Below are 57,671 nucleotides of genomic sequence, written 5' to 3'. Positions count from 1 at the left end.
ACGGCTCAAAAAGGCAATCATGTTCATACCAAAACCGACCAAAGTGGCGCGTAGGTCACCGCTCACCATATCTTCGATGCTCAGGCTATCGCGCATGATGTTGCATTCTGCCTCCACGCACGCCTCGAACAAGGCCTCCTTTGTGCCAAAGCGGTTATAGACGGTCACTTTTGAAACACTGGCCTGCGCCGCGACCGATTCAATGCTGGTTTGCGCAAAACCGATTTTGAAAAACTGATCCCGCGCCGCCTTTATAATTGCCGCACTTTTGCTGGTATCGACTGGGCGGCCCTGACCAGTTTTTGGTGCAGGCGTTATCTCAGTTTCCGCCGGATCAGGCATTATTGAACGGTTCCGTATAATTAAACGTTGACGTTCAGTATATGGATTCATATGCTTACCAGCAAGTCGAATCCGAAAAGGTATGAAGCCGGTAATGAATGGACTGCCTACATGACATGGATCGCCATCCGTATGCTCACCGGCGACCGGCAGAAGTTTTTCGGCCTTTTGTTCGGCGTCGCCTTTTCGGCTTTGCTGATTTCGCAGCAGCTTACGATATTTGTGAATCTGATCGAACGGGGCGCCACGGCGGTTTATAATGTCCCTACCGGCAATGTATGGGTGATGGACCCAGTCAGCCGCACCATTGATGTCAGTTATGCGATGCCTTCGACGGCGCTTGATAAAGTGCGATCGGTCGAAGGTGTGGAATGGGCAGTGCCCATGCTGCGATCTATTGCAAATGTGCGCACGCCAGAGGGCGATTTGGAGGGTGTGGCCATTGTCGGTATTGACGATGCCACATTGATCGGATTGCCGCGCAATATCGTCGCTGGCACGCGAGAGGCGCTGTATGAACCTGACGCAGTGTTTATTGATCAAGTGGGCGCGCTGAAGCTATTCGGCGAAGGCGTCGACCCCATCGGTATGCGGCTTGAACTGAATGACCGGCGGGCGATCATTCGCGGCATCGTCGATATCAACCCCAGCTTCACCAGTCAGGTGACGCTCTATACCCGCTATTCCAACGCGCTATCGTTCGTACCGGGCACGCGCAACCGCATGACATTTGTCATCGCGCAAAGTAAAGACGGCCTGACTGCACAGCAGCTTGCCACTGCCGTTACCGAACGCACCGGCCTGCGCGCCCGCACGAGGGACGATTTTGCACAGGATGGAATTGATTTCATCATCGAAAATACCGGCATTCCGATCAATTTCGGGATCACCGTGCTGCTAGGCGTCATTGTCGGCGTTGCGATTGTCGGCCTGACATTCAGCCTGTTCATCCGCGATAATATCAAACAATTTGGCGCGCTGAAAGCTATTGGCGTGACCAATGGGAAAATCCGGATGATGGTCGCAGCGCAGGCATTGCTGGTCGGATTGATCGGATATGGTTTCGGTATATTGGGCGCAGCCGTGTTTATCTATGCCAACGCCAACCTTCCCGATTTTAAAGGTTTCTATATGCCTTGGCAGATCCCCCTGGCGACGGCGATTGTGGTGCTGGTCATGATCCTGATTACCGGCTGGTTGGCGCTGCGCAGCGTGTTAAAGACCGAACCGGCGGAGGTATTCCGGTGAGCGATAATCCGGTTGCAATTGAAATCCGCCATATCGTTAAGGAGTTTGGGAGCGGAGACAGGCTGGTACGCGTGCTGCACGGTATTGACGCCGAAATCCGTTCTGGTGAGCTGACCTATTTGGTCGGGGAGTCGGGAAGCGGAAAAACGACGCTCATCTCCATCATCGCTGGCATCCTCTTTCCCACCGAAGGCGGGGTTACTGTATTTGGTAAGGATATTTACAGCTTGTCGGATAATGATCTGGTGCGGTTCCGGCTCGACACGATCGGATTTATTTTTCAGCAATATAATCTGATCCCCACACTAACAGCGGCGGAAAATGCCGGGGTGCCGCTGGTCGCCGCAGGTATGGGCCGCAGCGAGGCAACGAAGCGGGGCCGCGATATGCTGGAAAAACTGAATATCGCGGATCAGGCCGATAAACTGCCCAAACAGCTATCGGGTGGACAGCAACAGCGCGTGGCGATTGCACGCGCGCTGGTGCATGAACCACGACTGGTGGTGTGCGATGAACCGACCGCGGCGCTTGACGCAAAATCGGGCCGCCGGGTCATGGACTTGCTGCGCGAAGTAGCCTTGGTTCAGGACCGCGCCGTAATTATCGTGACGCATGATAACCGCATTTTCGATTTGGCCGACCGTATCCTGGTCATGGAGGACGGACGGATCACACATGATGGCAAGGAAATGCCGGATCACTGATCCCGGCAGGAGATATTATATGGCTGAAGAAAGTTTGTGGACCCGTTTGCGAAAGATAAGCTTTGCGCGCACGATATTGCCGGTGCTGGCGATTATCGCGATTTTGATTGCCATATATCTGGTTGCCACCGGACAGCCCGACCGCACGCAGGAAGGCGCATTTGAAACCCCGCCTAAGGCCAGTTCTGCCATTGCCGATGCGCCGAGCGTGGCGGGCGCGGGCGTGGTAGAACCATCCAGCGAAGTCATCAATATCGGCACCAGCCTCGCCGGGCTTGTCACCAATGTCTATGTCACACCAGGGCAACAGGTGGAGCGCGGCGCGGTATTATTCGCGGTCGATGACCGGGCGATCCGGGCACGCATTCAAGAAGCAGACGCGGCCATATTGCGGGCGCGCAGCGCAAGGTCAGCGGCGCATACCGCATTAGCAACGGCGCAGCAGCAGCTGGCGCTTTACAATGGCGTGGAGGACAGCCGGGCAATATCGCGCGCCGAGGTGATTGAACGCCAAGGTATCGTCCGCAATGCCCGCGCCCAAATTACGCAGGCCGACGCGGAAATCCGCAGCGCACAGGCGCTTCGTGCGAGCGCTGAGACTGATCTTGGCCGCCTGACCGTGCGCGCGCCAATTGCCGCAGAGGTGCTGAGCGTTAACATCCGGCCCGGCGAATTTGTAAATCCCGGCGGGCAGCCAAGCGGCAGCTCCGCCTCCTATATGGAAATCGGCAATACACGGCCCATGCATATCCGCATTGATATTGACGAAAATGAAATCAGCCGCGTCGATATTGGCAGCGAAGCCATTGTCAGCCCGCGCGGCAATTCGGCCAAGCGGGTGAAGGCGACATTTGTCCGCGCCGAACCGCTGGTGACGCCCAAACGCTCGCTGACCAATTCCGCCAGCGAACGCGTTGATGTAAGAGTGCTGCAGCTCATCTATCAATTGCCCATCGACAGCGGTTTCTTCGTCGGGCAGCAGGTGGATGCGTTTGTTCGCGCCAAAAAGGATACCGCCAAAACACAGCCGAAGAAACAAACAGCTGCGGCAGACGGCCGATGACGCGCGGCTTCAAATCTTTACTCATCGTTGCAAGCCCCCTACTGCTTGCGGGCTGCGCATCGATGAAGGCGCCCGAAAGCGACCCCGCGTTCAACCCTGCCTCGGTGACTCTACCCGAAAACTTTGCTCTGGCCGGAGATGTTGCCGCGCAAGACCGCAGCGCGCTGGAAAATCTGCTCCCGGTCTATGACCCCGCCTTTGCCGAATTGCGCCAAATGGGGGAGGATAATGCACCGACATTGGAAGCGGCGCTGGCGCGTATCAATCTGGCCCGGGCGCAGGCTGCACGCGCTGGAGCCAATCGAAACCCTTATATTGGCGGCGACGGCCAAGTCACGGGGACCCGCCAAAATCCGGGCGCTTTCGGAGCGAACTTGCCCCCGGGCATTGCCATAGACCGCTATATAACAAGCTTTGGCGGCAATATCGCCGCGAGCTGGGACCCCGATATTTTCGGGCAATTGCGGGCTGGGCAGCGGGCGGCACAGATACGAATTGATGCCGCGAGCGCCGATGCCGCCGCCGTGCGGCAAACTTTGGTATCGGCCATTGCTGCTAATGTCATTGACTGGCGCACTGTGGCCGCGCGCGAAATGACGCTGCGCGATGATATCAAGACGGCACAAGAATTCATGCGCCTGACAAAAACACGCTCAAGGGCGGGGCTAGTCCCCGGCTTTGACGCGGTGCAGGCCGAAACATTGGCAGCGCAGGCAGAAGCTCAGCTGGCGCCGCTGCTTGCGGAACGGGCACGTATTATCGGCGCGCTTGTGACGTTGACCGGAAAGCCCGCCAGCGAGGTAATTGCGTCGCTGGACAAGGCGGCAATGACCGGCGCGGAAAGCGCGAAAGCTGTGCCGCCTGCGCCTGCCGCGACCCCGGCCGCCATGCTTCGTGCGCGCCCCGACATTGCGGCGGCAGAGGCGCGATTGCGCGCGGCAGATACCGACATCGCCGTTGCCGCAAAAGAGCGTTTTCCCAAACTGAACCTAACCGGCACATTGGGGCTGCTCGCCTTTGCGCTGGGTGATATATTCAGCGCGGACGCGATTGTCGGTGCGGTCGGCGCAAGCGTCGCAGGGCCGCTGCTCGATTTTGGACGCATTGATGCCGAAATTGACGCCAGCAAAGCACGCGCAAAAGAAGCTTTTGCAAATTATCGCGGCACAGTATTTGCCGCCCTTGGCGATGCGGAAACCGCTTATGGGCAAGTGGCATCCGCTCGTGAAGAGGTGACGGCGCTCAAACGCCAATATGCGTTGGAGGCCGATACCGTATATTTGGCAGGGGTCAGATACCGGCGCGGTATCGACGATTTTCGCGGCGTATTAAATGCACAGCGCCGATTGAACGCTGTCGCCGGTAATCTGGATCTCGCCAAAGGCCGCTATGACAGAGCCCGGATCGCGCTCTGGCTGGCGCTGGGCGGCAGTTGACGGGGAATATGCACATACCGCGTCATGCTCGATGATACGGGCCAATATCGCAGGCTTATCGATATACCGACTTAGCGAGTTCCAACGCTTTTCCATAATTTTCGGCTGACACCGTTTTTTTGATCAGCTTCAAAGCGTGATTCACGCGGCGTAATCGGTCGCTGGGCGCATAGTGCCGCAAATGCTGGACGATATCTTCACGGGTGGCTTCACCGTTTTGAGTAACTTCGGCGATCATCATCGACGCCAGATGATGCTGCGCCTTGTCCGCATTATATCGCCGGTTTAGCCCGTAAAAATATGCCAAAGCGACAGCCAGTGGACCGAGGACCATGCCGAACATCAAAAACATTTCAGTTTCCTTGAAATAAGCCCTGACCCTCGGCCCCGCCCCATCCTATCGCGTCAGCAGGCTGCGAGCCTGTCCAGCGATTTGGGCGAGCATCGCTGCCGATGGCGCCATATTGGTGCGAGCGCGGTCGATCATGCTGCGGAATTTGTCCACATTGGCGCGATTATCGGTCAGCCAGCTATCGGTTGTTTGCACGGGATCACCTTTTTTACCGCGGCGCAAGAAATCCAATCGGATTTCCTGAAAATCACGAGCTAGGCCCGCAACCAGCAGGCGTTCCCATGGGTCTTTGGGGTCCATTTGCATCGCGGCACCTTGCGCCCAGCCAAGCCCCAGCGCATTGCCAAGCGCGGTAAATGCCTGCGTTATCCGAATGGGATCGCCGCCTTGTTCGCACGCCAAAGCAGTGAGGCCTATCGCTCCATCCATTTGAGCCAGGCGCATAATTTGACCGGCAATTTTGCTTGGTACGCCGCTGTCGGTGAGCCGTTTGCCAAAAGCTTCGGTTATGTTTTTCGCATCTGTGGAAAGCAGCTGAGCGCGGGCATTCGACAGTTGGCCGACCACAGGCTGGTATATGGCGAGCGTGTCGCCAATGCTCCGTTTGTTACTCGCGTTGCGGATGATATCAGCCATTTGCGCGCGCACCTCGGTGGCCAATTCGCGCAGCAAAGTAAGCCGCGCGGCTTCCTCCATCTTGCAATTGTCTACCGCCTCCCAAATGGCGCTGATCCCGAATAAACGGTCCGCTAACGTAAACGCACGCGCGACCTCGCCCAGGGTGCAACCCTCTTCTTCGGCCAATTCAAATGGATGCAACATACCCAGCCGGTTAATCATGCGGTTGGCCAATTTGGTCGCGATGATTTGTGGGCGCAGCCGGTGGCTGGCTATCGCTGATTTATGCTTTGCAACCATTGCGGGAGGGAAGGCCGCATAAAGCTCATCCACCATCACGTCGTCATTGACAAAGGCCGCATCCTCAATGGCATCTTGAACCATCATTTTGGCAGTCGACAATAACACCGACAATTCAGGGCGCATCAATCCTTTTTCGTCCATCACGCGCCGCAACAGCTCATCATTTTGGGCAATACCCTCAACGGCGCGGTCGAGCCTGCCGGCGGTTTCAAATGTCTCTATCAACCGGACATAGGCGGGAAGGTCGCGTGCGCCGCCGGCCTCAGCAACCGACAATGCCAATGTTTGCAGACGGTTGTCCTCTAAGACCAATTCAGCAACATCGTGAGTCATACTGGCGAGCAGCTTTACCCGCGCCGCATCCTTTAACGCCCCTGATGCCATTTCGGTGTTGAGCGCAATTTTGATATTCACCTCATTATCGGAACAATCGACCCCGGCGCTATTGTCGATAAAGTCGGTGTTGATCCGCCCGCCATTGAGCGCAAAGGCGATCCGCCCCGCTTGGGTGATTCCCAAATTTGCGCCCTCGCCGATAACTTTGGCTTTTACGCTTTTGGCATTGACGCGAATGGCATCATTTGCATGATCGCCCACCTCGCTATTGCTTTCGCTGTCATCCTTCACATAGGTTCCAATGCCGCCAAACCAGATGAGCTGAACCTCGCTTTTCAAAATTGCGCGGATCAACTCGGACGGCTCCATCTCCTTTTTGTCGAGCCCCAGCAATTTGCAAATCTCGTTGCTCGGTTTTACGCTTTTGGCATTGCGTGAAAAAATACCGCCGCCCTTGGATAGCAGCTTCGGATCATAATCCTCCCAGCTTGAGCGGGGCAAAGCAAATAGCCTTTTACGTTCTTTCCAGCTTTTTGCTGGATCGGGATCAGGGTCGATAAAAATATTGCGATGGTCAAAGGCCGCGACCAATTTGATCGCTTTCGATAATAGCATCCCGTTGCCAAAAACATCGCCCGACATATCGCCAATACCGGCGGCCGTGACAGGCTGTTTTTGCACATCGATGCCCATTTCGGCAAAATGCCGCTGCACCGAAATCCAACCTCCTTTGGCAGTTATCCCCATGGCTTTATGGTCATAACCCACCGACCCGCCGCTTGCAAAAGCGTCGCCCAGCCAGAACCCATGTTCAATGGCGATGGCATTGGCCGTATCGGAAAATGTGGCCGTCCCTTTATCAGCCGCCACCACAAAATAGGGATCATCACCGTCGCCGATAACGACGCTTTTAGGATGAACTATCTTTCCGCCGACAATATTATCGGTCACCGACAACAATGTGCGGATGAAAATGCGGTAGCTTTCTTTGCCCTCTTCGAACCAAGCATCGCGGTTGACGCGCGGATCAGGCAAGCGTTTCGGATAAAATCCGCCCTTGGCCCCTGTCGGCACAATCACCGCATTTTTCACTCGCTGCGCCTTCATCAGGCCTAATATCTCGGTGCGGAAATCATCGCGGCGGTCGGACCAGCGTAAGCCCCCGCGTGCGACAGGTCCGGCGCGCAAATGGATTCCTTCGACGCGCGGGCTATATACCCATATTTCGCGCCAAGGCTTTGGTTCGGGCAGCCCCGGAATTTTGGCGCTGTCCAATTTGAACGCCAACGCCGTTTCGGCGGCAGGTGCATAGGCATTGCTGCGCAAAGTTGCCTGCACCACCGCACGGAACAAGCGAAGCACCCGGTCTTCATCAATTGCGGCGACATCCGCAAGGCCGCTATCTATCGCTCTTTCAAGCTTAGCCGCAGCCTTTTGCCGGTCCTCTTTGGCCTGCGGGTCGTGTAAGGCCGCGAACAGAGCGATGATCGCCTGGGTCACGGCCGGGTTTTTGGCCAAGGCTTCCACGACATTCAACATGCCATAGCTGAGCCCGGTTTGCCGCAAATAACGGAACCAAGCGCGCAGCCATAATGCCGCCTGAGGTTCCAATGCGGCAGCGACGATTAACTGGTTAAACGCATCATTTTCAGCGTCCCCGTCCAGCACCTGAGCCAAGGCAGTTTCTAATATATCAGCCCGCGCCATGACGGACGGCACATCGACATTATTTTTCAACTGCAATGTGAAATCATGAATATAGGCAAGCTTACCCTCATCCAATGGCCGGGGCGATTCTTCGATAACGTTAAAGCCGAAATTTTCGAGCGCCGGAACAACATCGCTTAAAGGCAGCGCGCCGCCCGCATTATAGACCTTCAGGCCCAATTTACTGGCAGCAGCATCGGGCGAATGCAGCCGGACGATCTTGGTCTGTTCGCGCTCCATGCGGACGAGGCAGAGCATATCCTGCGCCGCCTCCTCGGTCGAATAAGCGGCGCGGTAGGTTGCCGAAAATGCCTTCCCGTAATGCACCAGCATGGCCGCCGCGCGCTTTTCATCGAGCAGCCGGGCAAGCTCAGCCTCAACAGCCGGTTCCCAGCCGCGGACCATCAGCTCCAATTTCTCGTCCAGCCCGGCCTCATCAACCTTGACCGACCGGTCCGGCAAGTCGAGCGTATAACGGATCAGCGCAATCCCCGCATCTTCCAATGTGATTGACCAGCCCAGCAGATTAGCGCCCGCTGCATCGGTCAACATATTGGAAATCGCCTGCCGCATGGCGGTGGACACATCATCGCGGCGCAGCCAGACAAATACGAATAGATGCCGCCCCAGCGGAGAGCGGACAGCAAGCAATTTCGGTCTGGGCCGGTCGGTGAGCGACATCGCGGTCAATGTCACCCGCTCCAGATCATCAGGCCTTAACGAAACCAATAAATCATGCGGCAACGCGGTCAAAACGTGCGCCATCGCCTTTCCGGCGTGCCCCGCTGGATCAAAGCCAAATTTCTGCATCAGCGCCTGCATATGCGTGCGCAGCAGCGGCACCTCCATCGGCCCGCTGGCGCTTGCCTCGCTCGTCCATAGCCCCGCAATAACCGATAGAGCTGTGATTTTCTTCCCATCCATTACCGGCACGAGCAACAGGTCGAGCAGCACATTACGGTGCACACGCGACAAACGATTGGCTTTCAGGATCAATGGCGCCTGCCCGCCTTTTTCAAACCAGTCAAATGCCAAAGCAACGCTCGCCTCGGACAATATTGGTGCCTCGCTGGCCCGTGAAATACCCAGTTTGGAGCTACGCTTGCCATCGCGGCTTAAATGTTCATGACCCAGGACAGTCATATTGCCATTTTGGAACCAGCGGATCAATTCCGCGCCTTCACCGCCGGGCAACGCGGCAATATCCTTGTCCATTTCGGCCAGCATCGCTTGCCAATCGGATACAGCGCATCTGACCTCAAATAATATTTCGGTCAGCTGCTGTTCCAAGATTCTGCGATGCTTGGAATCGATCCGATCGGCTTCGACATATATGACCGATTCAGCGGTGCCATCATCCAATCGCTTGGCACTCAGTGACAAAAGCTGGCCTTTGTCGTTACGTGTCACCGTGACAACCGGGTGGATTACCCGCTGGACATTCACTCCGTTGGCCACCAGCGCGGCCGCGACCGAATCCACCAGAAACGGCATATCGTCATTGCAGATTATAATCCGCGTTGCGAGCCGTCCCATTTGGTCGGTAAAGCTGGCGGCTTTAATCGCGACGCTTCCCGCCTTGCGCGTCAATCCCGTTTCTAAAGCAAAATATGCGGCATCGCGGCAGGCCGCATCATCAAACCCTTCATCCTCGCCCGGCAAGGTGTTAGCAGCAAAAGCCGCCATCATCGGTTTAATCAGTTTGCTATCAATCGTGGCGGGGGTTTTTGCGGTTTTGCTCGCGGCCATTTATGTCCTCTTTCCATGTCGCAAATGGGAATTTGGGTTGCCCCTCTATGCGCCTGTTGGCATGCGCATACAAGCTTCATAGTTTCAATTGTGACTAGAGGCAGGCCATAGTTAAATGCTACTCGCCCACACGATGTTGCCGTTGCGTCAAAGCTCAGCTAAGCATTGGCCCTAGCATATATTGCACAGAAAAAGGGACTGGGGAGCATATGACAACCACCACCGCAAATGGCGAACACCAAATAGGCCATAATCGCCTTCAATGGCAGATGCTGGCGGGCTTTGCCACAGGACTGTTGCTTGGCCTTGCGGTGTATAGCTTTGCCGGCGGTGCGCAATGGGTCGAATATGTTGTCACCTATGTCACCAACCCGATTGGCCAGATTTTTCTGCGCTTGCTATTCATGCTTGTCATCCCGCTGTTATTTTCCGCACTGGTTGTCGGCGTCGCCGAAATGGGCGAGGCAGCGGCGCTGAAAAAAATCGGTATCCGCACACTGGTCTATACGGTTGTCGTTTCTTCCATCGCCGTGGCGGTCAGTTTGACGGTGGTAAATGTCCTGCAACCGGGCGCAGGTGTTGACCGGGCAGCGGCGCAAGAATTACTGGTTCAAGGGCAAGAGGGTGCAAAGGGTATTGTCCAAAAATCCGCCGAGACCCCGTCCGGTGTCGATGCTGTTATCAATATCGTGCCCAGCAATTTCATCACAGCGATGAGCCAGAATGATATTCTGGCGGTGATGTTCTTCGCCTTGTTTTTCGGCATCGGACTGTTGCTCACCAATAGCCCAAATACCGAAAAGCTGAAACAAGGGATTGAAGCGGTTTTTGAAATCTCAATGAAGCTGATCGGTCTGGTTATCCGATTGGCGCCGATTGCGATATTCTGTTTCATGTTCAATCTGGCATCTCAATTTGGGTGGGAGATTATTGAAAAACTTGCCGCCTATGTCGGCGTGGTGCTCCTTGCTCTTGCCATTCAGATGTTCGGAGTGTTTCCGATCATCCTGAAATTTATCGCGCGAAAGTCCCCGATCGCATTTTTCAGCGAAACCCGCGAAGCTTTCGTAATGGCTTTCTCCACCGCATCATCCAATGCCACGCTGCCCACCGCGCTGCGCGTGGCCAAAGACCAGTTGAAGCTTCCCGAAAAAGTATCGCGTTTTGTCCTGACCATTGGGGCCACCGCCAACCAAAATGGCACCGCGATGTTCGAAGGGGTGACGGTCCTGTTCCTCGCGCAGTTTTTTGGCGTTGACCTCACTTTGCAGCAGCAGCTGTTCGTTATGCTGATCTGCATCTTGGGCGGGATTGGTACCGCTGGCGTGCCCGCAGGTTCGCTTCCTGTTATCGCCCTGATCCTAGCAGGCATCGGCGTACCGCCAGAAGCATTGGGCCTGATTTTGGGTGTCGATCGCTTGCTGGATATGTGCCGCACCACATTGAATGTGATCGGTGACTTGGTGGCCGCGCAGGTTATTTCATCGCAAACGCTCGCTGCGGAGGCCAAGGCAGGACTGGGGGCAGAGGCAGGGCCCAGCTAACGCGCGACCCTATGGCTGAATGATGATTTTGGTGCCATCGGGCACCAGTTTCCATATCTGCGCAATTTCAGCATTGCTGAGCGCGATACAACCATCGGTCCAATCGCGCGCTATCACCGGGTCGTTATAGCCATTGGGTTGCCCGTGAATAAAAATATCGCCGCCCGGATCCTTGCCCTGCGACTTTGCATAAGCGCGGTCGGCGGCATTGGGATAGGAGATGCGCAGAGATAAATGATACCGGCTGGCTGGATTGCGGCCATTGATGCGATATTCGCCTTCGGGGGTTTTTTCATCGCCCTCAAACTGTTTATGCCCGGCTGGCGCATCGCCAAAGCGAATGCCAGAATAGCGGGCAATTTCGGTATCACCGTCATATAGGATCAACACACGGTCGCTTTTATCGACGATTATCCGATTGGCCTTCACGCCATCAGCAACCACAGGAAGGCTGGTCGGAGATGTCGCTGGAGCTGCGGGAATGGCCATGGCGGGCTTATCGGCTTCTTGTGTCTGGGGTATAGGCTGTCCCTCGGCGCAGGCGGCCAATGACATGGCGATCAGCGCGCAAGGCAGCTTAATCCGCAAAGGGATCTCTCACCAAAATAGTATCCTCGCGCTCGGGCGATGTGCTGACACAGGCCACGGGGCATTCAATCAATTCTTCGATACGCTTGACATATTTGATCGCTTGCGCGGGCAAATCGGCCCAGCTGCGTGCGCCTGCGGTCGTACCCTGCCAGCCTGGCATTTCTTCATAGACTGGTTCAACTTTGGCCTGATCCGCAGCATGCGGCGGCAGATAGTCATATTCCCTGCCATCCAAACGGTAGCCGATGCAGATTTTGATCGTCTCCAGCCCATCCAATACGTCAATCTTGGTCAGTGCAATGCCCGATACGCCCGATACCGCACAGCTTTGTCGCACCAATACTGCATCAAACCAGCCGCAGCGGCGTTGCCGTCCGGTGACCGTGCCAAATTCATGTCCGCGCTCACCCAGTCGCTGCCCGACATCGTCCTGCAACTCGGTAGGGAAAGGTCCTGATCCCACGCGGGTCGTGTAGGCCTTTACAATACCCAAGACATAGCCAACGCCAGACGGACCAATGCCGGTGCCGCTCGATGCCGTACCCGCAACCACATTCGAACTCGTTACAAACGGATAGGTGCCATGGTCAATGTCCAGCAACACACCCTGCGCACCTTCGAACAATATCCGCTTACCCTCGCGCTTTGCTTGATTCAGCGTGCGCCAGACCGGCTTAGCAAAGGGCAGGATAAAGGCGGCGATATCCCAAAGGTCATCCAGCAAGCGTTGCCGGTCAATCGGCTGTTCGCCAAATCCTTTACGCAGCGCGTCGTGGTGCGCACAAATCCGATCAAGCTGTGGTCCCAAGTCATCAAGATGTGCTAGGTCACACACGCGGATCGAACGCCTGCCCACCTTATCTTCATATGCAGGGCCAATGCCGCGCCCTGTGGTGCCGATCTTGCCGCTTCCTGCAGCCGCTTCGCGCAAGCCATCGAGGTCACGGTGAAAAGGCAGGATGAGGGGAGCATTTTCGGCAACCTGCAGATTTTCAGGGCTGATTTCGACGCCCTGACCTTTTAGCTTGGCCACTTCATCGCGGAAATGCCAGGGATCGAATACCACGCCATTACCGATCACCGACAAAGTACCGCGCACTATTCCGCTGGGCAAAAGCGATAATTTATAGACATTATCTCCAATGACCAGCGTATGTCCGGCATTATGGCCGCCCTGGAATCTCGCAACAACATCGGCTTTGCTCGACAGCCAATCGACGATTTTGCCTTTACCCTCATCGCCCCATTGAGCGCCAATTACCGTTACGTTAGCCAAGTGATTTTCCCTGCAATAAAGTTCCGCCCGTCCCTAGTGCGGAGCACAAGATTCGTCCAGCATTACCGCGCCGCATCCTTTCACTCGGTCGGCACGGCCCTGCCATTATGCAATATATGCCCGCAGCCCAGCCGCCGCGCATCATCATGTCCGTCGAGCGCCGCTATCGTTATCCAGCCTTCACCGCGCAGCCGCGCCGCCTTTGCTGGGTCCGTGCCAAGCGGCAGGAATAACCGTTTATCTTCATCAGCATCCAAAATCCCGTCCATCAGCGGGTCGGGATAGAGGGAGAATCCGGTCGCGGCCTCTTCGCTGCCATCATCGCGGGTAATGGTATAGGTGCCGCCCCGGCCGAGCGCGGCTGCATGACCGCGTGCAAACAAGGTAAAGCCAAACCAGCTTTGATATTCAAATCCGTGCCTTTCGGTCGGATCAAGCGTGATCGTTGCTCGGCCCTCTAACCGTTCTGCAATCTCCCGCAGCCCCGCAATACGCGACGACAATAGCCCATCACTATCAATCGCCTCCAGCTTTGCTGCTGCCTCTGCAAAAGGTCCTGTTGCCTCCAAAAGCGGCAGATAGGCCTGTGCGCCCAGCGCAGCAAGGCCGCCTGCATCTTTCATATCAAGCTCTGTGCGGACAGCATCAATTTTTTCGGACGGCAGCGGTAACGCATCCTTGGCCAGCAGCTCGACCAAATCAGGCAATGTGAAATCCGCGATAATGTCTTTAACGCCCGCAGCCTCCAGCGCTTCGATGGCAACTGCGACGATTTCACTGGCCGCAGCGACACTGTCATTGCCAATCAGCTCCGCGCCCAATTGGGTGATTTCCCGCTCTGGCCTCAGCGGTGCTGCTTTCAAACGAAGCACATGACCGCGATAGGACAGGCGCAAAGGCCGCGCCGCATCAGCGAGCCGGGTCGTCGCAATGCGCCCCACCTGCACCGTAATGTCACCGCGCAATGCCAGTGTATGCCCGGATACCGGATCGCTGAACCGCAGCAACCGGTTACGCATCATACCGCCGCTGCGCGCTGCCATGGTCTCTTCAAATTCGGCCATGGACGGTTCTACCCGGCCATAGCCATGGCTTGCCAAAACATCGAGCATGGCACGGGTCAGCTTTGCGGCCGAGGCAGCATGAGGCGGCAAACGATCCCGAAAACCTTCGGGCAATAGGTCGGATGGTATGTTGGTCATAGGAACTTAGCCCTCTCCCCCGAGGAGAGAGGGCTGTCAATGTTAAAACTTAAGCGCCTTTACCGTCTTCACGCCTGCCAGCTTACAAACATCGTCGAGCACCGGCTGCGGTATTTCCGAATCCATAGTAAGCAGCAAGATGGCCTCACCGCCCGCATGGCGGCGGCCCAGCTGGAATGTGCCGATGTTAAGGCCAGCTTTGCCGAGTGCCGTACCCACGCTGCCGATAAATCCGGGCGCATCTTCGTTAACGATATAGAGCATATCGCCGGTCAGCTCTGCCTCCATGCCGATGCCGAAAATTTCAACCAGGCGCGGCGCATTGTGACCGAACAGCGTTCCAGCGACCGATTTCGGTCCTTGCTCGGTTTCCACGGTCACGCGCACCAATGTCTGAAACGCGCCTTCGCGTTCGTGGCGCACTTCGCTGACTTCCAAACCGCGTTCTTTCGCTAGGAACGGCGCGTTGACCATATTCACCGTGTCGGAATATCGGCGCATAAAACCAGCCAGAACCGCTCCAGTAATCGGCTTGATATTCAACTTCGCCGCCGCACCTTCAACCTCAATCGCGATCTTGGTCAAATTGCCATGCGACAATTGCCCAACCAGCGAGCCAAGCTGTTCAGCAAGCGCCATGTAAGGTTTCAACTTCGGCGCTTCTTCTGCACTCAGGCTGGGCATATTGAGCGCATTCGTAACCCCGCCATTGACGAGATAATCGGCCATCTGCTCGGCCACTTGCAAAGCAACATTGACCTGCGCTTCATTGGTCGATGCACCCAAATGGGGCGTGCAGATGAAGCCCGGGGTGCCGAAAAGCGGTGATTCCTTGGCAGGCTCCGTTTCAAACACATCCAATGCAGCACCGGCGACATGGCCGCTATCAAGCGCCGCTTTCAATGCCGCTTCGTCGATCAATCCCCCGCGGGCACAATTGATAATCCGCACGCCCTGTTTGGTCTTTGCCAGATTTTCCTTCGACAGGATATTGCGCGTCTGATCGGTCAGCGGCGTGTGCAGCGTGATGAAATCGGCCCGGGCGAGCAGATCGTCCAACTCGACTTTTTCAATGCCCATTTCAACCGCGCGATCCGCAGTCAGGAAAGGGTCAAAAGCCACGACCTTCATTTTCAGTCCCAGTGCGCGGGTGGCAACGATACCGCCGATGTTCCCGGCTCCGATCAGGCCCAAGGTCTTACCGGTCAGTTCCACGCCCATGAAGCGGTTCTTTTCCCATTTGCCCGCCTGTGTTGACGCGTCGGCCTCTGGAATTTGCCGGGCCAGTGCAAACATCATGGCAATGGCATGTTCCGCCGTGGTGATGCTGTTGCCAAAGGGCGTGTTCATCACGACGACGCCTTTGGAGGAAGCAGCAGGAATATCGACATTGTCGACGCCGATACCGGCCCGGCCAATGACTTTCAGATTGGTCGCCGCATCAAGGATAGCCTGCGTCACTTTGGTTGAGCTGCGGATGGCGAGGCCGTCATATTCGCCAATCCGCGCCATCAACTGTTCAGGCGTTTCGCCGGTAATCACATCGACGTCACAGCCGCGCTCTTCAAATATGCGGGCTGCGTTGGGATCCATGCTGTCGGAAATAAGTACTTTTGGTTTTGTCATGATTTGGTTCCTTGGAACAAAAATGGAGATAATGATAATCCGTCATGCTGAACTTGTTTCAGCATCTATTCTGCATCTTAAACCATTGGTCTGAGAGGACGGATGGACCCTGAAACAAGTTCAGGGTGACGGTATTTTTTAGGACCGCGTTGTGTGATAGGCCCAATCAAGCCACGGACCGAGCGCTTCGACATCGGCGGTATCCACCGTCGCCCCGCACCATATCCGCAGGCCAGCCGGCGCATCGCGGTATCCGGCAATGTCGTAAGCGGCATTTTCCGCCTCCAGCAATCCGGCCATTTTCTTGATGAAATCGGCATCTGCGCCTTCAACGGTCAAGCAGACCGACGTGGTTGAGCGGGTCGCTTCATCCTTCGCCAAATGGCCCAGCCAATCGTGGTCGGCAACGATTTTGCCAAGCGCTGCGGCATTGGCATTGCTCCGCGCCATCAAGCCGGAAAGTCCGCCAACAGACTTTGCCCATTCCAGCGCAAAAATCACATCTTCGACCGCCAGCATGGACGGGGTATTGATCGTCTCACCTTTGAAAATACCTTCGGCAAGCGCGCCTTTCGACATCAACCTGAATACCTTTGGCAGCGGCCATGCGGGCGTGTAATTTTCCAACCGCTCGACGGCGCGGGGGCCAAGGATGATGACACCATGCGCGCCTTCGCCGCCCAAAACTTTCTGCCAGGAAAATGTGGTAACATCCAGCTTATCCCAAGGCATATCATAAGCGAACACCGCCGAGGTCGCATCGTTGAAAGTTAAACCTTCACGATCATCCGATATCCAATCGCCGTTCGGGACGCGCGCACCCGACGTCGTGCCATTCCAAGTGAAGACAACATCATGGCTGAAATCAACTACACTCAAATCGGGTATCTCGCCATATGGCGCATTCATGACGTTGGCGTCCAGCTTTAGCTGCTTGTTCACATCGGTGACCCAGCCTTCGCCAAAGCTTTCCCATGCCATCATGGTAACCGGGCGAGCGCCGAGCATGGTCCACATCGCCATTTCAATCGCACCAGTGTCAGATCCCGGAACAATACCGATGCGGTGGGTGTCGGGCACTTGCAGCACTTCGCGCATCAGATCGATCGCAAGCTGCAAACGCGACTTGCCGATCTTTGCGCGGTGCGAGCGGCCCAGTGATTCAGTGCTGAGTTTGGAAACATCCCAGCCCGGCGGTTTTGCACAGGGGCCAGAGGAAAACTGAGGACGCGCAGGACGCACGTCTGGCATAGGTAACTTAGTCATAAAACGCTTCTCCTTACAGAGAGCTCGCGCGGCGTTGGGACCGCGTGGCCCGCCGCCGCCAATAAAGACAGCGGCGGTTTAGTCAAGCGTTATGGGATAGGCCGCGCTATTTTTGATCAATATCCCTTTTTGCGAAACAGCACTTTACCGCGCTGTGCCACATAGAGTTTCTCCAGCGATACCGGGTGGAAATAGGCTTCTACCCGCTGACCTTCAGGGGTCGTGCCATACACTTCATAGCAACCGCCATCGACTTTTGATTTACGGATTTGCCAGCCTTCTTTTTTCAACTTGGCCTCCAATTCGGCACGTGGTTTCCAACCCGATTCGGGACCGGCCTTACACGTAATCGCGCCTGTGGCATGGGCCGGGCTCGCGCTGAATGTTGCGATGGCGGCGGCAGCACAGATGGAGAGGATGAGGTAATGACGCATAGATTTAAGCTCCTGCTTTATAGGGGATTTTGAAATTGAAAATACGGGCTGCATACAGCAGCATTAACGGCGTGAAATGAATCCAAGCTTCCACCGGACTGCTATGCACCCACAGCCAATGCAAAAGCGTCAACACCGCCGCTGGATAAACCAATCGCTGCAGCTTCTTCCAACCCGCCTTTAACCGGCGCATCGATAGATTATTGCTGCTGAGCGCGATAGGCAGCATGATGAAAAGCGCCGCCCATCCGGTCCAGATACCCGGCAGCAGCACTTCATCCCAAATCGCATCCCATGCGCCCATATCGGTCATGTAAAAATACAGATGAAACAGCGCATAGATAAATGCCGCGACGCCCAACGCCCGGCGCCTTTCCAGCATCCAACGGAGCCAAGGCTGCAAACCAGCAACTGCAATGAATGGGCCGATCATCATCGCCAATATCATCCAGCGCGCGGCCCATTCGCCGCTATGCGCGGTTGCTTCCATAAAGTCGGCTGAACCATTCGCCAGACGCAGCAATAGGAACATGCCCGGCACAGCCAGCACGGCCCAAAAGAATATTTTGTTATTGAGAACCATTCTCATAAACATTGCGATAATGAGTTGTGCGGATGCGGTCAATGACGAAATTCTTAGGTTTATATTAACCATCCTTCATGAATATCACCCTATGGCAAAATTATTGAAAACCATTCCGATTTGCGCCGCCGTCCTTGGCCTGTCAGCTTGTATTCCATTCAGCGAGGCTCCAAAATCAAGCCGTAGCAACAGCGCATTTTCCTCTCCCGATGCGCGACTATGTCTGAGCAATTTGGAACGGGCAAAGATCAGCTTTGCAGCTTTACCAGACACACAATATGGCGGCGGTTGCCAAGCCGTCAATTCGGTTCGCTTGATTGATTTTGGCACGCCGACATCCAACCTGGGTCCGATGACCTGCAATCTTGCCAGCGGCTTTACCGGTTGGGCCCGTGATGTGGTCCGGCCGGCGGCGCGCAAGTATCTGGGTTCCGATCTTGCCCGTATCGAAACATCGGGCACCTATAGCTGCCGCCGGGTGAGCGGTAGCGGCAATCTATCGCAGCACGCATCGGCCAATGCGGTTGATGTATTTGCCTTTGTGACCAAAGACGGCAGGCGAGTTACCGTATTAAATGGCTGGAATGGCGACAGCCGCGAAAGCAAGTTCCTGCGGCAAATTCACGCCGATGCGTGCGGCCGGTTCGGCACCGTTCTGGGCCCCCAATATAATCAGCAACATCGCAATCATTTCCACCTCGATATGTCGCCCTCACGGCTGAACGGCAATTCATATTGCAGATAGATATTGCAGCCATGTTCCGATCCGCTATCACAGGGTCATGACAAATAAAGACCTAAAAGAGCGCCATTTCTACCGCGCGAAACAAGAAGCCAGCTTTGCAAAAGAAAAAGCATTGCAAACGCCGCAGACGCAAAGCGATGCTTATCAGCTAGCATTTCAGGACACAGAATTTCTGCTCCGCGAAGAATTGCGGCCCGTGCGGTTCCAGCTCGAATTGCTGAAACCTGAAATGCTTTTGAATGAAGCGAAAATCGCGTCGACATTGGTGATTTACGGCTCGGCGCGGATTCCAGAGCCGGCGAAGGCCGACGAATTGCTGGCCCAAGCCACCGACGAGCGCAGCAAAATTATTGCGCAGCGGTTAAAGGATAAATCCAAATATTATGACGAAGCGCGCAAGCTTGCCCGGCTCGCCAGCGAATGCGGCATCGTCACCGACGAAGGTGAGCGGCATTTTGTCGTCTGTTCCGGCGGCGGCCCGTCAATTATGGAGGCAGCCAACAGGGGCGCAGATGATGCCGGTAAAGAGTCGATCGGCCTCAACATCGTGCTGCCCCATGAACAGGCTCCCAATGGATATGTAACCCCGGATTTAAGCTTTCAATTTCACTATTTCGCGTTACGCAAAATGCACTTTTTGATGCGGGCACGCGCGTTGGCGGTATTCCCCGGCGGTTTTGGTACGTTTGATGAATTTTTCGAAACTTTGACGCTGATTCAGACCGGCAAGATGGAGCCACTGCCCATATTGCTTTTTGGCAAGGATTTTTGGAACCGGGTGATCAATTTTGAGGAGCTCGCGCTTGAAGGCACGATCAGCCCGGATGATTTGAACCTGTTTCAAATGGTCGACAGCGCCGAGGATGCCTGGAGCATCATTCGCCGTTTCTACGACCTGCCCTGCGGATAAGTTACTTTAATTCGGAGAGGTAGGCGATTAACGCCTTGCGTTCTTCTGCGCTGCGCACACCCGAAAAGGCCATTCGGGTTCCCGCCACGGCGCGGGCCGGCGATTCAATATACGCGTCCAAAGCGGCTTCATCCCAAATGCCGCCTTTATTGGCCAGCGCCTGCGAATAGCTAAATCCCGGAACCGATGCAATTTTGCGGCCCACTATGCCATGCAGGTTCGGGCCAAGTCCATTTGCACCACCCTTTTCGATGCTATGGCAAGCGGCGCAGCGTTTGAAGACTGTCTCGCCCGACACAGCGGCAACATCGGCTGAACCGGAACCACCGTCTTTCTGCCCGCAAGCAGACAGGGTTAGCATACCAACCGCAAGAACGGCGTATGAACGCATTATTTTTTAGCAGCTGGCTCTGCGCCCGCCGGTGTGGCGGCAGCTGGAGCTGGAGCTTCTGCTCCGGCAGGAGCAGCGGCTGGCGCTTCCGCGCCTGCTTTAGCGTCCGCAGGTGCAGCAGCTGCGCCGTCAGCAGGTGCAGGCTCGGCTCCGGCGGCAACGGGCGCAGGCAATGGCAGGTTGGAACCTTGGCTATTCAAATACACAATCAAATTCGCGCGATCTTCGGGTTTACCCAAACCAGCGAAGCTCATTTTTGTGCCGGGCGCATATTTTTTCGGGCTGGTCAGCCATTTATTCATGCCTTCAAAATCCCAGACGCCGGGAACAGATTTCAGCGCATCACTGTAAGCAAAGCCGGGCGCATGGCCATGAGTTTTCCCCAAAGCTGCCCATAAATTAGGACCAATACCATTTGCGCCGCCCTGCGCAATAGTGTGGCAGGCAACGCATTTCTTAAATACTTTCTCGCCCTCGGCTACGTCCGCCGCAGCGAGCAAATTCGCGAGCGGCACAGCAGCTTCACCGCCGCCTTCCGATGATTCGACGCCTTCAGGCGCATATCCCTGCTCACCCACTTTAGGCGTTTCGGCATGGAAAACTTCGCCAAAAGCAATGGATAGGCCCAACGCGGCAATACCCGCACCCAATACCCAGCCAGCGATTGTGTTGCTACGATCATTCATCGAATTTCAGCCCCATAGGTCTTTGCGGACCAAAAAATAAACGGTCCTTTGGAAATTTACCCCGTCCCTCTAATGCCCCTTCAAATGCCGCGCAAGAGCCGATTACGTCATATCTATTGCAAAAGCTGCAAATGATAAACCGGCTTGCCCCCCGCAACCGCCTGCCCTATCGCCCGCAAATTATGGAAAGCTATCCGAAACTTGCGTTAGAACACGTACATGAAATGACGGCAATCGCCATGCGCGATCCCGCTAAAGCCGTGAGTTTTCAGGGCGCGCCCGGTGCCAATTCGAATATCGCGGCGCTCCAATATGACGCCCATTGCCTCCCCCTGCCGTGTTTTTCATTTGAAGACGCGATTGACGCGGTCAAGGATGGGCGGGCATCGCGCGCGATAATTCCAATCGAAAACAGCCTGCATGGCCGCGTCGCCGATATCCATTTCCTGCTTCCCGAATCGGGTCTGTTGATCATTGCCGAACATTTCATGCCGATCCAACATTGCCTGATGGCCAAAGATCCGCAGGCAAAGCTGACCAGCGCCGTCAGCCACCCGCAGGCGCTGGGCCAATGCCGACATTATCTTCGCGAACATAATATTATCCCGATCGCTTTTGCCGATACCGCTGCTGCGGCGGCGCTTGTCGCTGGTAACAATGATCCGGGCGCGGCGGCCATTGCTCCCCCCACCGCCGCCAAGCTATATGGTCTGCACCCGGTCACCGACAATATTCAGGACGCCGATCATAATACGACACGCTTTGTCGTGTTAGCCAAGGACGAGGCGCTCAAGCCGGTTCGCGGCGCACAGGATGATCAGATCTGGATGACCACTTTCATTTTTGAAGTGAAGAATATCCCGGCGGCTTTGTATAAAGCTATGGGCGGCTTTGCGACCAACGGCGTCAATATGACGAAATTGGAAAGCTACCAACATGGCGCCAGCTTCTCTGCCGCTGAATTTTATGCCGATATTGAGGGCGCACCGGGCGATGCAGCCGTCGACCGGGCCTTGGCCGAGCTTGCCTTCCACTGCAATACCGTTCGGATATTGGGCACCTACCGCCAAGAACGCAAGCGCGGGTAAGCACAAAGCCGCGCCCGGCACAAAAATAGCAAAGCCTGTTTTACGGGCACAATTACGCCACGCCAAAGAAGGGAGAATCGACAAAGAATGTCGTTGATCGAATTGCCCTAGCTTTTGCGCACCTATTTCTTACATTAGCAGCAGATTAAGCAGAGGATATGAAATGCAGTTTGTCAGGGGCGCTTGGAAAATATTGGTGGCATTGAAGGATGGATTGGCGTTGCTTTTCCTTATCCTGTTTTTTGCGATGTTGTTTGCGCTGTTAAAAAGTGCGCCCAACCCTGCCAATGTGCGCGACGGCGCTCTGCTGATCGATATTGACGGTTTTATCTCGGAACAGCCCGCTGCTGTTGATCCCATAGCTACGCTGCTGTCTGGACAGGCACCGGTTGGTGAATATCGGCAACGCGATATTATTCGGGCATTGAAACTGGCCGAAACCAATGACGAAGTTAAGGCCGTGGTGTTTGATCTTGACGGATTTCTGGGCGCCGGACAGGTAAGCTTATCCGGCATTGGCGATGCCATTGACAGCGTCAAAAAATCAGGAAAGCCTGTCTATAGTTACGCAACTGCCTATAGCGATGATGGATATCAAATTGCCGCTCATGCCTCGCAAATCTGGATGGACCCGATTGGCGGCGTGGTTGTCACTGGGCCCGGCGGAACGCAGCCTTATTATAAGGGCTTGCTCGATAAGCTGGGGATTAAAGCCAACGTATATCGCGTCGGCACCTATAAAAGCGCGGTGGAACCATTCATCCGCAGCGACCAGTCTACGGAATCCAAAGAGGCATTGAAGGCCGTATATGATGAGATATGGGGCGAATGGCGCCGCGATGTGGCGGCCGCTCGCCCGGCGGCGCAACTCGACAATTTGATCAATGATCCAGCCGCCGCCATCGAAGCGGTGCAAGGCGATTTGGCTAAGCTCGCCATCGACAATAAACTGGTCGATAAGCTGGGTGACCGGATCGCATTCGGAAAATTTGTTGCCGAAAAAGCAGGAAAAGACCCAGCGGAAACGCTTGGTGGATATGCATCAACGCCAATGAATGCGCTGCTGGCCGCCAACGCCCCTGACGATAGCGGCGACCCGATTGCGGTTGTTACCGTGGCCGGAACAATCGTCGATGGCGAGGCTGGCCCCGGCACGGCAGCTGGCGATACGGTTTCCGACCTGATTTACAGTGCAATCGAAAATGACGATGTAAAAGCTATCGTGTTAAGAGTGGATTCGCCCGGTGGTTCAGTCTTGGCCTCTGAAAAAATTCGGCGCGCGCTCGAACGGGCAAAGGAAAAGAAGCTGCCCGTGGTCGTATCCATGGCCAATTTGGCGGCGAGCGGCGGATATTGGGTCTCCACGCCCGCCGATGCGATATTTGCTGAACCTTCAACCATTACCGGGTCAATTGGCATTTTCGGCGTCATCCCCAGCGGTAAGGAAGCGCTGGCCAATATTGGCGTGAATGCCGATGGCGTCAAAACGACACCTCTGGCGGGTGAGCCGGATGTATTGAACGGCTTCAGCCCCGATTTTGATCGTTTTGTCCAAAGCACGATTGAAAAAGGCTATCGCGATTTTTTAAGCCGCGTCGCAAAGTCCCGCAGCAAGTCGATGGATGAAGTGGACGCAATTGGCCAAGGGCGCATTTGGGCCGGCGGAACCGGGCGTCAAATCGGTCTCGTTGACCGGTTAGGCGGAATTGATGACGCGCTGGCCGAGGCGGCAAAGCGGGCGAAGCTGGCCGATGGCAAATGGTATCCCTCTTACATCGAACCGCAAGCCGACTTCCTCAGCGCATTTTTGGGTGCGGAGACGCAGCGAAGCATGGCTGGCGCGCCCCAGGATCTGTTTGCCCGAGCGGCATGGGAAAGGCAGCAACAATGGGCCCGCATCCAGTCCGATCTGCAACTGTTAACCGGCGTCAGCGGAGCGCAAGTCAATTGCCTAGAATGCGGCGCGTTGGCGGGCACTCCCGTGCTGGCTCCTACCGCCAAGGCCGACAGCGGATGGCTCAGCTTTTTTGCAAAACTCGCGGGATAGGCAGGGCGAACTTCAGGCGGTCAGCCTGCCTTTATCGCGCAGATAACGCCGGAGCTTGACACGACGCCCAATATTTCAGGGTCTTGAAGCGATTTTGTTTTTTTCACAAATTGCTCAATGGACAATTTTTGCCCATCGGTTTCTTTCAGCTTTTTCAAACCGCGCAGCTTATTGAGCTGCAACAGCGATAGCCGGTCCACCATCCGTTCGGCCATGCAGGCCGAAACTGGTTTTGATAGACCGGCATCGATCAACGCATTTTTGATCCGCGTTTCGGGCGTGGCACAAGCCGAGAGACCCTGTGTCGCAGCGCAGACCAAAAATAGCTTTTTCATATCAAGCCTCTTTGGCTTCTTTGGCGCGCTCGATTGCTTCCAGTACGACGCGGCGTGCTTCATCGGCATCACCCCATTTACCGACCCGCACCCATTTTTCGGGTTCCAAATCTTTGTAATGGGTGAAGAAATGTTCAATTTGCTGCATCACGATTTCTGGCAAATCGCTGCCTTCACCAATTTTCCGGTAGTAAGGGAAAGTGGCGTCAATCGGCACGCAAAGCAGCTTTTCGTCGCCGCCATGCTCATCTTCTAAATTGAGCACAGCGATCGGCCGGCACCGCACGACACAGCCCGGCATAAATGGGGAGCGAGCGACCACCAGCGCATCCAACGGATCGCCATCGGGCGACAATGTATGCGGGATAAAGCCATAGTTGGCAGGATAGCGCATTGGCGTATGCAAAATCCGGTCCACGAACAATGCGCCAGATTCCTTATCAAATTCATATTTTACAGGTTCCCCGCCAACGGGAACCTCGATCACAACATTCAGATTTTCAGGCGGGTTAACGCCAACGGGGATAAGGTCAATACGCATGGGAGAGATGCCTTTTGTCAGGGTGGTTTATAATTTCCACGCCCTCTAATCTATCCGCCCTCTAACCGAAAGGGGAAAATTGACCTTTATTTGCGGCGAGGCAGCAGCAACCTGTCCAACAGCTGCTCTCCTTTCGATACCGGCTCCAAATGCGGATAGCGCAGGCCGCCAGCATAATTTATATCCACCGTCCGAAATCTTTTATCGCGCTCTATGATCAATCGGATAGGGGTTTTGCCATCCTTCGCCGCTGCAATGGCGTCTGTCATCCGGTCGTTGCTATAGGCCATATCATTGACCGCGACGATTTTGCTGTCGGTCACGATACCTTGGCGAAAGGCTTCTCCGTCCCAGATCGTCGATTCCACTCTACCGGTTTTATCGACATACATCCCAAGGCTGTAGGTCAGGTCAAGCGATCCATTTTCCGCCACCCGCTCCTTGTCAACGATGTTCGGCGTTTCTTTGAATACCAGCCGGTATCCGCCTTTTTCAACACCGCCCAGCGGTGCAGCCTGGTCCGGTTGGCGCAGCCTGGTGTCGAGAAACTTCTCCCAATCATAAGGCTGCACCGCGTTCAATGTGCGGACCACCTCGTCAAAATTATAGGTCACGGTCCCCCAGTCGCCGTCCTTAATTCCAAAGAAAGCCAAGGCAAAATCATCAAGCGACTTTTTCCCGCCCGACAATTGCCGGATGGTCATATCCGCCTCCAGCCAGACCAGCGAACCTTCATTATAATAATCCTCTCCGCGCGACCAGCTGCTATTCGGTTTCGGTTTGCGGGCGGCGAATATCGGGTCATGCGTGGTATCTTCGACGCTGCGCCACTGACGCCCGGGTTGGATGGAATAATAAGCCGCGCTGCGCGCCCAATCGGCCAGCACGACTTCCTTGCTTTGAATACCGGAACGACCCGCCAGCACCAAATCCCAATAGCTGGTTTGCCCTTCATAAAGCCAGAGCATGTTATCCTGCATCGGCGTGCGGTAATCGGGCGTCCACATCACATCGCTGCGGCGGAATTTGCCGTTCCAGCTATGCACGAGCTCATGCGGCAAAAGCCCCCGCTCGCTGCCCCTGACATCCCATTTGCTGAAATAGTCGGTGCCACGGGTATTTTCGCTGCTGCGATGATGTTCAAGTCCAATGCCGCCCAATTCCTCGGTCAACGCCAGCAAAAATTCGTAGCGGTCAAAATGCTTCGATCCGAACAGGATGACGGTTTCGTCGACCAGCGCGCGGTGCGCCGCGATATGCTCGGGCTTGGCTGCGTCAATATGTTTGGCTTCATCCGCCCAGATATTCAGCGTAACGTCATTGCCCAAATCCCATTTTTTATAATGGCGTCCGGCAAACATCGGGCTGTCAACCAACGTTTCAAAATCGGTTTCGGCGTAGCGTATCGTGTCGCCCGTTTGCACCGCGCCATCAAGCGCCGCAACCCCGGTCCAGCCCGCGGGCAGCTTTATCGTTGGCCGGACACGGATTGCACGCGTGAAATGGCCCGCCGGATAAAGCGCCACTTGTTCCCATTGCACATTCATCATTTCCGGCGTGATCACGCGGCGGCCCTCGCTGCCCCGGATCGGCGTCAGAAATTGAAATTCCGCGTCGATCACCTTCGTTCCCTTGGGCGCGTCGATATGAAAGGCGTATACCTCAACCGGATCGCGGGTCCATTTCACAGGCTGTCCATCGGCTTTGAAGGTTAGCCCAGTCAATTCCGCCAACGCGCCGCGCGGGCCATGCTTACCTGGCAACCATTCGGGGTAAAGCAGGATCACGGGTTTATTCGGGTCAACGGCGATTGTCTGCTTCACCCGGTATATGGCGCGCGCAATATCGCTGGCGTCGACGTCCAGCACCATCGGCCCGGGCGGAGACACATCGACAGGATCAGGAATCACGGAAACTATAGGCGTGATTTGCGGAGCACTATTTTGCGCGGCCGCAGGCGCAATGGACAACAGGGAGGTGGCAGCGGCGGCGCAGGCGAGCGTCAGGATATTTTTGGTCATGCTGCTTTGTTATGCGCATTTTTCTAATTCAGTCTAGCAACAATATTCTGCCAAATCTTTACATTGACCGGCTTTCGCAGGATCACAAAAGCGGCTAGGGCGTTGGCATTATGAGTAAGATACAGACACCCAACCCAGTGCGCGGGACGCAGGATATATATGGCGAAATGGAAGAGCGTTTCGCTCATGTTGTCGCGACGTTTGAAAAAATCCGGCGGCTTTACGCTTTTAAAGGGCTGCATATTCCGGTCATAGAGCCGACCGCTGTTTTTGCCCGATCCCTAGGCGAAACCACCGATGTGGTATCGAAAGAAATGTATAGTTTTGAGGATCGCGGCGGGGACAGCATTACGCTGCGCCCCGAGTTTACCGCGGGTATCGCGCGTGCTTTCCTGACCAACGGGTGGCAGCAATATGCGCCGATGAAGCTCGCCACGCATGGCCCGCTATTTCGTTATGAACGCCCGCAAAAAGGCCGTTACCGGCAATTCCATCAAATTGATGCAGAGATTATCGGCGCAAGCGAACCAGCGGCGGATGTGGAACTGCTGGTCATGGCGGATCAGCTACTGCAAGAATTGGGCATAGCGGACGGCGTAACGCTGAACCTCAACACATTGGGCGATACACAGAGCCGCGACAAATGGCATAGCGCCCTGGTCGAATATTTCGGCGATCACCGCGACGTGCTGAGCGAAGATTCGCAGCGGCGTCTGGAGACCAATCCGCTGCGCATATTGGATAGCAAAGATCCGGACGATAGGGGCATCAGCTATGCCGCGCCGCGTATCGACGATTATCTGAGCAGCGAGGCACAGGATTTCTTTGCCGCTGTCACCGCTGGCTTGGACGCTGCTGGCGTCGTGTGGGAACGCAATGCGCAGCTGGTGCGCGGGCTGGATTATTACCGTCATACCGCGTTTGAATTCATCACTGACCGGCTGGGCGCACAAGGCACCGTGCTGGGCGGCGGACGATATGATGGGTTGATCGAGCAATTGGGGGGCAAACCAACGGCTGCCGTCGGCTGGGCCGCAGGGATAGAGCGGCTGGCGATGTTGGTGGGCGCGCCAGTGCTGGCTGGCCCCGACGCCGTAGTCATCCCGCTGGGCGACGCGGCGGAGAGCGCAGCTACCGGCATTATCGCTGGACTGCGGCGGGCGGGCATCGCTTGCGATATGGCCTATAAGGGCAATATGAAAAAGCGTATGACAAAGGCCGATGACAGCGGCGCAGCCTATGCCATCATCATTGGTGATAATGAATTGGCAGCAGGTAAGGCGGCGGTCAAAAATCTGGCTAATGGCGAGCAGACCGAAATAGCGCTCAATAAATTGCCCGAGTTTCTGGCCCGCGCATGACCAAAATATCGTCCGAACGTATTGCGCAAATTGAGGCGCGTTTTGCCGAGCTTGAGGCGCGAATGGCGTCGGGTACGATGGAGGGTGAAGCCTTTGTCGCCGCCAGCCGGGAATATGCTGAGTTGGAACCGGTTGCGAATGCGGCACGCCATGTCCGCCGCTTTCGCGCCGAAATCGCTACATTGGAAGTGATGGTTAAAGACAACAGCGCCGATGACGAACTACGTGACATGGCCGTGGATGAATTGCAGGAAATAGCGGCGCAATTGGCCGAAGCCGAACAGCAGCTCGCCATCAAGCTGCTCCCCCGCGACGCCGCCGATGACCGGCCCGCCATGCTCGAAATTCGCGCCGGAACCGGCGGTGATGAGGCGGCCTTATTCGCAGGCGATTTGCTGCGCATGTATGAACGCTATGCCGCTTCGCAAGGGTGGAAGGTGGAAATGATCTCCGCCAATGCCGCCGATCAGGGCGGTTTTAAGGAAGTTGTCGCTTCGGTTAAGGGCAACGGCGTATTTGCGAAACTGAAATTTGAAAGCGGTGTCCACCGGGTGCAGCGCGTGCCGGTGACCGAAAGCGGCGGGCGCATCCACACGAGCGCCGCGACCGTTGCCGTCCTGCCTGAGGCGGAGGAAGTGGATGTCGCGATCAATGACGCCGATCTGCGGATTGACGTTTACCGTGCATCGGGTGCCGGCGGGCAGCATGTGAACACGACCGATAGCGCGGTGCGTATCACTCACATACCCACCGGCCTTGTTGTGATCCAACAGGATGAGAAATCGCAGCATAAGAATAAAGCCAAAGCGCTGCAGGTCCTGCGCACGCGTTTGTTCGAGGCAGAGCGCAGCCGCATACAAAGCGAGGAGGCCGACGCCCGCAAATCCATGGTCGGCAGCGGCGACAGGTCCGAGCGTATCCGAACGTATAATTTCCCGCAAGGCCGCGTGACCGACCACCGGATCAATTTAACGCTGCATAAGCTGCCCGAAATATTAGAAGGCAGCATGGATGAATTGATCAGGGCACTGATTGCCGAGGATCAGGCAGAGCGCATGGCGGGCCTAAACGCCGATTAAGGCCGGGGCCTTGCAATCTATTTATTCTGCTGTGGAAGGAAAGCCGGGACGGGTTGGCGCGAGACCAGTAGCTGCCAACCCGTCCGAAAGGCTTAAAGTGGGGTTGTTGAACAATAGTGTCTATGCAGGGCCTGTGCCAGTTTCGACAGTATACTATTTTTCATAGCGTTAGATGGTTATCAACACGTTAACCAAACAATATGCTGTCAAATTTTCCGACAATTCAGGTGCCACTCGATCCGCTAACGATCCGCATGTTGCAACACAGAAAAAGGGACCGCCGGATTTACACCAACGGTCCCCTTAAACATGGGTCAGCGGTCTGACATCCGCTGCCGGAAGTTGCTATGTGCCGAAAGGATTACGGCCTCGCTCTTTAACGCTGTCCAGCGTGACTTAGCGACCGATCTCCCGAACGGAATTGTCCGACCCCTTAACTGAACCATGAGACATCGGATCACCTCCTTTCGATTGTTGAAGAAAATTTGCTATGTGCATTGGCTTGCCCTCCGCATGACTGTTGTGAATCAGCGGAGTTTTCAAAACAAGACTTGTTTTTTATTTTTTTTGGGGCAAATATCCACGCTTCGCTCGCCGCTGAGGCATGTTTGGTTAGCGCCTATTCACCGGCAATCATCAATAACGCGCGGCACTTCGGACCATATCGGAATGGCGATATGTTTTTGTCCAGCCGCTTCGATGGCGATCCGTCCGCGCGTAAATGCGACGGCATCCAATATAGTATCGGTAGGCGCAAGAGCAACGGCGACATAGGGCGGCGTGCCCCCGGTTGTTCCCGCGCTATAGCTTTTCATCATCGCATGGCTGCGTATGGTGAAGCTTCCCGCCCCCGTTCCGCTTTCATCCGCCCGTGCCAGATATAGCTGCCCGCGTCCGCGATCGCAGCGCAGCGTGACCAGCGCATCGCGTCCGGTTTCACCAAATAACGCAATCGATCCCCGGCCATCCTGCCGGTAAACCCAGCTGCCCGGCGCAATATCCCAATCGAGCCATGATCCCGTAGGCTGCTTAATCCCGGTATCGGCAGGCGCAGAAACCGGCGGCGCGGTGCGCGGGGCGGGCGCAGGCGATGTCGGCGGCGGCGCTGGTACCGAGCAGGAAGAGGCCAGCAATATCAGCGCAAAATAATAGATTCGGGTTTTCATACCTTCATTATGGCCAATTTATTGCGCTTCGGCTAGGCCATGAAATCATGGCGCAAAAGAAAATCCGTCTCGACCAATTGCTTGTCGAACAAGGTCATGCCGAAAGCCGCACCCGGGCGCAGGCCCTGATCATGGCTGGCCAGGTTATGCTGTCGGGAAAAAAGGCGGAGAAAGCCGGGCAGCAAGTCGCGGCGGATGCCGAAATCAGCTTACAGGGTAAAGACCACCCGTGGGTATCGCGCGGCGGGATTAAGCTTGATCATGCGCTGAAAGAATTTGGCATTACTGTCGCGGGCATGACCGCCGTGGATGTAGGCAGTTCAACCGGCGGATTTACGGATGTTCTCCTGACCAATGGAGCAGCACGGGTTTATGCAGTGGACAGCGGCACCAATCAGCTGGCGTGGAAACTGCGCCAAGATGACCGCGTCATCGTCCATGAACAAACCAGTGCGCGGATATTGACCGCCGATCATATTCCGGAACAAGTCAGCATCATTGTGTGCGATGCCAGCTTTATCGGCCTGTCCAAGGTACTGGAAAAGCCGCTGACATTCGCGGCGGACGGCGCACAGTTGATTGCGCTGATTAAACCGCAATTTGAAGCTGGCCGGCAAGAGGTAGGCAAAGGCGGCGTGGTGCGCGACGCGGCGGTGCATGAACGGGTATGCGCCGAGATACAGGCTTGGCTCACCGCAAACGGGTGGACGGTCAAAGGCCTGACCACCAGCCCCATTACCGGACCACAGGGCAATGTCGAATTTTTGATCTGGGCGGAAAAATAGACCGCTAGGGAACGCCCAACAGGCCCGGCGGCGTGTCACAAAATTGCCAAGCTGAGGGTTTGGGCTGACCAGGATGCTTGTATCCGAAGCAGGCTTTGGGATGCCGAGCATATCGCATTGCATGGCAGAACTTACATTGCCATTAAGAGTGCAATGCGCGCATTGCAGCGGCTAAAATTAGGCCCGGTACGGCCAACTGTATGTCAGCCTAAATCGCCTTCATCAATGTGACCGCGTCGGCGCTTTTGCTTTCGGACAAAATTTTGGTGAAGACGATCCACGTTGCACATTCATTTTTCGGCGTGCCCTTGCGCTCAAAAACGCTGCGCACTTCGGCCTCGGACAGCTTTGACTGGTCAATGACCTGCTCTATTATCTCACCGGAGATCGAGAAGCTCTTTGGTCGTTGTTTATATTCAAGCGATGCGTTGGAATAGTAAGTCTTAATGATATGCGCCATCATCTTTTGATCGCGTTTTTTAATCGCTTCAGGAAAGTCAAATTGACGCGGTTGACGGCTTACAAAATCTTGGCACTGCGCGACCCCCAATTTTTGCTGGCTCTGCGCTTTTTCGCTCCAAAGCTGCCAATAGGCCCTTAAATCATCTGCATTTGCTTTGGGCAGCTCTTGATAAACAACCGACGTAGCGGTCTGGTTCAGGGACAACGGACCTTGTCCTGATATATTACCAGCACCTTTTGTTGCGCGCCAATTTATTTCGGCATAGGTTGCAAAAACTGGGGCTACGGCTTTCGCCTCAATATAGCTTAACTCCCCGCCAAATACGGTGCCGAACATCTGCTCCAAATCCGCCTGAGCGGCCGGACTGGAAATGTCGAGCGGGGCATCCGCACCAGAAGGCTTGTTACCAGCGTCGCAGAAACGGGCCAGCGAGATGAGTATCAAGAATACCCACCAATAACTCCACCAGTTTTTGCCGCTTTCTGACGCTTTTTCTGTGCCGGGGGCGAATGTCCCGATTTTCAGCGTTCTTTCCCATTCGGCCACCCGGTCGTAATCAAATGCGGCCTGCAATGAGGGGTGATATCGCTGCGCCGACTGAATCAATTCACGCACTTTTTCGCGAAGGTCTGGGTTGTTTCGCTTTGTTTCAACAGGCGAAGTGAGCGCGGCAAAGGCATCATGTAGCCGGTGCGCAGGGTCAACCAATAAAGTGATCGCCTGATTGGCATCGCGCCGTTCCAATATATCGGCGACTTGCGGCGGAAAATCATAATTATCGGCGGCATTATCCCAACCGAAATAAGCCGGAATTTTATCCAGCATCGGGTCTGATCGCGGGATGGTCGCGGCCATTAAATGTGCCAGCGCAAATTCATAATCACGCGCGTCGTCAATCGTTGCCCGGTCGAGCCAGCCGATAAAATCCTGAGTCGCGGCTTGAATCGTCCGATATTCTTCCTCGCCCAAATTCTGCCCCTGTTTTTCGGGGTCATGCAAAATATCGGCAATGCGGTAATATAGCTCTTCGCCTGTGGGTTCGGTCCAAGGATTTTCAGCGTCGTTCCTTTGACCGGCATCTTCCGCCGGTGCAGATTGCGCCATGTCTCCTGCGGCCTCGGCGCTATGGATGACAACCTTTGGCTCTGCCGCCTCGCTATCATCCCAATCGTCTAGTCCGAAATCATCATCTTCTTCGTCATAGGCGGCATAGCGAACGTAATCCTGCGCCGCTTCATAGGCATCACGCAGCGCCATGAAAGCTGCAGGGTCGGCATCGACATCGATGGTTTTCAGCTTCGCGGCATAAGCACTGCGGACCACTTTCAATTCTTTGCTGGGTTCAATGCCCAATATTGCCCAAAAACCTTGTGGCACGCTCAAAGATACCTTTCGCCTTCAATCCGGTCGAGTTCGGTGACCAATTGTTCGCGAAATTCATCAATCTCCCGCTTTTCCTGACGATCGAGCACGCCCTCATAAGCGAGCAGCAAGCGGCCAACATAATCGCGCTCATCCCCCAATAACGATTCAAAACAGCGTTTCGCCCGCGCCATGACCGCCGCATTGAGGCTGTCATCACGCGGATGGACTTTCATTTTGGCAAGCATAGCGCGCCGCTGCTCCATATCGTCTTTTTCCAATCCCTCACCGCCGAAAATATGCTGTTCCTTCTGCCCGGTTTCAGGGACGGTAATATCGACCTCCAACAATCCGGATACGTCATAGCTGAACCGGCATTCCACTTGCACATGGCCAGCGGGTTTGGGCGGTACCTTAATCTTAATCTCACCCAATTTGACATTGGATGCGACATGACGGGCCTCTCCCTGATACACGCCGAACCGCACTTCGCGCTGATTATCGGCCATCGTGGAAAATACATTCACCTTACTGGTCGGGATGGTGCGATTGCGTTCGATAATAGGCGCGAAAATGCCGCTGCGCATATTGCCAAATTGATCATATTCGGCAACGTCCACGCCCAGGCTGAATGGGCAGACGTCGGTCATGCGAATTTCTTTCAGGTCGCTGTTGCGCGTACGCAGCCCCGCCTGAACCGCCGCGCCCAGCGCAACGGCATGATCGGGATGCAGGCTGTGGTTGGGGAAACGGCCAAACAGCCGCGTCACCGCCTTGCGCACCACCGGCATCCGCGTCCCGCCGCCGACGAGGACAACCTCACTCAATTCCTTCGACCGAATACCGCCATCGCGCAGCGCCCGTAGCACGGGTTCCCGCAAACGGTTGATCAGGCCCTCGGCTTGCTTTTCAAAATCATCGGCGGTCAGCTCGGTTTTATATTCCTCCCCCTGCCACACAAATTTAAAATCGGCGCTGGCATGGTCGCTCAGCGTACGGCGCGCGCGTTCCGCCGCCTCTCGCATCACACCGGCGCAGTCCGGATTTTGTAGCAAGGGCTTTACCTTTTCGCCCAATTGTTCGGCCGCAAGCGCGATCACCGCCTCGTTGAAATCGAGCCCGCCCAGCCGGGGGTCACCGGCCGAAGAGCGCACTTCGATAATGCCGTCGAATATTTCTACGATCGAAACGTCAAATGTCCCGCCGCCCAGATCAAAGACCAGAAAGGGATGTTCTTTTTCCAGCTCATGTATCCCAAAACCCAGCGCCGCAGCAGTTGGTTCATTGATCAACCGGTCGACCTTCAAACCCGCCATTTGCGCCGCTTTTTGCGTGGCGCGGCGTTGCTGTTCATTGAAATAAGCGGGCACGGTAATAACCGCCTCTTCAACAGGCTCGCCCAAAAAAGCCTCCGCATCGGCCTTTATACTGGCCAGGATCAGGCTCGATAAATCCTCGGGCAAAAATTCTTTCCTGCCCAGCTTCACCTTCTCCTGCGTCCCGATCAGGCGTTTGAAGCCGGTGGCTGTGCGGGCCGGGTCTGTGGATTGCCGCTCGCGCGCCGCCATGCCCGTTAGGACATCGCCCTTGTCACTAATACTGACCGCTGACGGGGTCAGATAATCACCCAAGCTATTGGGTATCAATTCTGCCTTGCCATCGCGCCATACCGCCGCCGCGCTGTTCGTTGTGCCAAGGTCGATACCTATTATCATGCAAAACTCCCAAAAGAATCAGCTTTCTATTTAACCAATCATCCGCTTTTGAATATATTTTTTTGCCACAGGGGCGCTCTGTTTGCCCGATAAAATGAAAGGCCGAGCAAAATGCTTGCCGTTATTGCCGAAATTGGCTTAGATCGCACATGAAGTTGCTGCCAGTTTTGGTCGGCTGCGAATAAAGGTGACCATGGCCCAAAACACAGCATCCGATAAAAAACCGACCATTAATGATGTCGCTCGGCTCGCAAATGTGTCGAAAAAAACGGTCAGCCGGGTTTTGAACAAATCACCGCTGACGACAGAAGTTACCCGGGCGCGGGTTGAAAAAGTGATTGATGAGCTTGGATTTGTTCCCAATCCGCAGGCGAGGGCATTGGCGCTTCGGCGCAATTTCTTCATCGTGTTGTTTCACGACAATCCCAATGCGCAAACCGTTTTGAATTTTCAAAAGGGCGTGCTGGATAGGATCAAAACATCCGACCTTGCGCTTGTCGTCCGTCCTGTCGACCGCCATTCGCCTGACATGCTGGATGATATTGCCCATTTTTTGGATCAGCAGCGCCCATTGGCCGCGCTTGTCCTGCCGCCTATATCGGAGGATGACCGGATCGCAGAATTGCTGCGCGCGAAAAATGTGGAATATGCGCGCATAGGTTCGGCGCAGCTTGACGATTTACCGCATAGCGTTTTTTCAAATGACCGGGAGGCCGTGAAAGCCGCCTGTTCGGAGCTGATCCGCGCAGGCCATAAAGCCATTGCCCTAATTAAAGGGCCAGCGGGCTTTCGCTCTGCCGCCGAACGCGAGCAAGGGTTTCGTGAGGCAATGGCAGCAGCAGGCCTGCCGGTCGAGGAGCATTTTGTGGTCGAAGGCACATACCGCCTGAATTCAGGCTATGTCGCGGCTCAAAAACTGCTTGCTGGCGATAATCCGCCCACCGCGATTTTTGCGTCCAATGATGAAATGGCCGCAGGTGCGTTACATGCCGCGCGGGAGCGGGGCATTAATGTACCAGAAGATTTGTCCCTGGTCGGATTTGACGATTCCCCAACGGCATCACATCTTTGGCCGCCGCTCAGCACGGTGCGCTGGCCGATTATGGAAATGGGCCGCATGGCCGCGCAAAAAGTGGCTCAACGCTATTTACCCGATGGGACCGATACCGATTTGGACGACGCCCAGCTATCGTCAGAATTTATCAGCCGAAAATCCATCGCTCCGCCCCGGCACCTGCAATAATATAGCCGTCCCGGAGCCCTAAGACCTATACATGCCATCCAGTCGCTCTTGATACCGGCTACGGATCATGTGCCGGCGGATTTTCATACTCGGCGTCATTTCTTCATTTTCGATTGTGAAGGGTTCATCGGCAAATTCAAATTGCCGCACTTTTTCGGTCACCGATAAATCCTTATTCACGCGGTCAATCGCCTCACGGATCGCGCTGCGGAAAGCGGGGTTATCCTGCAAGGCTTTGAAATCATATTTCATATCCTGCGCCCGCGCCCATTCCAGCGCCCATTCGGGGTCCGGCACGATCAAGCCGACAATATAGGGCCGTTTATCACCCGACACCATCGCCTGCATGATTTCAGGCTGCAGCGTTAGCATCCCTTCCACCTTTTGCGGTGCGATATTGTCGCCTTTGTCATTGACGATAAGGTCTTTTTTCCGGTCGGTGATTTTTATCCGTCCCGCCTCATCAATCAAGCCAATGTCGCCAGTATGCAGCCAGCCATCTTTAATAACACGGTTGGTTTCCGCCTTGTTGCGCCAATAACCTTTCATCACCAGCGGCCCGCGCACCAATATCTCACCATCCTCAGCAATCTTCACCTCGGTATTTTTCAGCGGCGGGCCGACCGTATCCATTTTAAGCCCCGTCTTTGGACGGTTACAGCTGAGCACCGGGCCGCTTTCGGTCTGGCCATAGCCTTGCAACAAAGTGATACCCAAGGATTGAAAGAATAAACCGATTTCAGGATTCAGCGGCGCGCCGCCCGAAACCAGCGCTTTTAACCGGCCGCCAAATTTTTTGCCGACTTTTTTCTTAAATGTTCGCGATAGAAAAAACCGCATCGGCGCATCGCGCAGGCGCTTGCGGCCCGCTTCACCATAATCGCGTTCCCCGATCGACAGCGATTTATCGAGAAAGAAATTGGGTATCTTGCCCTGTTTCTCAATCCCCTTGATTATTCGTTGCCGGATCACCTCAAACAAGCGGGGCACAACGACCATGATGGTCGGCCGCGCCTCTTCGATATTGCTCATCAGCTTATCGAGCCCTTCGGAATAATAAATTTGCGCCCCGACCGCGATTGGCAAAAACTGCCCGCCCGAATGTTCATAGGCGTGAGACAGTGGCAGGAAGGACAGGAATACCTCCTCCTCCAAGCCGAAATCTTCGCGCAAAATTTCGGCTGCACCGTCGGCATTATGCAATATTGCGCCATGCGGCTGCATCACTCCGCGCGGTGATCCGCCCGTGCCGCTGGTGTAAATGATGCAAGCGACGTCATCGCGCGTCACGCTTTCCATCGCTGTCATAGATGCGGCGACATCGGCGTCGCTGCCTTGGATCATATCGGCCCAGTCGCGATACTGCAGTTGCCCCTGCTGCTTCACTGGAAGCGTTTCCATACCAATGATAAATTCAGCTTCATTGGATTTGATAACGGCTGGCATCAATATTTTGGCGAGCTTTTCGGTCGAAACAATGACCGCGCGGGCGCCGCTATTGTCCAAAATATGCTGATGATCGCGTTCGGTGTTGGTCGTATAGGTCGGCACAGTGACGCAGCCTGCCGCCATAATGCCAAGATCAGCGATGCACCATTCCGGTCGGTTTTCCGAGACCAGCATCACTCGGTCCCCCGGCTCCAGCCCCAATTTTTTCAAATTTTTGGCCAAGCCCGCAACCCGCCGCGCGGCTTCGGTCCAGCTAATGCTTAACCATTCTCCGCCTATTTTGGCCCATAAAAATGGCTTATCACCGCGCTCCTGCGCGCGGGCATAAAACATGGAAACCAAATTGGGGAATTGGTCGAAATCATTATATTGCTGAGCGGCCAAACTCTCTCTCCTGCGAATGTATTATTATCTCTCTGGCGTTATTCAGGCTAGCGCCCAAAGCGCTGCGCTGCAATCGGCTATTGAACGGTCTGCGGCGGTGCAATGATGATTTTCGATTGGGCCGTGCCTTCGCCGCGTGGGTCCGCCGCGCCGCGCCAGCCCTCAACGGTCAATTGCGCTCCATTAACCTTTGACCCCAAATCGGTCACGTCAACCTCCTGCCCATATTTGGCCAAGTCCTCCGCCATTTTAGCAAGCGGCGTCTCTTCTTCGAGCATCAGCTTTCCCCGGCCAAAATAAATATTGGGCAGCGCAATCGCCTCTTCCAATGGCAGGCCGAAATCTAGCACACCGATCAGGGTTTTGGTCACATGCATGATGATCCTTTTGCCGCCCGCAGACCCCAAGGCCAGCACTTTACGGCCATTTTGATCAAATACCAAAGTGGGCGACATGGAGGATAACGGGCGTTTGCCGGCCTCAACCCGGTTGGCCACGGGGGCACCATTTTCTTCGGGCGCAAAGGTGAAATCGGTAAGCTCATTGTTGAGCATAAATCCGCCCGCAATCAGCTGGCTTCCGAAAATACCTTCAATCGTCGATGTCATGGTCGCCACGCTGCCTTGCGGATCAACCGCGACGAAATGCGTTGTGCCGCTGACTTCGCTCGACACCGCCGCCGTGCGGGGCGAGGCTCCCGGCGGCGTCCCTGCTTCAAAATTGGTCAATGCCTTTTTGGGGTTGATAAGCTTTGACCGGAATTTGAGATAATCAGGATCGATCAGGCCCAATGTTGGCACATCGACAAAATCGGGATCGCCCAAATATTTTTCGCGGTCGGCATAGGCAAGTTGCATCGCTTGGCCCAGCAAATACCAGCTGTGCGGATTATCCTTGCCCAATTTGGTCATGTCATATGGGGTTAAGGTGCCCAATATTTGCAGCACCGTGGTCGCGCCCGATGACGGCGGGCCCATGCCGCACACGACATAGACGCGGTAAGGCGTGCATAGTGCATTTTGCTCTTTCGCTTTATAGGCGGCAAGATCGGACAGGGTCATATCGCCCGCATTCACGGGAGCCTTTTGCACTGCCTCCACGATTTGTTCGGCAATTTCGCCTGTATAAAACGCATCCGGCCCTTGCGATGCAAGAATACGAAGTGTCTCCGCCAGCGCCGGGTTTTTAATGATGGTCCCAGCTGGAGCCGGTTTCCCGTCCACCCAGAACAGCTTTTGCGCTTCGGGAAAATCGCCCCATAAGCGGGCAATCTGCTCCAACCGCTTGGCCATTGTTTCATTCACTTCATAGCCTTCGTCAGCCAACCGAATGGCGGGCGCAAATATGTCGGCCCAGGGGAGGCGCCCCCATTTGCGGTGCGCCATCGCCATTAACTGGATATTGCCCGGTACGCCAACCGAACGGCCGCCCGGCATTGCCTTCAAAAAGCCGAGCGGTTTACCGTTTTCGTCGAGAAATCGGTCTGGCGTTGCGGCAGCAGGTGCGGTTTCGCGGCCGTTAATTGTCGTCAATCCATTGGTTGCACCGTCGGCATAAATCAGGAAACCGCCGCCGCCAATGCCGCTCGATTGCGGTTCAACAACGGTCAGTGCCAACATCATCGCCATGGCTGCGTCGGAGGCCGACCCGCCCTTTTCTAATATTTCCATTCCCGCCTCCGTCGCACGCGGATCGGCGCTGCTGGTGACGCCGTAAGGTGCAGTTTGAGCATCCTGAGCAGCAGAATTTTGGTGGAATGAAGCTACGAAAATCGTCAGCACGGACAGGATTATTTTCTTCATGCCTGCCTTTTATGGCGATAACGCCTGCTGCGATAGTCCAAATTTAAGAATGCTTCATTCGCTGCCTACGGCCTGTGCAATATTGCTGAGGCCGTCCCGGTCCAGCAATTGCAGCAAGCCTGTGTTGATTTTCGCGGCCAAAGCGGGACCTTCATAGACCAGAGCACTGTATAATTGCACCAGCGACGCGCCCGCTTTTATCCGGGCATAGGCATCGTCGGCATTGGCAATACCGCCAACACCGATCAGAGGAATTTTGCCGCCCGATGCACTACGGAAATCCCTCAACCGTTGCAGCGCCAATTTTTTCAGCGGTGCGCCGGACAGGCCGCCAGCTTCACCGCCATGGCGGGATTGCAGCGGCGGGCGGGTTATGGTGGTGTTGGACACAATCAATGCGTCAATCCCCCGGTCCAGCGACACTGAAACAATGTCATCAATGTCGGCAGGTTGCAGATCGGGCGCGACCTTCAGGAATATCGGCGTTGCGTCGCTTCGCGCGGCCATCACGGCGGTGAGCAGCGCATCAAGCGCGCCTTTATCCTGCAAGGCCCGCAAACCGGGAGTGTTGGGTGAGCTGATATTGACGGTTAGATAATCCGCATAGGGCGCCATCGCGGTAACGCCGATCACATAATCGGCAATCCGGTCCTCGCTATCCTTATTGGCACCAATATTGATGCCCACTGGCCCCGGTTGCGGTTTACGGCGCAGCTGCTCCAGCCGGATCGATGCGGCAAGCTGCCCTTCATTATTAAAACCCATGCGGTTGATGACCGCCTCATCCTCGACCAAACGGAACAGGCGGGGCCGGGGATTTCCCTCTTGCGGGCGCGGGGTTAATGTTCCCACCTCGGTAAAACCAAAACCCATGCGTAATATCGGCGCGGCAACTTCGGCATTTTTGTCATAGCCCGGGGCAAGGCCAACGGGCGAGGGGAAATCGATGCCCGCAACCACTTGTTTCAGCCTTGGATCGGGATCCGGCCATTTGCCCAGCGGCATGATTCGCAACGCTGCCAGCGACAGCCCATGCGCCGATTCGGCGTCGGAAAGAAACAAAGCAGGGCGCAAAAGCTTATACATAAGCGCGCAGCCTATCGCTTAGCTGCTGTAAATCCGCAATGTTTCTTTACCTTTTTGGGACAGAAAAAGGCCGTTTGCGCAAAAAATCATGATATTTTTTTACCAATGACGATTCCATGCAAGACTATTTTACATCTTTGCGCGATAGGGGCTGTGCGACCCGAAGGGCTCAATGTTGATACATAGAGTTCTTTAACTTTTGGACCTGCCCTTCGGGGCAGGTCTTTTTTTTGTCGAATTTGTCCAATTTTCCTGCTACCTCTTACGCGAGGGATCGCAAATGATACTGCTGGATTATGAAGCGGCTAATGAAAAGCTGGCCCCGCTAATTTCGTCTTTTTATCGATTCGAATATAGGGGTACGCCACTTGCAGAATTGGAGCGGGCTGACCGCGCTCAGTTCCGTTTTTACCTGCATGGAGAAGGCGAATATCATTTTTCGAAGGACCGGTTCGATCCGGGTCATCCTGTTACAATTGTAGGACCAACCACTGCGCCTTGCCTCACCAAGACAAAAGGCGATGTGCTGGTTTTCGGATGGGGTATCACGCCGGCAGGCTGGGCGGCGCTTATGGGATCGCGTGCGGAAAAGAAAATCGACCACGCATTTGATGCCCGCGAAATTTTTGGCGACTGGATCATGGATTTGCGGGCTCAGTTGAAAAAATGTTCGGCATTGGCCGATCAAACCAAGCTGGCCGAGGCAGCAATCGGGGAAATTTATGCCAATGCGGATAAGGCCCCTTTCGAATTCACCTACCGCGTCGACAAGTGGCTTGCCAGCAGCCCCGATCCGCAAGTTGACGATTTGCTTGCTGCAACCGGTCTTTCGGTGCGGCAATTGGAACGCACGACGAAACGCTATTATGGTATGCCGCCGAAGAAGCTGGCCCGCAAATATCGTGCCTTACGCGCGGCTCACGCGCTGGCGCTCGGCGATAGTTTGGATGAAAATGAACTGGGCGCTGCTTTCTACGATCAATCGCATTTGATTCGCGAAATTAAGCAATTTACTGGCTTGACCCCCGGGCAATTACGCTCTGGCCAATCTACACTGACACAGGCAACGATGGAGGGGCGCAGCCGCATGGCGGGCAAGGTTAACCCTTTGATCTCAGACAGCTGAGGGCGGTCCACCGTCATCTTTAACGGGCGGCTGCTTCCGGTCCGCATCACCGGGTTTCGTTGCTTCTGCCTTAGGTATCTTTCGCCGCCGCAAATTGGCCCGCAGCGCTTCGGCCAACCGGTCGGCTTTTTGTTGTGATGGTTTTTTGGACATGGGAACGCTATGCCAAAGCATGACCGGTGCAGCAAGCCGCTTGACTTTCCCCCAATCTCTAAGCATAGGCCGCTTCCACTGGATAAGCCGCTGTAGCTCAGTGGTAGAGCGCGTCATTGGTAATGACGAGGCCGGGAGTTCAATTCTCCCCAGCGGCACCAGTGCTCTGACCCCGCGCCATCTTTGTCACTGCTTAATTCCGATTGACGCGGTAACGGGTCAGCGGCAATGCAGTGCGATGCGATTTTTCTCCGATAATGCAGCTTTGGTTCACCCCAAGGTGATGGACGCGGTCATGGCCGCAAATAGCGTCGACAGCGCCTATGATGGTGATCGTTGGAGCGCGCAGCTAAACTTGGCCTTTTCCGAAATATTTGAACGCCCTGTCCGCTGTTTATCAATCGCCACTGGAACGGCCGCAAATTGCATTGCGCTATCGGCGATGGTCCGGCCCTATCAAGGCGTTATTTGCCATGAAGAAGCGCATATCGAAATGGATGAGGCGGGGGCGCCCGGATTTTATACGGGCGGCGCAAAATTGCTGCTGACTAAAGGTGAAGGCGCAAAGCTGACTTGCGATGCGATATCGGCAAAGCTGTCCTCCATCCGCGCGGATGTGCATCAGGTGCAGGCTGGCGCGCTGTCGATCACCAATGCCACCGAATATGGATTGGTCTATCGCGCTAACGAAGTTCCGGCATTGGGGCAGTTGGCCCGCGAGAAGGGCTTGAAATTCCATATGGACGGAGCTCGTTTTGCCAATGCCATGGCGTCATCGACTTGCTCGCCCGCCGATATGACATGGCGCGCCGGGGTTGATGCGCTGAGTTTCGGATTTGTCAAAAATGGCGGAATGAGCGCCGAAGCATTGATATTCTTCAACGATGAGATGGCAGATATGGCGACCTATCAGCGTAAACAGGCCGGGCATTTATGCAGCAAGGGACGGTTTATGGCGGCGCAGCTGCTGGCGATGATTGACGGTGACTTATGGCTCAAAAATGCCCGCGCCGCCAATGATGCGGCGGCAATCATAGCGAAGGCCGCAAGCAGCCGCCTGCTCCATCCAGTGCAAGCAAATGAGATATTTTTGCGCCTTACCGCAAATGAAGCGGCCAAGCTGCGCCATGCGGGTTTTGATTTTTATGATTGGGGCGAAGGCGGCGCGCGGTTTGTGACGAGCTGGCACCATGATGCCTCCGATGTGCAGCCGCTGGCCGATGCGATTGCGGCGCTATGAACCACCCCGTCATCACCGAAGCCGCCGCCGAAATAGCGGCAGAACAGCCAATAACGCCGAAAGAGCCGGTAAAGGCCGAGCATACCGATTACGGCCTGCTCCATCCCAAAATCCTGCTGCCCTTTTTGCTCGTGTCGCTCATCTGGGGATCGACATGGCTGGTGATCAGAGATCAGATTAGCGCGGTTCCGGCTAGCTGGTCGGTCACCTACCGCTTCATCATCGCGGCGGCAGGTATGTTTATATTGGCTGCTTGTATGCGCATTCCCTTGCGGCTCGACCGGCGGGGGCAGCTTTGGGCGATGCTGATCGGCGTCGTGCAATTCGCGATGAATTTCAATTTCGTCTATGCCGCCGAACATCATATCACCTCTGGGCTGGTCGCGGTGCTGTTTGCCTTGCTGATTGTGCCCAATGCGCTGCTCGGTAAATATTGGCTGGGCCGCGCGGTGACCCGGCAATTTTGGATCGGCGCGATCATTGCCAGCGTTGGCGTTGGCCTCCTCGTTCTGCGCGAATATCGCTTCGCCGACATGAACCCGGTGGAGGTGCTGATCGGTACGGGGCTGACCCTGATCGCGGTTATGTGCGCTTCGGTTTCCAACGTGTTGCAGGCATCGGACCGGATGACGCGCTTTCCGATCATCGCGGTGCTGGCCTGGGCCATGCTCTATGGCGTGATCGGCAATGCAATCTGGTCCTTGATAACCGTTGGCGCGCCGGTGATCGAAACCCGCGCGGCTTATCTGGGCGGTATTGTCTATCTCGGCCTCATTGGATCGGTTGTGACATTCCCGCTATATTTTGGCCTGATCCGCGATATTGGCCCTGGCAAAGCCGCCTACACCAGCGTGTTTATTCCCGTGGTGGCGATGCTGCTATCGACTTTATTCGAAGGCTATGTCTGGTCGGCGCTGGCCGCTGCAGGAGCGGTGCTGGCCATGGCGGGCCTGCTGATTTCCATGCAGGCACGCAAACCATCACAGTAATTGGGATAGGCCAGCCGCCAACCCAATAACCGCTTTGCCCTCCTATTGGCGACGCGCCGGTTTTCGGCATAAAAGGCGAGTGCCATCGGCGATAGCTGCGCCTCGTCCAGCGACTGCATCGGCGGCGGTTCCTGTCCCAATAGCATGGCGGCATATTCAATGACCGCATTTTGCCCGCAGGGTAAATCGTCGGAGAGGTTATAGACACCAGATGGTCCGTTAAATGATGCAATAACTCCGCCCGCTATATCCTCGACATGAATGCGGCTGAATATCTGTTCGGGCAAGTCGATCCGGTGCGCCTTGCCCTCGGCCACGCGTTCAATTGCGCTGCGCCCGGGACCGTAAATACCGGGCAGCCGGAATATGCGCAAACGGCTATCTAGCGCCTGCCAAGCAAGGTCAGCGGCATTGCGCCCGGCGCGGCGGCCCTGCACGGCGGCGCTTTCATCCACCCATGCACCGCCCGCATCGCCATAAACACCGGTAGATGACAAATAGCCAAGCCAAGACGCGCCAGCGCTGCGGATTGCGTCGCCATAGCGGGCGAGCACGGGATCATCGCCGTTTCGTTCCGGCGGGACGGATGACAAAATGTGACTGGCGCTGGCGATTGCCGACCGAACCGCAGCATCATCGTCAAAGGCAATGTTATCGCCGTCGGCCGTCCGCCGCGTGCCGGTAACCCGCCAGCCTTGCGCACGCAATTTGGTCGCCAAGTGCGATGCGCTGTAGCCCATGCCAAATATAAGAAGATGATTATCCATATCCGCTTGGGCATTGCAAATGCCGGGCGTAATTGCAATGACATCGCCATGGGAGCTATTGAAAAATTGACATCATCGGCGCTGAGCGCGGTCGCACATGGATTTTTGGGGCGTAGCGGCGGCGTATCGGCTGGCATCTATGCCGGGTTGAATGTCGGGCTGGGTTCCGCCGATAACCGCGCGGCGATTGATGAAAACCGTGTTCGGGCCGCAAATGCGGTACTGTCCGGAGCGGCGCTGAACACTGTTCATCAAATTCATTCGAATAAAGTCATCACCGTGGACCGGCCATTTGGCGATGACCGGCCAGAGGCCGACGCGATGGTGACCGCGACGCCGGGTATATTGCTCGGGATATTGACCGCCGATTGCGTCCCCATCCTATTTGCCGATGAACAAGCGCGAGTAATCGGCGCGGCGCATAGCGGATGGAAAGGATCGATCACCGGCATCATGGACGAAACGGTGAAAGCGATGGTCAAATTGGGGGCCAGCCGGGAAAATATTGCCTGCGCCATTGGCCCATGCATCGCGCAAAAAAGCTATGAAGTGGATGAAGGCTTTTTTGAACGCTTTATTGAGGCTGACCCTGCCAACGATCATTTTTTTATCGGCGGCAAAGCTGGGCATTATCAATTTGATATAGAAGGCTATGTCGCCGCCCGCCTTGCCGCCGCTGGTATCCGCAAAATCGAATGTATGGGCGAAGATACCTATAGCCAGCCGGACCGCTTTTTCAGCTACCGTCGGACCTGTCACAAGGCAGAGAGTGATTATGGCCGCCAAATCTCGCTCATCGGGCTGACCCAGCAGTGACGGCAGAGCGCATCGGTTTTTGGGCAGGATTGATCCTGTTCGCCGCCATGCTGATGCTCCCTGCTCCGGGGGGAATGACAACGCAGGCATGGCAGGTCGCAGCGCTCGTCCTATTGATGGCGGTATTTTGGATGACGCAAGCATTACCGCTGACCGTCACGGCGCTGCTGCCCTTCCTTGCCTTGCCCGCCATGGGGGTGATGAGCGCATCGGATACTGCCAAGGAATATTATTCGCCGATATTATTCCTGATCCTGGGCGGGGCATTCATTGCGCTGGCCATTGAACGAACCGGCCTCCACCGGCGCGTCGCGCTCGCCATATTGAAACGAGCGGGCAATGGCGCGGCTGGACTGCTTTTTGCCTTCATGATCGCTACCGCGCTGCTGTCCATGCTGATTTCCAACACCTCCACTGCGCTCATTATGGTGCCGATCGCGCTGGCGGTATTGGCGGCGGGCGGCGTGAAGGATGGGGAAACCGATGGCATGGCAGGCGCGTTGATGATGGGCATCGCCTTTGCCGCGAGCATTGGCGGGCTGGGCACATTGGTGGGATCGCCGACCAATGCGATTGCCGCAGGCCTGATTAACAAACAATTGGGCATAGAGATTAATTTCCTCAGCTGGATGGCATTCGGCTTGCCGGTGGTTTTGTTGTCCATACCTGTTTGCGGCCTCATCCTGATGCGGGTGCAGAAAATGGCCGCCATCCCGTTCCGCGCCGCAGCCGCGCGTGAGGCGATTGGCACTCCTGGCCCATGGAGCATGGCGGAAAAACGGCTCGTGCCCGTCATCGCGTTGGTGGTTCTGCTTTGGATAATGCAGCCTTGGCTGAAAGACATCATGCCCGAAAAATCGGTGACCGATGGCAGCATTGCGATATTGGGCAGCCTGTTACTCTTCACCATCCCCGATGGCTCTGGCCGGCCCTTGCTGGTTTGGAAAGAGGCTGACCGCGCGCCATGGGGGGTCATCATGATGTTTGGCGGCGGACTGGCTCTGGCGGCGGGCATTACCCAAAGCGGGCTGGCCGCGTGGCTGGGTGAGGCGTTGGAGCCCTTGTCGGCGGTCCACCCGCTGATCATTGCGGCTTGCGTCGTGGCGCTGGTTATCGTCATCACCGAATTTGCCAGCAATGTCGCCACGGCCAGCGGCGTTATACCGGTCATTGCCGGGCTGGCGGCGGCAACGGGAGCGGACCCGTGGATGCTGGCAATGGCCGCGTCCATGGCCGCAAGCTGGGGCTTTATGCTGCCATCGGGCACCGGCCCCAATGCGATTGCCTGGGCCAGCGGCCACATCGCTTTGCCCCGAATGCTAAAGGCGGGATTTTTGCTTGATCTCGCCGGAGTGCCGATATTGATTGCAATCTGCTGGATCGTGGCCGGAACGTAATTTAGTTTCAATTGAAACGAATTATGTTATAGCGTCGGCAATGCCAATGTGAGGAAAGACAGCCCAATGACCGATGACAGCATGACCCCGCGCCGAACACCCAAAGCGCCGATTGAAACCATTGGCGGGCGCAAGTTGAAACCGTCCACTTTGATGATGGGCCATGGCTTTGATCCGGTGCTATCCGAAGGGTCGATTAAGGCACCGATTTTTCTCACCTCTACTTTTGTTTTCGAAAATTCGGCAGCCGGCAAGCGCCATTTTGAGGGGATAACGGGCAAACGCCCCGGCGGCGCAGATGGCCTTGTCTATTCCCGCTTCAACGCGCCAAACCAAGAGATTTTGGAAGACCGGCTGTCGGTGTGGGACGGGGCCGAAGACGCGCTGGTATTTTCCAGCGGCATGACCGCGATTTGCGTGATGATGCTGGCTTATTGCGCGGCCGGTGATGTGATTGTGCATAGCGGACCGCTGTATGCCGCAAGCGAAGGTTTTGTTGCCAAAACGCTGAGCAAATTCAACGTCAGCTATCTCGATTTCCCCGCGGGCGCATCGCGCGGCGAAATTGATACCATATTGGAAAAGGCCAAAGCGCTCGCCGAAAAGCAGGGGGGTAAGGTCGCGATGGTCTATCTGGAAAGCCCGGCCAACCCGACCAATGCGCTGGTGGATATAGAGGCGGTGCGCGATGCCCGCGATGCCGCCTTTGGTAAAGGTGCGGACAGTGCCCCGCCCATCGCCATAGACAATACCTTTTTGGGCCCATTATGGCAGCGGCCATTGGACCATGGCGCGGACATAGTCGTCTACAGCTTGACCAAATATGCAGGCGGCCATAGCGATTTGGTCGCAGGTAGCATTGCAGGCGCCAAAAAATGGATGGACCCGGTGCGCGCCTTACGCAACACCATGGGCGGGATATGCGATCCCAACACCGCGTGGATGCTGTGCCGTAGCCTTGAAACACTCGAATTGCGCATGGCACGGGCGGGCGAAAATGCGGCGAAGGTCTGTGCTTTCCTGAAAACGCATCCTAAAGTCGAAAAGCTGGGCTATCTGGGCATGATCGACGACCCACGGCAACAGGATATTTATGACCGCCATTGCAGCGGCGCTGGTTCCACCTTTTCCGTTTTCATCAAAGGCGGAGAGGCCGAAGCTTTTCGTTTCCTCGACAATATGAAAATTGCCAAATTGGCGGTGAGCCTTGGCGGCACCGAAACGCTGGCCAGCTTGCCCGCTGCGATGACGCATTTATCGGTCCCTGATGAACGCAAAGCGATGCTCGGCATTACCGACAATCTGGTTCGGATTTCAATTGGTATTGAGGACCCGGATGACCTGATTGCCGATTTTGAACAGGCATTGGCCGCGGTTTAAGCCTGTCAGGCCTTACTACCGCCAATCCAATATCGTCCACCCCTGCGCCTTGGCCATATGGGCAAGCGGCGGGTGAGGGTTGGTGGCAAAGGCCTCATCCGCATAGGCCAAAAGCGGCGCGTCGGATATATGGTCGCTATAGGCGCGGATGTAGCAATTGCTGCGCTCCAACCCTTCCGCCCGCATCCATTCCTGCACCCTGTCCAGCTTGGCCGCATCATAACAATTATGGCCGTCAATCCGTGCCAGAACATGGCCGCTATCATCGCTCGCCAAATCGGTGGCAATTACATCGTCAAAGCCGAGCCGAGCCGCAATCGCATCGACATAGAGCCGGTATGACGCAGTGGCGATGACATGGCGATAGCCGCCGGCTTTCTCCTGCTCCACCTGCGCGCGCAATTGCGGATAGACATTTTTACCGACTACCAAATCGGCATGGCTTTCCAAATAGCGGGCAAAATCATCCCGTTTGACGCGGCGGCCGATGAGCAGGCTTTGCGAAAATTCTTTTAACCGGCTTCGGCTCCATATTTTCATGCCATATAGCATCAAACCAACGAGCAATATTGGCAGCAACAGCAACCGCCAAGGCGCGCGGTTCATCGCGATATGCGCCAGAAAGCCATTATAGGTTGCGCGCCGCGTTATGGTTTTGTCCATATCATAAATGGCGATTTTTATTTTGCTATGTTGCCCGCTCATTGCGCCGATATAGCGCCAAAATCAGGCAATGACAGGGAAGAAAGCGTCAGAGGCATTTCGCTATTGGCTTGTGATTATCAACTTTTTGCGTCAATTATGGGGACATGAGCGGAGCTGCAGATTTTATTGAAGAAAAAGCACAGGATAACAGCGATTTGCTTCGTTTCACCGGGATATGGACTATTGCCCATGTCGGTGCGCTGGAAAAAAAACTGTCTGCCTTTACCGGTCCGGTTACGCAAATTGACCTATCGCATGTCGAGCGTATCGATACGGTTGGCGCATGGCTCGTCTACCGCACCGCGCGCGACCATGGAGCGCAGATTAGCGGCGCTTCGGCAGAGGCGACCAAGCTGATTGAACGGGTAAGCGGCGGCGATAGCGATGCCGCCACCAAACCGCGGGCATTATCCCCGCCGCTGCGCATCTTGAACGAGCTGGGCGAAGCGGTGAGCGTCGCCCTTTCCACCATGGCGCAATTTTTGGGGTTCATCGGCCAAGTGGTTATCTCGTTTTTTGCCGTTTTATTGCACCCGTCACGCCTACGGTGGAACGCGATTGCACAGCATTTTGAAATGGTCGGCATCCGGGCGCTGGGTATCGTAGGGTTAATGAGTTTCCTGATCGGTATCGTCATTGCGCAGCAAGGTGCGGTGCAGCTGAAACAATTTGGCGCTGAGGTATTTACGATCAACCTGATCGGGCGGCTGACCTTTCGGGAACTTGGCGTGTTAATGACCGCTATCATGATCGCCGGCCGGTCGGGCAGCGCCTTTGCCGCGCAGATAGGTACCATGAAAATAACCGAAGAAATTGACGCGATGCGCACCATTGGCGTCGCCCCGATTGAGGCATTGGTATTGCCGCGAACATTGGCCACGGTTTTAATGATGCCTCTGCTCGCTTTTTACAGCTGCATCATCGCTGTGATCGGAGGCGGGCTGTTATGTTGGGCAGTGCTCGAAATTCCGCCTGTCACTTTTGTCCAGCGGTTGCGTGAAGTAACGCCCATGACCGATTTCTATGTGGGGATGATTAAAGCACCGGTATTTGGCGCCATCATCGCCATGACCGGTTGTTTCCAAGGATTGCAGGTAGGCAACAACGCCGAGCAGGTCGGTCTGAAAACGACCGCCGCTGTGGTGCAGGCGATATTTTTGGTGATCGTGCTAGATGCCTTTTTCGCAGTATTTTTCAGCGGCATTGGGTGGGATTGATGCGCGACGGACAAGGCCATGAAATTGTTATTTCGGTGCGCGGCCTGCGCAACCAATTTGGCAAGCAAGTCATCCACGAAAATCTCGATCTGGATGTAAGGCGCGGCGAGATATTGGGCGTGGTCGGCGGATCGGGAACCGGTAAATCGGTGCTGATGCGCTCGATCATCGGCCTGCAGCGCCCCGATGCTGGTGAGATCCATGTTTTGGACGAAAATCTGCTCGACCGCGACACGGTCGGCGATGATGAGGTCCGGCGCAGATGGGGCGTTTTATTTCAAGGTGGGGCGCTATTTTCAACCTTAACCGTCGCCGAAAATATTCAGGTGCCAATGCATGAATTTTATCCGGGTTTAAGCGCCAATCTATTGGACGAAATTGCACGGACAAAGGTGCATTTGAGCGGTCTGTTTCCCGAAGCCGGGGCAAAATATCCTTCCGAATTGTCTGGCGGGATGAAAAAGCGGGCAGGACTTGCCCGCGCGCTTGCGATGGATCCAGAGCTGTTATTTCTGGATGAACCAACGGCAGGTCTGGATCCGATTGGCGCGGCCAAATTCGACGAGCTGACCCGTGATTTGAAAGAAACATTGGGGCTGACGGTTTTCCTGATCACGCACGATCTTGATACGCTTCACGCCATTTGCGACCGCGTGGCGGTTTTGGCCGACCGGCGCGTGATTGCCATTGGCAAAATCGACGAGTTGCTGACTAGCGACCATCCGTGGATCAAGGAATATTTTTCGGGTCCGCGCGGCCGTGCGGCAGACCGGGGACGGGCTGGGCAATGATAACATTCACGTTAATTGCAGAAACAGCTTTGCCAAAGGGCCGGCCCGCCGCTAAGCTTTTTCGCGCTGGGCGGCTATTCGCTGCACCGATAATGATAGGAGCTTAGACAGGGGCGATGGAGACAAGATCCAATTACATACTTGTCGGCGTGGTAACTTTGGCGCTGTTATTGGCCGCCGTTGGCTTCACTGTCTGGCTCGCCCGCTTCAATGATGGCGCGCAAAAAGAATATGATATTTTCTTCAAACAATCGGTCAATGGATTGGCGAAAGGATCGGGTGTGTCTTTTGCTGGCGTCCCATCGGGCCAGATAACCGAGATCAAATTATGGAAAGATGATCCCGAATTTGTCCGGGTGCGGATCAGCATCGATGACAGCGTCCCCATTTTGCAGGGCACCGTTGCCACTATTGCTGGCGTGGGTTTTACGGGCGTGTCGGAAATACAATTGGACGGCGCGGTGAAAGGAGCTCCTGCCATCAGCTGCCCCAAAGTAAAGCCGGAATCGGCCTGCCCCGGCGGTGTCCCTGTGATTCCGACAAAGCCAGGCGCACTGGGAGAATTGCTGAACAGCGCGCCTTTATTGCTCGAACGCCTATCGACGCTGACCGAACGGCTCACCAATATTATGTCGGACAAGAACCAGCAATCCATTCAGCAGATTTTGGACAATGTCGAAGGCCTCTCCGGTTCGCTGGCAAGCCAGGCACCGGAAATGCGCGCAGTGATTCAGGAATCGCGGATCACGCTGCAAAAAGCAGGGCAAGCGTCCGAGCAGATCGCTTTGGTGGCGCAGTCCACTGGCAGTATGATCGACAGCGAGGGCAAGGCAACCTTTGCCGAGCTGCGCAGTACATTGAATGCCGCCAATAAAAGCCTCGCCGCATTGGAGCAGGTGGCGAATAAATCGGGGCCAGTGCTCGACCAAGTCGCAGTACAAACTATTCCAGAGGTCAACAAGCTGACCCGCGACCTGCAAAAACTGACCAACTCGCTGAAATCGATAAGCGACAAGTTGGAGCAGGACGGCGCATCGTCGTTGATCGGGACGCCTGCATTGCCCGATTATGATCCGAAAAAGGGCAAGTGATATGGGACGAAATGCAATGAAAATCATGCCTGCCTTGGGCGCGTTACTCCCCGCAATATTGCTCAGCGGCTGTGTCAGCTTTGGCAGTAAACCTCCGCCATCGTTACTCGTCCTATCCGCCACCAGCAGCCTGCCTGCTGGCGCCTCCCATGGCGGAGTAAAGAGCGAGGCGTTGGTGATATTGACACCAACTGTGCCGCGCAAGTTGGATACCAACCGGGTCCCGGTTCAAATGAGCAGCAGCAGCATCGCTTATTTGAAAGACGCCATGTGGTCGGACAAGCCCGCCAGCCTGATGCAGCAATTACTGATGGAAACTATTGCCGCGAAAAATGATCGGTTGGTGCTGAATGAATCCGATGCAGGCGGTCAGGCCCAGATGATGTTGTCGGGCAATTTGATGGAATTTGGCGTTGACGAAAATAGCGGCAATGCGGTCATCATATACGATGCGGTCAAGCTAGTCCGGGGTGAGCCCGTTGAAAAACGGCGATTTGAAGTGCGGCGGCCAGTTAGCGTGATTGAACCCGTTCCCGTTGGCACCGCGTTGAATGAAGCCGCCAATCAACTTGCCTCCGATGTCGCTGCATGGTTGAAACAATAACCCTGCTCACCCGTTAAATCAGCGCGGCATCAAATCCTTCTGGACGCGGCCAATCGGGGGAACTGACGGCCAGCACTTTGAACAAGCTGCCCATTTCGTCGCCATCCACCAATCGGTTGCGCGCGGCGATAATCTCATCCGCTTTGTCCGGCGAAGCTTCGACCAATGTCGCTGTGCGCTGATTAATGCCCAGCACCGACAGCCATTTTCCCTGCTCAACTGGCCCGCCAATCTGCAAATCGCGCATCCGGGCGAGATTCGCTATTTCCAGGAAATTGACATGGGCGGTCAAATCCCGTTCGCCCGGTTCGTCAAAAGGATCGGCAAATTTATGATCTTTTACCGATTGCAATGTGCTGCCCAAACCTGGCTGCGCATAACCATAATCGATAATCAGCAGGACGCCCCCCTGTTTGTGGATACGGGATGTCAGCTCATACATAATACCGCTGCTGTCGGGCGATGTTTCATAAATGCTGTTGGGCGGTGCACCCCGAAAATCGGCAGGGACCAGATTATCCATGGCATATTGACCGGGCATGGCCATGAATTTTGTGCCCCTGTCGCGCACTACAACCCGTTCGCGCCAGCCCGCGTGGGTCGCCACCAGCTGCCGCACCGGCAGAGCGTCGAAAAATTCATTGGCGATGATCAGCAACGGCCCGTCATCGGGCAGGTCATCGACATTATTATAAAATTGCGCTTGCGGCACGGCAGCGGCTTGCTTCGCCCTTAACGCGCTGCTGGTCTCCACAAAATGGACAGGCGGCGTCATTTCAAATTTTGCCATGGCACGCAGCGCATCTTGCGACAAACTGCCCCTGCCCGGGCCCAATTCAACATAATGGCAATTGTCGGGGCGATTATGCCGCAACCATATATCGGCGAGCCACAGGCCGATTAACTCTCCAAAAATCTGGCTGACTTCTGGAGCGGTAATGAAATCGCCTGCCGCGCCAATGGGGTCTTGCCTGTCATAATATTCGGCGTTGGCCGCGCGCATATATTCAGCGACACTGATCGGGCCGGAATTTTCAATCTGTTTCGCCAGCCGCAACGCCAAGTGATTCTGATCAGGCGACACTATCTGCTCCCATCACCGGTTCCACCCTTTGCCGCCGTTTATTGGCCGTAGCGACAAGGAACAGTCCAAGCAGGATCATCGGCATAGTTAAGAACTGCCCCATGCTGAAGCCCGTAGCATCAACCAGCCATTGCAATTGTTGATCCGGCTGACGGAAATATTCGATGGTGAAGCGCGCGGTTCCATAAATCAGGGCGGCCAGACCAAACAGGAAACCCGGCTTATAGCGCGCATCGGTTTTCCAAAAGAGGGGCCATAATATCGCCGCCATCAGCAAGCCTTCAAAAATGGCTTCATACAGCTGGCTCGGGTGGCGGGGCGGGCCCAATAGGGTTGCACCCTGAACGACTTCGGGAAAACGCATTGCCCAGGGCACGTCGGTTTCCCGCCCCCACAACTCACCATTGGCAAAATTGGCCAGCCGCACAAGAAATGTTCCGAACGGCACGCATACCGCGATGTAATCGCATACCCGCAAATAAGATAACTTATGCTTACGCACAAATATCCAAAGCGCGAACAGCACGCCCAATGTCCCGCCATGCAGCGACATTCCGCCTTCCCACACGCGGTAAAATTTATCGATCGCAAGCAAACTGCGATCATAAAAAAGGATATAGCCAAAACGCCCACCCAATATGACGCCAAGCGTCATATAAAGGATCAGGTCATCGGCATACGCTTGCGACATCGGGGCTCCGGGCCGCTTGATCAGCTTGGTTAAATACCAATAGCCGAGCAGGATCATCACCAGATAGCTAAGCGAATACCAGCGCAATTTGAAGAACCCGAGGTCGAGCGCAACTGGACCGATCCCCAAATCGGTATAATTAATATAGTTCGCACTCGCCGCCAAAAATTCTAAAAACAAGATAAATCCCCGATAATTTTGACATTCCTATAGAGGGAAATAGAAGAGGAACAAAGAGTAAAGGAGAGATTCGCATGCCCACCCCATTGGATATGGCAATTGACGCTACGGTAAAGCGGTTTATGGCCGATAATGGCCCACTTTCGGTGACTTATGTGGAAAAATATGGCGTGAAAATGCCTATGTTCACACAGGCCCCGGCCAATCTGGCTGACTTCTACACTTATTTTTGCGGCGTCCATGCTGAAAAAGAATTTCTGATCGATGGCGCCATCCGCCTGACTTTTGGCGAGGTCTACGCCGCTGCACGTTTGGTGGCGGGCGGTTTGGTCGAAGGCTATGGCCTGCAAAAAGGTGACCGTGTCGGTATCGCCGCGCGCAACTCCGCCAATTGGATGATTTTGAACATGGCGATCATCCTTGCTGGCGGCGTGTCCACGCTGCTGAATGGCTGGTGGCAGGGTCAGGAGCTGGCCGACGGGATTACGATGGTCGATTGCCGCTATGTCCTGGCCGACGAGCAACGTGCGGCGCGGCTTACAGGATGTGATATTGGCGAATGTGAAATATTGCTGTTCGAACATGATTGCCCGCCTGCCGAGGGGCTGAGCATCCTATTGGCCAAAGGCGGCGGTGCAGAGACGCCATTACCGAAAATGGACCCGCTGGATAACGCCACAATCTTATACACGTCGGGATCAACCGGACAGTCAAAGGGCGCCTATTCCGACCACCGCGCGGTCGTTCAAGGCGCGATGAGTTACGTATCGCAATCCATGGTGTTTTTTGAGCTTCTATCCGCCAGCGGCGCTACGCTGCCGGCGCAGCCGTCCGCGCTCGTCAACGTCCCATTATTCCATGTCACAGCGTCAGTGCCATTGGTACTGCAAAGCTATGCCATCGGCCGCAAATTGGTGCTGATGCCGAAATGGGACGCAGAAGAAGCAATGCGCTTGATTGAAAAAGAAAAAATCAGCTATTTCGTCGGCGTTCCGTTGATGAGCATCGAAATCGCCACCCATCCCAAACGGCATGAATATGATTTGACCAGCTGCACCGCATTTGCCGCAGGCGGTGCGCCGCGCCCGGTTGAGCATGTCAAAAAAATCCGCAAGGAGATGGACCATGCCTATCCGCTATTGGGATATGGTTTGACCGAGACAAACGGCGTGGGCTGCGGTAACTTTACCGAAAATTATCTCGCAAAACCCGACAGCACTGGTCCTGCGACCAAGCCATTGGTCGAAATCGAGATGTTGGATGATGATGGCAATATCATGCCGCAGGGGGAACGCGGAGAGGTCTGCATCCGCACGATTGCGAATTTCAGCGGATATTGGAATAACCCCGAAGCAACTGAAGCCGCGTTCACCAAAGATGGCTGGTTCCGAACCGGCGATATCGGGTATCTCGACGAAGATGGTTATCTATATATTGTGGACCGGAAAAAAGATATCATCATTCGGGGCGGTGAGAATATCAGCTGCCCCGAAGTTGAGGCGGCGGCGTATGAGCATGAGGATATTGCCGAACTATCCGTTTTCGGTATCGCAGATGAAAAATATGGTGAGGTGCCAGGCATCGTGTATCATGTGAAAGAAGGCGCCTCTTTGACACCAGAGGAGCTGAAAGCCTTTTTACTGGAACGATTGGCCCCGTTTAAGGTGCCGGTGCATTATTGGCCCTCTGCCGACGCCCTGCCCCGACTTGGCACTCAAAAAATTGACCGTGTTACTTTGCGCAACGCCTATAATGAAAAGGTCAAAAGCGCGGTCTGAAACTTTGCTTTTATTCCCCTGTTATTTTATGACAGGGGAATGAAAAACGCAAAACAAGCAATGTCGGCAAGGCGGGCAATTATCGATCGCAGGCGGCTGGCCGATATGATCACCGCGATTATTGCCAGCGAAGAAACTGATAAGCAACGCGGCCTTATCGTCGCATTGCTGTCACAAGCTGTCCACGATGGCCGCACCGAAATTGCTCGCCGTCTTAACGAAGCTCCATCGGCCGGTCACCAGGCAGCAGCCGAGCAGGCATTTTTGATCGATCAGATTGTTCGGCTGATATTCGACCATGTTACTGGCAATTTATATCAAGTTGCCAACCCCTCCGCCTCTGAGCGGATCTCGGTTTTGGCCGTTGGCGGATATGGCCGGGGCGAAATGGCACCGCATAGCGACGTCGATATCGCGTTCATAACGCCCTATAAACGCACGCCGTGGACCGAACAAGTCGTCGAAGCAATGCTGTATTTCTTGTGGGATTTAGGCTTGAAAGTCGGGCAATCGAGCCGTTCTCTCGATGAAACGGTGAAGTTAGCTATCGAGGATATCACCATCCGCACCGCCCTGCTGGAAAGCCGTTTCGTGTGGGGCGACAAAGAGATTTATGATGAAGC

51 protein-coding genes and 1 tRNA gene (2 of these 52 cut by a window edge) are annotated in these 57,671 nt (G+C 55.3%); 26 read left to right on the top strand and 26 right to left on the bottom strand.

Features of this window, described 5'->3' with window-relative positions; genetic code table 11:
* A protein-coding gene (locus ACFOWX_RS03950; protein WP_381421518.1) for a TetR/AcrR family transcriptional regulator crosses the window boundary here: on the bottom strand, nt 1-342 show its 5' portion. It extends 321 nt beyond the left edge of the window; only the first 342 of its 663 coding nucleotides appear in the window; it begins with the start codon at nt 340-342; its stop codon lies off the left edge, out of view.
* Between the two features lie 111 nt (nt 343-453).
* Between ACFOWX_RS03950 and ACFOWX_RS03945 the strand changes: the two genes are divergently transcribed.
* From ACFOWX_RS03945 to ACFOWX_RS03930, 4 genes are read left to right on the top strand one after another with little or no spacing between them, the layout of a single operon-like run.
* Entirely contained in the window at nt 454-1,590 is a 1,137-nt protein-coding gene (locus ACFOWX_RS03945) for an ABC transporter permease (RefSeq protein ID WP_381421516.1), read from the top strand.
* Nucleotides 1,587-2,294 (top strand): ABC transporter ATP-binding protein, encoded by a 708-nt coding sequence (locus tag ACFOWX_RS03940; RefSeq protein WP_381421514.1) that lies wholly within the window; start codon nt 1,587-1,589, stop codon nt 2,292-2,294. Before ACFOWX_RS03945 ends, ACFOWX_RS03940 begins: the two co-directional genes overlap by 4 nt.
* Before the next feature lie 19 nt (nt 2,295-2,313).
* On the top strand, nt 2,314-3,357 hold the full coding sequence (locus ACFOWX_RS03935; protein ID WP_381421512.1) for an efflux RND transporter periplasmic adaptor subunit: 1,044 nt from the start codon (nt 2,314-2,316) through the stop codon (nt 3,355-3,357).
* Complete coding sequence (locus tag ACFOWX_RS03930; RefSeq protein ID WP_381421510.1) at nt 3,354-4,793, top strand: efflux transporter outer membrane subunit; 1,440 nt, start codon at nt 3,354-3,356, stop codon at nt 4,791-4,793. Before ACFOWX_RS03935 ends, ACFOWX_RS03930 begins: the two co-directional genes overlap by 4 nt.
* Before the next feature lie 55 nt (nt 4,794-4,848).
* Here the strand turns inward: ACFOWX_RS03930 and ACFOWX_RS03925 are convergent, their stop codons facing one another.
* Nucleotides 4,849-5,145 carry a hypothetical protein gene (locus ACFOWX_RS03925; RefSeq protein WP_381421508.1) on the bottom strand — a complete coding sequence of 99 codons (297 nt, stop codon included), beginning with the start codon at nt 5,143-5,145 and terminating at the stop codon, nt 4,849-4,851.
* Between the two features lie 45 nt (nt 5,146-5,190).
* Nucleotides 5,191-9,858 carry an NAD-glutamate dehydrogenase gene (locus tag ACFOWX_RS03920; protein WP_381421506.1) on the bottom strand — a complete coding sequence of 1,556 codons (4,668 nt, stop codon included), beginning with the start codon at nt 9,856-9,858 and terminating at the stop codon, nt 5,191-5,193.
* Between the two features lie 209 nt (nt 9,859-10,067).
* On the opposite strand from ACFOWX_RS03920, the gene ACFOWX_RS03915 reads away from it, so the two are divergent.
* On the top strand, nt 10,068-11,402 hold the full coding sequence (locus ACFOWX_RS03915) for a dicarboxylate/amino acid:cation symporter (protein ID WP_381421504.1): 1,335 nt from the start codon (nt 10,068-10,070) through the stop codon (nt 11,400-11,402).
* A 9-nt stretch (nt 11,403-11,411) separates the two neighbouring features.
* Here ACFOWX_RS03915 and ACFOWX_RS03910 read toward each other — a convergent pair whose 3' ends face one another.
* From ACFOWX_RS03910 to ACFOWX_RS03880, 7 genes are all read right to left on the bottom strand, one after another.
* Nucleotides 11,412-11,990, bottom strand: a complete 579-nt coding sequence (locus tag ACFOWX_RS03910; protein ID WP_381421502.1) for a L,D-transpeptidase family protein — start codon at nt 11,988-11,990, stop codon at nt 11,412-11,414.
* Nucleotides 11,980-13,269, bottom strand: a complete 1,290-nt coding sequence (locus ACFOWX_RS03905) for an adenylosuccinate synthase (RefSeq protein ID WP_381421500.1) — start codon at nt 13,267-13,269, stop codon at nt 11,980-11,982. The genes ACFOWX_RS03910 and ACFOWX_RS03905 overlap by 11 nt, the downstream gene beginning before the upstream one ends.
* A gap of 80 nt (nt 13,270-13,349) precedes the next feature.
* Nucleotides 13,350-14,471 (bottom strand): ATP phosphoribosyltransferase regulatory subunit, encoded by a 1,122-nt coding sequence (locus ACFOWX_RS03900; protein WP_381421498.1) that lies wholly within the window; start codon nt 14,469-14,471, stop codon nt 13,350-13,352.
* A gap of 42 nt (nt 14,472-14,513) precedes the next feature.
* The gene (gene serA / locus ACFOWX_RS03895) at nt 14,514-16,097 is read right to left on the bottom strand and encodes a phosphoglycerate dehydrogenase (RefSeq protein WP_381421496.1); all 1,584 of its coding nucleotides are present in this window, start codon (nt 16,095-16,097) and stop codon (nt 14,514-14,516) included.
* 138 nt (nt 16,098-16,235) lie between these two features.
* A complete protein-coding gene (locus ACFOWX_RS03890) occupies nt 16,236-17,363 on the bottom strand; it encodes a phosphoserine transaminase (RefSeq protein WP_381421494.1) in 1,128 nt (375 codons plus the stop codon).
* 116 nt (nt 17,364-17,479) lie between these two features.
* Nucleotides 17,480-17,797 carry a PepSY domain-containing protein gene (locus tag ACFOWX_RS03885; RefSeq protein ID WP_381421492.1) on the bottom strand — a complete coding sequence of 106 codons (318 nt, stop codon included), beginning with the start codon at nt 17,795-17,797 and terminating at the stop codon, nt 17,480-17,482.
* A gap of 4 nt (nt 17,798-17,801) precedes the next feature.
* Entirely contained in the window at nt 17,802-18,386 is a 585-nt protein-coding gene (locus ACFOWX_RS03880; RefSeq protein WP_381421490.1) for a protein-methionine-sulfoxide reductase heme-binding subunit MsrQ, read from the bottom strand.
* 85 nt (nt 18,387-18,471) lie between these two features.
* On the opposite strand from ACFOWX_RS03880, the gene ACFOWX_RS03875 reads away from it, so the two are divergent.
* On the top strand, nt 18,472-19,125 hold the full coding sequence (locus tag ACFOWX_RS03875; RefSeq protein ID WP_381421488.1) for an extensin-like domain-containing protein: 654 nt from the start codon (nt 18,472-18,474) through the stop codon (nt 19,123-19,125).
* Nucleotides 19,126-19,162: 37 nt separating this feature from the next.
* A complete protein-coding gene (locus tag ACFOWX_RS03870) occupies nt 19,163-20,035 on the top strand; it encodes an LOG family protein (protein WP_381421486.1) in 873 nt (290 codons plus the stop codon).
* Nucleotide 20,036: 1 nt separating this feature from the next.
* Here ACFOWX_RS03870 and ACFOWX_RS03865 read toward each other — a convergent pair whose 3' ends face one another.
* Nucleotides 20,037-20,396, bottom strand: coding sequence for a c-type cytochrome (locus ACFOWX_RS03865; RefSeq protein ID WP_381421484.1), 360 nt, complete (start codon nt 20,394-20,396; stop codon nt 20,037-20,039).
* A gap of 29 nt (nt 20,397-20,425) precedes the next feature.
* The gene (locus tag ACFOWX_RS03860; protein WP_381421482.1) at nt 20,426-21,112 is read right to left on the bottom strand and encodes a c-type cytochrome; all 687 of its coding nucleotides are present in this window, start codon (nt 21,110-21,112) and stop codon (nt 20,426-20,428) included.
* A 182-nt stretch (nt 21,113-21,294) separates the two neighbouring features.
* Between ACFOWX_RS03860 and ACFOWX_RS03855 the strand changes: the two genes are divergently transcribed.
* Together ACFOWX_RS03855 and sppA are read left to right on the top strand one after the other, a co-directional pair.
* Entirely contained in the window at nt 21,295-22,200 is a 906-nt protein-coding gene (locus ACFOWX_RS03855; RefSeq protein WP_381421590.1) for a prephenate dehydratase, read from the top strand.
* A gap of 163 nt (nt 22,201-22,363) precedes the next feature.
* Nucleotides 22,364-24,247, top strand: coding sequence for a signal peptide peptidase SppA (gene sppA / locus ACFOWX_RS03850; RefSeq protein ID WP_381421480.1), 1,884 nt, complete (start codon nt 22,364-22,366; stop codon nt 24,245-24,247).
* A 20-nt stretch (nt 24,248-24,267) separates the two neighbouring features.
* Here sppA and ACFOWX_RS03845 read toward each other — a convergent pair whose 3' ends face one another.
* From ACFOWX_RS03845 to ACFOWX_RS03835, 3 genes are all read right to left on the bottom strand, one after another.
* On the bottom strand, nt 24,268-24,582 hold the full coding sequence (locus tag ACFOWX_RS03845) for a hypothetical protein (protein ID WP_381421478.1): 315 nt from the start codon (nt 24,580-24,582) through the stop codon (nt 24,268-24,270).
* Between the two features lies 1 nt (nt 24,583).
* On the bottom strand, nt 24,584-25,123 hold the full coding sequence (gene ppa, locus ACFOWX_RS03840; protein ID WP_381421476.1) for an inorganic diphosphatase: 540 nt from the start codon (nt 25,121-25,123) through the stop codon (nt 24,584-24,586).
* A gap of 86 nt (nt 25,124-25,209) precedes the next feature.
* Nucleotides 25,210-27,144, bottom strand: coding sequence for a M61 family metallopeptidase (locus ACFOWX_RS03835; RefSeq protein WP_381421473.1), 1,935 nt, complete (start codon nt 27,142-27,144; stop codon nt 25,210-25,212).
* 110 nt (nt 27,145-27,254) lie between these two features.
* On the opposite strand from ACFOWX_RS03835, the gene hisS reads away from it, so the two are divergent.
* Nucleotides 27,255-28,505: a histidine--tRNA ligase gene (gene hisS / locus ACFOWX_RS03830; protein ID WP_381421471.1), complete on the top strand. Its 1,251-nt coding sequence runs from the start codon at nt 27,255-27,257 to the stop codon at nt 28,503-28,505.
* The gene (gene prfA, locus ACFOWX_RS03825; protein WP_381421469.1) at nt 28,502-29,584 is read left to right on the top strand and encodes a peptide chain release factor 1; all 1,083 of its coding nucleotides are present in this window, start codon (nt 28,502-28,504) and stop codon (nt 29,582-29,584) included. Before hisS ends, prfA begins: the two co-directional genes overlap by 4 nt.
* Nucleotides 29,585-30,207: 623 nt before the next feature.
* On the opposite strand, the gene ACFOWX_RS03820 is transcribed toward prfA, so the two are convergent.
* A complete protein-coding gene (locus tag ACFOWX_RS03820; protein WP_381421467.1) occupies nt 30,208-30,750 on the bottom strand; it encodes a hypothetical protein in 543 nt (180 codons plus the stop codon).
* A gap of 47 nt (nt 30,751-30,797) precedes the next feature.
* Between ACFOWX_RS03820 and ACFOWX_RS03815 the strand changes: the two genes are divergently transcribed.
* Nucleotides 30,798-31,535, top strand: coding sequence for a TlyA family RNA methyltransferase (locus tag ACFOWX_RS03815; protein ID WP_381421465.1), 738 nt, complete (start codon nt 30,798-30,800; stop codon nt 31,533-31,535).
* Between the two features lie 208 nt (nt 31,536-31,743).
* Here the strand turns inward: ACFOWX_RS03815 and ACFOWX_RS03810 are convergent, their stop codons facing one another.
* Both ACFOWX_RS03810 and ACFOWX_RS03805 read right to left on the bottom strand, forming a co-directional pair.
* On the bottom strand, nt 31,744-33,381 hold the full coding sequence (locus ACFOWX_RS03810; protein WP_381421463.1) for a hypothetical protein: 1,638 nt from the start codon (nt 33,379-33,381) through the stop codon (nt 31,744-31,746).
* Entirely contained in the window at nt 33,378-35,075 is a 1,698-nt protein-coding gene (locus ACFOWX_RS03805; protein WP_381421461.1) for an Hsp70 family protein, read from the bottom strand. Before ACFOWX_RS03805 ends, ACFOWX_RS03810 begins: the two co-directional genes overlap by 4 nt.
* A 193-nt stretch (nt 35,076-35,268) precedes the next feature.
* Between ACFOWX_RS03805 and ACFOWX_RS03800 the strand changes: the two genes are divergently transcribed.
* Nucleotides 35,269-36,318 (top strand): LacI family DNA-binding transcriptional regulator, encoded by a 1,050-nt coding sequence (locus ACFOWX_RS03800; protein WP_381421459.1) that lies wholly within the window; start codon nt 35,269-35,271, stop codon nt 36,316-36,318.
* An 18-nt stretch (nt 36,319-36,336) separates the two neighbouring features.
* Here ACFOWX_RS03800 and ACFOWX_RS03795 read toward each other — a convergent pair whose 3' ends face one another.
* From ACFOWX_RS03795 to ACFOWX_RS03785, 3 genes are all read right to left on the bottom strand, one after another.
* Nucleotides 36,337-38,100, bottom strand: coding sequence for an AMP-dependent synthetase/ligase (locus ACFOWX_RS03795; RefSeq protein WP_381421588.1), 1,764 nt, complete (start codon nt 38,098-38,100; stop codon nt 36,337-36,339).
* A 128-nt stretch (nt 38,101-38,228) separates the two neighbouring features.
* Complete coding sequence (ggt, locus tag ACFOWX_RS03790) at nt 38,229-39,953, bottom strand: gamma-glutamyltransferase (protein WP_381421456.1); 1,725 nt, start codon at nt 39,951-39,953, stop codon at nt 38,229-38,231.
* A gap of 54 nt (nt 39,954-40,007) precedes the next feature.
* Nucleotides 40,008-41,039 carry a quinone-dependent dihydroorotate dehydrogenase gene (locus ACFOWX_RS03785; protein WP_381421454.1) on the bottom strand — a complete coding sequence of 344 codons (1,032 nt, stop codon included), beginning with the start codon at nt 41,037-41,039 and terminating at the stop codon, nt 40,008-40,010.
* A gap of 280 nt (nt 41,040-41,319) precedes the next feature.
* Here ACFOWX_RS03785 and ACFOWX_RS03780 point away from each other — a divergent pair, with 280 nt between their 5' ends.
* Nucleotides 41,320-42,165: an AraC family transcriptional regulator gene (locus ACFOWX_RS03780; RefSeq protein ID WP_381421452.1), complete on the top strand. Its 846-nt coding sequence runs from the start codon at nt 41,320-41,322 to the stop codon at nt 42,163-42,165.
* Here ACFOWX_RS03780 and ACFOWX_RS03775 read toward each other — a convergent pair.
* Nucleotides 42,154-42,384: a hypothetical protein gene (locus ACFOWX_RS03775; RefSeq protein WP_381421450.1), complete on the bottom strand. Its 231-nt coding sequence runs from the start codon at nt 42,382-42,384 to the stop codon at nt 42,154-42,156. The two genes, ACFOWX_RS03780 and ACFOWX_RS03775, sit on opposite strands and share 12 nt — an antisense overlap.
* Nucleotides 42,385-42,404: 20 nt before the next feature.
* Between ACFOWX_RS03775 and ACFOWX_RS03770 the strand changes: the two genes are divergently transcribed.
* The 3 genes from ACFOWX_RS03770 (at nt 42,405) to ACFOWX_RS03760 (ending at nt 44,547) form a co-directional block, all read left to right on the top strand.
* Nucleotides 42,405-42,479, top strand: a tRNA-Thr gene (locus ACFOWX_RS03770).
* Between the two features lie 77 nt (nt 42,480-42,556).
* Nucleotides 42,557-43,558, top strand: coding sequence for a threonine aldolase family protein (locus tag ACFOWX_RS03765; protein WP_381421448.1), 1,002 nt, complete (start codon nt 42,557-42,559; stop codon nt 43,556-43,558).
* The gene (locus ACFOWX_RS03760; protein ID WP_381421446.1) at nt 43,555-44,547 is read left to right on the top strand and encodes a DMT family transporter; all 993 of its coding nucleotides are present in this window, start codon (nt 43,555-43,557) and stop codon (nt 44,545-44,547) included. Before ACFOWX_RS03765 ends, ACFOWX_RS03760 begins: the two co-directional genes overlap by 4 nt.
* On the opposite strand, the gene ACFOWX_RS03755 is transcribed toward ACFOWX_RS03760, so the two are convergent.
* Complete coding sequence (locus ACFOWX_RS03755; RefSeq protein ID WP_381421444.1) at nt 44,457-45,314, bottom strand: SDR family oxidoreductase; 858 nt, start codon at nt 45,312-45,314, stop codon at nt 44,457-44,459. The two genes, ACFOWX_RS03760 and ACFOWX_RS03755, sit on opposite strands and share 91 nt — an antisense overlap.
* Before the next feature lie 48 nt (nt 45,315-45,362).
* On the opposite strand from ACFOWX_RS03755, the gene pgeF reads away from it, so the two are divergent.
* The 3 genes from pgeF to ACFOWX_RS03740 all read left to right on the top strand — a co-directional run bounded on the left by pgeF (nt 45,363) and on the right by ACFOWX_RS03740 (nt 48,907).
* Nucleotides 45,363-46,130: a peptidoglycan editing factor PgeF gene (gene pgeF, locus ACFOWX_RS03750; protein WP_381421586.1), complete on the top strand. Its 768-nt coding sequence runs from the start codon at nt 45,363-45,365 to the stop codon at nt 46,128-46,130.
* Nucleotides 46,127-47,527 carry an SLC13 family permease gene (locus ACFOWX_RS03745; protein ID WP_381421442.1) on the top strand — a complete coding sequence of 467 codons (1,401 nt, stop codon included), beginning with the start codon at nt 46,127-46,129 and terminating at the stop codon, nt 47,525-47,527. Before pgeF ends, ACFOWX_RS03745 begins: the two co-directional genes overlap by 4 nt.
* 66 nt (nt 47,528-47,593) lie before the next feature.
* Nucleotides 47,594-48,907, top strand: coding sequence for a cystathionine gamma-synthase family protein (locus tag ACFOWX_RS03740; protein ID WP_381421440.1), 1,314 nt, complete (start codon nt 47,594-47,596; stop codon nt 48,905-48,907).
* 15 nt (nt 48,908-48,922) lie between these two features.
* On the opposite strand, the gene ACFOWX_RS03735 is transcribed toward ACFOWX_RS03740, so the two are convergent.
* Nucleotides 48,923-49,612: an HAD family hydrolase gene (locus ACFOWX_RS03735; RefSeq protein WP_381421438.1), complete on the bottom strand. Its 690-nt coding sequence runs from the start codon at nt 49,610-49,612 to the stop codon at nt 48,923-48,925.
* A gap of 104 nt (nt 49,613-49,716) precedes the next feature.
* Between ACFOWX_RS03735 and ACFOWX_RS03730 the strand changes: the two genes are divergently transcribed.
* The 4 genes from ACFOWX_RS03730 to ACFOWX_RS03715 all read left to right on the top strand — a co-directional run bounded on the left by ACFOWX_RS03730 (nt 49,717) and on the right by ACFOWX_RS03715 (nt 53,315).
* Nucleotides 49,717-50,829 (top strand): ABC transporter permease, encoded by a 1,113-nt coding sequence (locus tag ACFOWX_RS03730; protein WP_381421436.1) that lies wholly within the window; start codon nt 49,717-49,719, stop codon nt 50,827-50,829.
* Nucleotides 50,829-51,620 carry an ABC transporter ATP-binding protein gene (locus tag ACFOWX_RS03725; protein WP_381421434.1) on the top strand — a complete coding sequence of 264 codons (792 nt, stop codon included), beginning with the start codon at nt 50,829-50,831 and terminating at the stop codon, nt 51,618-51,620. The genes ACFOWX_RS03730 and ACFOWX_RS03725 overlap by 1 nt, the downstream gene beginning before the upstream one ends.
* A gap of 116 nt (nt 51,621-51,736) precedes the next feature.
* Nucleotides 51,737-52,711 carry an MlaD family protein gene (locus ACFOWX_RS03720; RefSeq protein WP_381421432.1) on the top strand — a complete coding sequence of 325 codons (975 nt, stop codon included), beginning with the start codon at nt 51,737-51,739 and terminating at the stop codon, nt 52,709-52,711.
* Nucleotides 52,712-52,727: 16 nt separating this feature from the next.
* Complete coding sequence (locus tag ACFOWX_RS03715) at nt 52,728-53,315, top strand: ABC-type transport auxiliary lipoprotein family protein (RefSeq protein ID WP_381421430.1); 588 nt, start codon at nt 52,728-52,730, stop codon at nt 53,313-53,315.
* A gap of 13 nt (nt 53,316-53,328) precedes the next feature.
* Here ACFOWX_RS03715 and ACFOWX_RS03710 read toward each other — a convergent pair whose 3' ends face one another.
* Together ACFOWX_RS03710 and lgt are read right to left on the bottom strand one after the other, a co-directional pair.
* The gene (locus ACFOWX_RS03710; protein ID WP_381421428.1) at nt 53,329-54,399 is read right to left on the bottom strand and encodes a class I SAM-dependent methyltransferase; all 1,071 of its coding nucleotides are present in this window, start codon (nt 54,397-54,399) and stop codon (nt 53,329-53,331) included.
* Nucleotides 54,389-55,270, bottom strand: coding sequence for a prolipoprotein diacylglyceryl transferase (gene lgt, locus ACFOWX_RS03705; RefSeq protein ID WP_381421426.1), 882 nt, complete (start codon nt 55,268-55,270; stop codon nt 54,389-54,391). The genes ACFOWX_RS03710 and lgt overlap by 11 nt, the downstream gene beginning before the upstream one ends.
* Before the next feature lie 74 nt (nt 55,271-55,344).
* Here lgt and ACFOWX_RS03700 point away from each other — a divergent pair, with 74 nt between their 5' ends.
* Nucleotides 55,345-57,048 carry a class I adenylate-forming enzyme family protein gene (locus ACFOWX_RS03700; protein ID WP_381421424.1) on the top strand — a complete coding sequence of 568 codons (1,704 nt, stop codon included), beginning with the start codon at nt 55,345-55,347 and terminating at the stop codon, nt 57,046-57,048.
* Between the two features lie 39 nt (nt 57,049-57,087).
* Nucleotides 57,088-57,671, top strand: the beginning of a protein-coding gene (locus ACFOWX_RS03695; protein ID WP_381421422.1) for a [protein-PII] uridylyltransferase. It continues 2,176 nt past the right edge of the window; only the first 584 of its 2,760 coding nucleotides appear in the window; the start codon lies at nt 57,088-57,090; its stop codon lies off the right edge, out of view.

Origin of the sequence: Sphingorhabdus arenilitoris (assembly GCF_042651485.1) — a bacterium.
Classification (GTDB): Bacteria; Pseudomonadota; Alphaproteobacteria; order Sphingomonadales; family Sphingomonadaceae; genus Sphingorhabdus_B; species Sphingorhabdus_B arenilitoris.
This window is presented reverse-complemented; position numbering and strand designations above follow the sequence as displayed.

Bases quoted from the DNA above. Each gene is read 5' to 3' on its own strand.
- ACFOWX_RS03735 (WP_381421438.1), bottom strand. From the start codon at position 49,612: ATGAGCGGGCAACATAGCAAAATAAAAATCGCCATTTATGATATGGAC.
- ACFOWX_RS03795 (WP_381421588.1), bottom strand. From the start codon at position 38,100: ATGTTTTATGCCCGCGCGCAGGAGCGCGGTGATAAGCCATTTTTATGG.
- ACFOWX_RS03915 (WP_381421504.1), top strand. From the start codon at position 10,068: ATGACAACCACCACCGCAAATGGCGAACACCAAATAGGCCATAATCGC.
- ACFOWX_RS03890 (WP_381421494.1), bottom strand. From the start codon at position 17,363: ATGACTAAGTTACCTATGCCAGACGTGCGTCCTGCGCGTCCTCAGTTT.
- ACFOWX_RS03870 (WP_381421486.1), top strand. From the start codon at position 19,163: ATGACAAATAAAGACCTAAAAGAGCGCCATTTCTACCGCGCGAAACAA.
- ACFOWX_RS03740 (WP_381421440.1), top strand. From the start codon at position 47,594: ATGACCGATGACAGCATGACCCCGCGCCGAACACCCAAAGCGCCGATT.
- ACFOWX_RS03775 (WP_381421450.1), bottom strand. From the start codon at position 42,384: ATGCTTAGAGATTGGGGGAAAGTCAAGCGGCTTGCTGCACCGGTCATG.
- ACFOWX_RS03920 (WP_381421506.1), bottom strand. From the start codon at position 9,858: ATGGCCGCGAGCAAAACCGCAAAAACCCCCGCCACGATTGATAGCAAA.
- ACFOWX_RS03805 (WP_381421461.1), bottom strand. From the start codon at position 35,075: ATGATAATAGGTATCGACCTTGGCACAACGAACAGCGCGGCGGCGGTA.
- ACFOWX_RS03725 (WP_381421434.1), top strand. From the start codon at position 50,829: ATGCGCGACGGACAAGGCCATGAAATTGTTATTTCGGTGCGCGGCCTG.
- ACFOWX_RS03855 (WP_381421590.1), top strand. From the start codon at position 21,295: ATGGAAAGCTATCCGAAACTTGCGTTAGAACACGTACATGAAATGACG.
- ACFOWX_RS03945 (WP_381421516.1), top strand. From the start codon at position 454: ATGACATGGATCGCCATCCGTATGCTCACCGGCGACCGGCAGAAGTTT.
- ACFOWX_RS03820 (WP_381421467.1), bottom strand. From the start codon at position 30,750: ATGAAAACCCGAATCTATTATTTTGCGCTGATATTGCTGGCCTCTTCC.
- ggt (WP_381421456.1), bottom strand. From the start codon at position 39,953: ATGAAGAAAATAATCCTGTCCGTGCTGACGATTTTCGTAGCTTCATTC.
- ACFOWX_RS03860 (WP_381421482.1), bottom strand. From the start codon at position 21,112: ATGAATGATCGTAGCAACACAATCGCTGGCTGGGTATTGGGTGCGGGT.
- ACFOWX_RS03865 (WP_381421484.1), bottom strand. From the start codon at position 20,396: ATGCTAACCCTGTCTGCTTGCGGGCAGAAAGACGGTGGTTCCGGTTCA.
- ACFOWX_RS03730 (WP_381421436.1), top strand. From the start codon at position 49,717: ATGAGCGGAGCTGCAGATTTTATTGAAGAAAAAGCACAGGATAACAGC.
- ACFOWX_RS03755 (WP_381421444.1), bottom strand. From the start codon at position 45,314: ATGGATAATCATCTTCTTATATTTGGCATGGGCTACAGCGCATCGCAC.
- ACFOWX_RS03720 (WP_381421432.1), top strand. From the start codon at position 51,737: ATGGAGACAAGATCCAATTACATACTTGTCGGCGTGGTAACTTTGGCG.
- ACFOWX_RS03835 (WP_381421473.1), bottom strand. From the start codon at position 27,144: ATGACCAAAAATATCCTGACGCTCGCCTGCGCCGCCGCTGCCACCTCC.
- ACFOWX_RS03875 (WP_381421488.1), top strand. From the start codon at position 18,472: ATGGCAAAATTATTGAAAACCATTCCGATTTGCGCCGCCGTCCTTGGC.
- ppa (WP_381421476.1), bottom strand. From the start codon at position 25,123: ATGCGTATTGACCTTATCCCCGTTGGCGTTAACCCGCCTGAAAATCTG.
- pgeF (WP_381421586.1), top strand. From the start codon at position 45,363: ATGGGAGCTATTGAAAAATTGACATCATCGGCGCTGAGCGCGGTCGCA.
- ACFOWX_RS03700 (WP_381421424.1), top strand. From the start codon at position 55,345: ATGCCCACCCCATTGGATATGGCAATTGACGCTACGGTAAAGCGGTTT.
- ACFOWX_RS03925 (WP_381421508.1), bottom strand. From the start codon at position 5,145: ATGTTTTTGATGTTCGGCATGGTCCTCGGTCCACTGGCTGTCGCTTTG.
- serA (WP_381421496.1), bottom strand. From the start codon at position 16,097: ATGACAAAACCAAAAGTACTTATTTCCGACAGCATGGATCCCAACGCA.
- ACFOWX_RS03715 (WP_381421430.1), top strand. From the start codon at position 52,728: ATGAAAATCATGCCTGCCTTGGGCGCGTTACTCCCCGCAATATTGCTC.
- ACFOWX_RS03760 (WP_381421446.1), top strand. From the start codon at position 43,555: ATGAACCACCCCGTCATCACCGAAGCCGCCGCCGAAATAGCGGCAGAA.
- prfA (WP_381421469.1), top strand. From the start codon at position 28,502: ATGACCAAAATATCGTCCGAACGTATTGCGCAAATTGAGGCGCGTTTT.
- ACFOWX_RS03935 (WP_381421512.1), top strand. From the start codon at position 2,314: ATGGCTGAAGAAAGTTTGTGGACCCGTTTGCGAAAGATAAGCTTTGCG.
- ACFOWX_RS03845 (WP_381421478.1), bottom strand. From the start codon at position 24,582: ATGAAAAAGCTATTTTTGGTCTGCGCTGCGACACAGGGTCTCTCGGCT.
- ACFOWX_RS03815 (WP_381421465.1), top strand. From the start codon at position 30,798: ATGGCGCAAAAGAAAATCCGTCTCGACCAATTGCTTGTCGAACAAGGT.
- ACFOWX_RS03885 (WP_381421492.1), bottom strand. From the start codon at position 17,797: ATGCGTCATTACCTCATCCTCTCCATCTGTGCTGCCGCCGCCATCGCA.
- ACFOWX_RS03800 (WP_381421459.1), top strand. From the start codon at position 35,269: ATGGCCCAAAACACAGCATCCGATAAAAAACCGACCATTAATGATGTC.
- hisS (WP_381421471.1), top strand. From the start codon at position 27,255: ATGAGTAAGATACAGACACCCAACCCAGTGCGCGGGACGCAGGATATA.
- sppA (WP_381421480.1), top strand. From the start codon at position 22,364: ATGCAGTTTGTCAGGGGCGCTTGGAAAATATTGGTGGCATTGAAGGAT.
- ACFOWX_RS03765 (WP_381421448.1), top strand. From the start codon at position 42,557: ATGCGATTTTTCTCCGATAATGCAGCTTTGGTTCACCCCAAGGTGATG.
- ACFOWX_RS03930 (WP_381421510.1), top strand. From the start codon at position 3,354: ATGACGCGCGGCTTCAAATCTTTACTCATCGTTGCAAGCCCCCTACTG.
- ACFOWX_RS03900 (WP_381421498.1), bottom strand. From the start codon at position 14,471: ATGACCAACATACCATCCGACCTATTGCCCGAAGGTTTTCGGGATCGT.
- ACFOWX_RS03785 (WP_381421454.1), bottom strand. From the start codon at position 41,039: ATGTATAAGCTTTTGCGCCCTGCTTTGTTTCTTTCCGACGCCGAATCG.
- ACFOWX_RS03780 (WP_381421452.1), top strand. From the start codon at position 41,320: ATGATACTGCTGGATTATGAAGCGGCTAATGAAAAGCTGGCCCCGCTA.
- ACFOWX_RS03880 (WP_381421490.1), bottom strand. From the start codon at position 18,386: ATGAGAATGGTTCTCAATAACAAAATATTCTTTTGGGCCGTGCTGGCT.